This is a genomic window from Paraburkholderia sp., from assembly GCF_036488505.1.
Classification (GTDB): domain Bacteria; phylum Pseudomonadota; class Gammaproteobacteria; order Burkholderiales; family Burkholderiaceae; genus Paraburkholderia.
In genome coordinates this window covers 1-47,530 of record NZ_DASXHN010000422.1, presented here as the reverse complement: position 1 = coordinate 47,530, position 47,530 = coordinate 1, and the positions used below count along the sequence as shown (strand labels likewise).

The following is a 47,530-nucleotide window of genomic DNA, read 5'->3' as shown; positions in this document are numbered from 1 at the left end:
AAGGAAAGACCATGAAAGAAGGCATTCACCCGGATTACCGCGAAGTCCTGTTCGTCGATATGTCGAACGACTTCAGGTTCGTGACGCGCTCGACCATCCAGACGCGCGAAACCGCCGAATTCAACGGCAAGACCTACCCGCTCGCGAAGGTCGAAGTGTCGTCGGAATCGCACCCGTACTACACCGGCCAGCAGAAGATCATGGACACGGCCGGCCGCGTCGAGAAGTTCAACAAGAAGTTCGGCACGCGCGCTTCGGGCAAGGTAGCAAAGTAATATCCGCATCGTCGCCGGCCTCGAGCCGGCAGCGAAGCAAACATGAAGGGCAGCGCGAGCTGCCCTTTTTTGTCGCGCGCGCCCGTCGCTGGGGGCCGGCGCCGACCTGACGCTTGCACGAACCGGCCGCGCACAACCAGGAGCGCAAGCCCTGCTCGACGCCTATCCACCGTGCCGTGTTACAGCTTTCGCAACGACGTTGCCGGTCGTTACTGGCCGTGACGGGCATCGCGCGCCACGACTACAATGCCGCATGCTCCAGACGGGCCATCCGGCCTGACGCGCCCTGCGGCCCCGTCTGTATCGCTTCTCCAATACCCACACACCGCATGAGACCTGTCGTTCGCCTCACCGCTTCAGCGACCAGTGCATTGCCGCGCTGGCTGCTGCTGGCCATCTGTATCGTCTATGCGTCGTTCGGCCTGTTCGGCCGCGACCCGTGGAAGAACGAGGACGCAGCCGGCTTCGGTGTCATGTGGACGATGGCCAATGGCGGCGCGCACGACTGGCTACTGCCGAATCTGGTCGGCAAATATCTGACCGAGGACGGACCGCTCGGCTACTGGCTCGGCGCTAGCGCGATCCGCCTACTCGCGCCGTGGGTCGATGCGAGCAACGCGTCGCGCGTGTTCACCGGCCTGCTGTTCTGCGCAGGCTGCGCGTTTGTCTGGTACGCCGCCTATCTGCTCGGACGGCGCGCCGAAGTCCAGCCCTTCAAGTATGCGTTCGGCGGTGAGCCCGAACCGCGCGACTACGGCCGCACCCTCGCCGACGGCGCGCTGCTGATTCTGCTTGCCTGCTTCGGCCTCGCCGAGCGCGGCCATGAGACCACCCCGCAACTCGCGCAATTCGTCTGCATCGCGATTCTCGTGTACGGCCTCGTGCGGATGATCGACAAGCCGATCCAAGGCGCGCTGATCTGGGGCCTCGCGATCGGCCTCGTCACGCTCGCGAGCAGTCCGGTGCTGGTCGGCGCGCTGCTGCTCGGCACGCTGGCGATGACGCTGATCGTGCGCGAAACGCGCTCGCGCTGGCTGCTGATCGCCGGCCTGCCGGTCGCGCTGATGCTCGCCGTGTCGTGGCCTATCGGCGCACTTGCCGCTTTCCCCGACGACGCGGTGTGGTATCTGAACCAGTGGCTGCATGTAAGCCTGAGCTCGTTCGCGGGACCGCCGGGCTCGGTCGCCGGCTATGCGCTGAAAAATCTGCCGCTGTTCACGTGGCCCGCATGGCCGCTCGCGCTGTGGTCGTGGTTCAGCTGGAAGGGGTTGCGACGCGCGCCGCACGTGGCGATTCCGCTGTCGGTCATCGGACCGCTGTTCGTGCTCGTCGTGCTGCAAAGCCATCAGTCGAACCGGCTGTACATGCTGTTGCTGCCGCCGCTCGCGGTACTGGCCACCTTCGCGCTGCCGACGCTCAAGCGCGGCGCGATCAATGCGATCGACTGGTTCGCGCTGCTCAGTTTCACGATTCTCGGCAGCTTCGTGTGGCTGGTATACGTGGCCAGTCTCACCGGCTTCCCGCATCCGCTCGCGCGCAACCTTGCACGGCTCGCGCCGGGTTACGTGCCGCAGTTCAAGATCCTGTCGTTCGTGTGCGCGGTCGCGGTGACCGTCTGCTGGTTCGTGCTGGTGCGCTGGCGTCTCGCGCGTCATCCGAAGGTGCTGTGGCGCAGCGTCGTGCTGTCGAGCGCAGGCACGACGCTGATGTGGGTGCTGCTGATGACCCTATGGCTGCCGGTCGTCAACTACAGCCGGACCTATCGTGACGTCGCGCAGCAGATCGCGAGTCACCTGCCCGACGACTACACATGCATTGCGCCAGTGCGGCTCGGCAATGCACAGATTGCCACCTTCGCGTATTTCGGCGACATGCACTTCGCGTTCGACCAGGACTGCGACGTGATCCTGCGCCAGGACACGCAGGACTACGGCGACCCGAGCGCCATGCCGGACTACATCTGGAAGCTGGTCTGGGAAGGCCGGCGCGCGGCCGACCGCGACGAGCGCTTCCGCCTGTACGTGCGCATCGACCGCCCGAAGCCGCCGCCGCACAAGCGCCGCAGCTGGCACAAGAAGCTCGGCTGACGATGTTCGCCGACGTACGGAAAATCGCCGCGCTCGCGTGGCCCGTATTGATCGGCCAGTTGGCCATCATCGCGTTTGGCGTGCTCGATACGGCGATGGTGGGCCGCTACTCGGCGGTCGATCTGGCTGCGCTCGGCCTCGGTTCGTCGATCTACGTGTCGGTCTACATCGGTCTCACCGGCATCCTGACCGCACTGCAGCCGATCACCGCGCAACTGTACGGCGCGCGCCGTTACGCCGAAATCGGCGAGGAAGTGCGCCAGTCGTTCTGGCTCGCGGCGGCGCTGACCGTCGCCGGCTTTCTGATCCTGTTCTTCCCCGGGCCGCTGCTGAATCTGTCGCGGGTGCCGGATGCGCTGCACGAGCGCACGCTCTCCTATCTGAGGATTCTCGCGTTCGGGCTGCCCGCCGGGCTCGCGTTTCGCATCTACAGTTCGGTCGCCAATGCGCTCGGCAAACCGCGGCTCGTGATGTTCCTGCAGGTCGCCGCACTGCTGCTGAAGGTTCCGCTCAATCTATGGTTCATTTTTGGCGGGCTGCGCGTGCCAGCGTTGGGCGGTCCTGGCTGCGCGCTCGCCAGCACACTGCTCAACTGGATCCTCGCGGCGCTCGGCATGCTGCTGCTCGCGCGCGTCGACGACTTCAGGACGCTCGGCATTTTCACGCACTTCTGCTGGCCGGCCTGGCGGCGTCAGGTCGCGCAGTTGCGGCTCGGCATTCCGATGGGGCTGTCGTATCTGATCGAGGTCACCTCCTACACGTTCATGGCGCTCTTTATAGCGCGCTTCGGTACGACCACGCTCGCCGGTCATCAGATTGCCGGCAACATCGGCGCCGTGCTGTATATGACGCCGCTGTCGATCGGCATCGCCTCGTCGACGCTAGTCGCGCAGGCGCTCGGCGCGCATCGGCCGGAAGCGGCGCGCACGCTGTCGCGTCACGGCATCGCGATGGCCGTTGCGATCGCGTGCTGCTACGCGGCGCTCGTGCTCGTGTTGCGGCCATACATCATCGCCGGCTATACGACGAACGCTCAGGTCGCGGCCGCGGCGCTGCCGCTGGTGCTGATCGTCGCCTGCTATCACCTGTTCGACGCGTTGCAGATCACGACCGCGTTCGTGCTGCGCGCGTACAAGGTCGCGGTCGTGCCGACCGTCATCTATGCGGTAGCCCTATGGGGTGTGGGGCTCGGCGGCGGCTACGCGCTCGGCTTCGATACGACCGGCCTCACGCCGACGTGGTTGACGGGCGCGCGCGGCTTCTGGGTCGCGAATACCACGAGTCTCGCGATTGCCGGGATCGGTCTGCTCGCATACTGGCGGGTCGTGAGCCGGCGGTATTTGCGCGCGGATGACGGCGGGCGCGCCGATTCGGAGCAAAAGCTTTAAATAGTGTCCACCGCGATTTACTTGTCGCATATCGATCGGTATAAATCGTCCGGGTTGCAATTAAGGGCCCGCGATTTGTCCTATGCTTTAACGCAGCGTCCGCTGACAGAATGCGCCGTCCGTTCCCGGCTAATTTTTTCGCCCTCAATGGAGTGCTTGCCATGCTGAAGAAGCTTCTGATGCTTTGCATTGCGGTGGCTTTGTCGCTGTCGGCCGGATTTGCCGCGGCCGTCGAAGTGAATACCGCCGATCAGGCCGCGCTCGAATCGGTCAAGGGTATCGGCCCCGTCCATGCGAAAGCGATCCTCGATGAACGCACGAAAAACGGTCCGTTCAAGAATGCCGACGATCTCGCCGCCCGCGTGAAGGGCATCGGCCAGAAATCGGTCGCCAATCTCGAAGCGGCTGGCCTGACGATCAACGGTTCGTCGGCGCCGCCGACCGGCGCGAAGCCGCCGACGAAGCCAGGCGGCGCGGCCAGCACGAAGGCGGAAGCGGCGGCTCCAGCCGCCAGCAGAACGACCCCGGCACCTGCGGCGGCGGCGGCCGCACCAGCCGCACCCGGTGCGCAGGCTGCGACCACCGCGCCGGCCGCGTCTGAACAAGCGTCCGGTGCGAAGACGTCGAAATCCAGGAAGAACAAAAAAGCCGTCGCGGCCGAAACGGCGGCGGCTTCGGCACCCGCCGCGGCGGCCAGCGCGCCGGCCGATGCATCGGGTAGCAAAGCCTCAAAAAAGAAGGCGAAGAAGAGCAAGGCGGCGTCAGCCGCCGCGGCGTCCGGCGCGTAATACGGGCGAAGCCGCCGTGAGCGCGCCCTGAACCCGCGCTGCGTCCGTGCCGACGCTGCAGCGGGCCCCACGCGCTCTACCGCATAGAAGCCACGCAGTCGAGCAACACCGGAAACACCGCAGCAACGAGTGGCTGGCAGCATCGCGAACACCGTGCGACGCACGACGACACCACCGTGCCGCACGCAAACGCACCGCCCCGCCGCCCTCCGTTTTTCCGCGCCGCGCACCCGCGCGGCGTTTCAACCCGCCAGGCCGTCAGGTACGTGCCGGCATTCAAGAGAGACCGTCATGAGCCTACTCGACACCATCGGTTCCCTGCTCGGCAAGTCGCCAGAAGGCGGCGGCCAGCCAGCGCTGATCGCAGCCGCGCTCGAATTCGTCAATAACCAGCCGGGCGGCCTGAACGGGCTGATTCAGCGTTTCCAGGAAAAGGGCCTTGGCGACGTCGTGTCGTCATGGGTCGGCAACGGCGAAAACCAGCCGATCGCGCCCGATGCGCTGCACGGTGTGCTCGGTTCGCAAGCGGTCACCGACCTCGCGGCCAAGGCCGGCGTCCAGCCGGATCAGGTGACGGGTTTGCTGTCGCAGATCCTGCCGCACGTCGTCAACGCGGCCACGCCGGACGGCCAGGTGCCGGCCGGCGGCCAACTGAACGCGACCACCGTGCTCGGCGCGCTGGGTGGCCTGGCGGCGCTGTTCGGCAACAACAAGGGCAACGCGTAAAAACGCTGCCGACCGGCGGTTGGCGGTGCACGACGCCCGCTCACGACCGCTGGGCATAAAAAAACGGCAACGAAGTTTCCTTCATTGCCGTTTTTTAACGTCGATTGAAACGGCTCGACCGCCGCCGCTTCAACCGCCGATTCTTCGTGCGCGGTGCGCAATGCTCAACGCTCAGTGCACCACGCGTTCGAACACGAGCTTGCCGTCCTGAATCTCGACGGGAATCACATCCTTCGGACCGAACTTGCCGGCCAGGATCAGCTTCGCGACCGGGTTCTCGATCTCCTGCTGGATTGCACGCTTCAACGGCCGCGCGCCGAACAGCGGGTCATAGCCGACCTTGCCGATGTGCTCGAGTGCGCCGTCCGACACCACCAGCTGCATTTCGAGCTTCGCCAGCCGCTCGTGCAGACGCTGCAACTGGATCTGCGCGATCGACTGGATGTTCGAGCGATCGAGCGCATGGAACACCACCACGTCGTCGATCCGGTTCAGGAACTCGGGACGGAAGTGCAGTTTCACCTCTTCCCACACCGCGTCCTTGACCGCTTCCTGCGATTCGCCGACCATCGACTGGATCACCTGCGAACCGAGGTTCGAGGTCATCACGATCACCGTGTTCTTGAAGTCCACGGTGCGGCCCTGGCCATCGGTCATGCGGCCGTCGTCGAGCACCTGCAACAGCACGTTGAACACGTCCGGATGCGCCTTCTCGATCTCGTCGAGCAGGATCACGCTATACGGCTTGCGGCGCACCGCCTCGGTCAGGTAACCGCCTTCCTCATAGCCGACGTAGCCGGGCGGCGCGCCGATCAGACGCGCGACGCTGTGCTTTTCCATGAATTCGCTCATGTCGATACGGATCAGGTGATCTTCCGAATCGAACAGGAACGACGCCAACGCCTTGCACAGCTCGGTCTTGCCTACGCCGGTCGGGCCGAGGAACAGGAACGAACCGTACGGCCGGTTCGGATCCGACAGACCCGCGCGCGAACGACGGATCGCATCGGCGACCGCATTGATCGCCTCGTCCTGCCCGATCACCCGCTCATGCAGTTTCGATTCGATCTGCAGCAGCTTTTCGCGCTCGCCCTGCATCATGCGCGACACAGGAATACCGGTGGCACGCGACACGACCTCAGCGATTTCTTCCGCTCCGACCTGGGTGCGCAGCAGCCGCAGACGCTTCGGACTGTTCTGCTCCTCGGCCTCGGCGCGCGTGACTTCCTTCAGTTGCGCCTCGAGCCCCGGCAGCTTGCCGTACTGCAGCTCGGCGACCTTTTCGAGCTTGCCTTCGCGCTGCAGACGCGTGATTTCCGCACGCGTTTTCTCGATCTCTTCCTTCAGCTGCGCACTGCCCTGCACCGCCGCCTTTTCCGCGGTCCAGATTTCCTCGAGATCCGAATATTCGCGATTCAGGCGCTCGATTTCCTCTTCGATCAGTTGCAGACGCTTTTGCGACGCTTCGTCCTTCTCCTTCTTCACGGCCTCGCGTTCGATCTTCAACTGGATCAGACGGCGGTCGAGCCGGTCCATCTCTTCCGGCTTCGAGTCGATTTCCATCTTGATCTTCGAGGCCGCTTCGTCGATCAGATCGATCGCCTTGTCCGGCAGGAAGCGGTCCGTGATGTAGCGATGCGACAGCTCGGCGGCCGCGACGATCGCCGGGTCGGTGATGTCGACACCGTGGTGCAGTTCATAGCGCTCCTGCAGACCGCGCAGGATCGCGATGGTCGCCTCGACCGACGGCTCGTCGACCAGCACCTTCTGGAAGCGCCGCTCGAGCGCGGCATCCTTCTCGATGTATTTGCGGTATTCGTCGAGCGTGGTCGCGCCGACGCAATGCAGCTCGCCACGCGAGAGCGCCGGCTTCAGCATGTTGCCCGCATCCATTGCGCCTTCGGCCTTGCCGGCACCGACCATCGTATGGATTTCGTCGATGAAGACGATGGTTTGCCCTTCGTCCTTTGCGATGTCGTTGAGCACGGCCTTCAACCGCTCTTCGAACTCGCCGCGATACTTCGCGCCCGCCAGCAGTGCGGCCATGTCGAGCGACAGCACGCGCTTGTTCTTCAGCGTTTCCGGCACCTCGCCATTGACGATGCGCTGCGCGAGTCCTTCGACGATCGCGGTCTTGCCGACGCCCGGCTCGCCGATCAGCACCGGGTTGTTCTTGGTGCGGCGTTGCAGGATCTGGATCGAACGGCGGATTTCGTCGTCGCGGCCGATCACCGGATCGAGCTTGCCGGCGCGCGCGCGCTCGGTCAGGTCGATCGTGTATTTCTTCAGCGCCTCGCGCTGGCTTTCGGCGTCCTGGCTATGCACCTGCGAGCCGCCACGCACCGCGGCGATCGCGGTTTCGAGCGACTTGCGCGACAGCCCATGTTCGCGCGCCAGACGGCCGGCTTCGCCTTTGTCGTCGGCGATCGCGAGCAGGAACATCTCGCTCGCGATGAACGTGTCGTTGAGCTTCTGCGCTTCCTTGTCGGCCTGGTTCAATAGCCCGGTCAGTTCGCGGCCGATCTGCACGTTGCCGTCGGTGCCCTGCACTTGTGGCAGCCGCGTGATCGCATCGTTGAGCGCGGTTTGCAGCGGCTGCACATGGACGCCGGCGCGCGACAGCAGCGAGCGCGCGGAGCCGTCCTGCTGCGCGACGAGCGCGGACAGTACGTGCACCGGCTCGATATATTGATTGTCGTGGCCGACGGCCAGACTTTGAGCGTCCGCCAATGCTTCCTGAAATTTAGTGGTGAGTTTGTCGATTCTCATCAAGAGACCTCCAATTTCGATTACCACCAAAATGAGGCGTTTTATTCGCGTTTCAAGCGTTTTTCCGGCCTTGACCGCAACTATTTAACGTTTGAGCGAAAGGCGCGAAGCAGGCGAGCCGGGCCGCGTCGATAACCGTGTCCGCTCAATGGTTGGCACGGACGGCGGCCAGGCTCAGGGGCTAAGATGACTGTCACACGGCATCTGCCCTCGTATCGTCGTACGTCGCCATGGTAACGTCTGCCGCGTCGATCGTTCATACGACAAGCACGGGTTCGGGGTCTTTTTCGCTCGCTGATGCGCTGCTTCGCGCGACCGCCCCGCTTGTCCGCAGCTTGTCTGCCGATCGCACCGATCGCACCGATCGCACCGCGTTCCGGCGATTGCCCACCGCGCGTGCGATGGCAACAGCCGGCCGCTGTCAGCAACCGCATCTTTCTGGAACTCGCATGAATCCATCCTTCCCCGCCGCGCCGCCGGTGGAGCGCGCGGACGAACCGACCGACGCGAATATCCGCGATCTCGTCTACGGCTTTTACGATCGCGTGCGCGCCGATCCGCTGCTCGGGCCCGTGTTCGACGCGAAGCTCGCGGGCCGCTGGGACGATCATCTGCCGAAGATGTGCACCTTCTGGAGCAGCCTCGTACTCGGTGCGAAACAGTATCGCGGCAATGTGCAGCAGGCGCATCAGCCGCTCGAAGGCATCGAGCCTCAGCATTTCAGCCGATGGCTGTATCTGTTTCTCGATACGGTCGAATCGCGCTATCAGCCGGCCGCCGCGGTGCGCTTCATGGAGCCCGCGCTGCGCATCGCACAAAGCCTGCAGTTGAGCCGTTTTGGCTGGGATTACAAGATTCCGGCGGAGCAGCAGGCGCTGCTCGATCGGGTCGCGCCGAAGCGCCGGTCGCGCGACGGCGATGAGGATCACCCGGCACGGCCGGCCGGCGAACCGTTTCCGGTACCGATCATCGGCCGTTCGCAAGACGACTGAAGATGTCGGGCCCGGCTCAGGCCGATCGCGTGAGCGGCCTCGCCGCTTGCGACCCGCCTATTTCGCGCTCTGGTTCCCGGATTCGATGCCCCAGCGCGCGAGCGCCGCGTCGTCCGTCACCCGCGCATCGACCCAGCGCTCGCCCGAGTCGGTCTTCTCCTTCTTCCAGAATGGCGCCTCGGTCTTCAGATAGTCCATCACGAACTCACACGACGCGAACGCGTCGCCGCGATGCGCGGCCGTCGTCGCGACGAGCACGATCTGATCGAGCGGATAGAGCTTGCCGACCCGATGCACGATCTGCACCTCGATGCCCGGCCAACGTGCACGCGCGCGCTCGACGATCGCCTCCAGCGACTTCTCCGTCATGCCCGGATAGTGCTCGAGCTCCATTGTCTCGACGGTGCTGCCTTCGTTCAGATCGCGTACCGTGCCGACGAAGCATGCGACCGCGCCGATCTTTGGATTGCGCGCGCGCAGCGCGGCCACTTCGGCGCTGAGGTCGAAATCTTCGGTCTGGACGCGAACGGGCATGGACGGCTCCTGGGATCTTCTGTCTGGCTAACGGCGCTGCGCCGTGTTCAGCCGCCCGTCACGGGCGGAAAGAACGCGACCTCGCAGCCCTCGGTGATGCGCGTGCCGGCGCCGGTCATCTCGTGATTACAGGCCATGCGCAGCGCGCGGCCTTCGGCGAGCGTCTCTGCCCAGATGCCGCCGCGCACGCGCAACCACGCGCGCACATCGCCGACGGTCGCAACGCCGTCGGGGACGTCGACGGTTTCGCCGGATCTGTTGAGCGCTTCACGCACGCTCGCGAAGTATCGGAGTTCAATCTTCATCGGGATGGCGCCGGTCTGCGATGCAGCGCCGGCCTCAGTTCAGCAGTTCGGAAAATGGAATGAAGCGCACGGTCTCACCGGCGCTGATTGCGTGGTTCGGCGGATTATCGATCAGACCGTCGCCCCAGACGGTGGAAGTCAACACCGCGGAGCTCTGGTTCGGAAACAGATCGAGACCGCCCGCCGCGTTCACGCGCGCGCGCAGCCACTCGTTGCGGCGATCGGCCTTGCGCTGCGTGAAGTCGGCGCGCAGCGACAGCGCGCGCGGCGCAACCGCGTGCACGCCGGCCAGACGCAGCACGAACGGCCGCACGAACAGCAGGAACGTGACAAAGGTCGACACCGGATTGCCGGGCAGACCGATGAAAAACGTTTCGGCCGCGGCCGGCGATGTTGCCGATGCCGCGGTGGCCGCGCTCGACGTGGTGGCCGACCCTGCCGCGTCACCGGCGCCACGGCGCACCGCGCCGAAAGCGAGCGGCTTGCCAGGCTTCATTGCAATCTGCCACATCGACAGATGCCCTTCGGCCTCGACCGCCGGCTTCACGTGATCCTCCTCGCCCACCGACACGCCACCGCTGGTCAGGATCAGGTCGTGCGCGTGAGCGGCTTCGCGCAGCGTCGCGCGGGTCGCGTCGAATTGATCGGGGACGATGCCGTAGTCGGTCACTTCGCAACCGAGATTGTCGAGCAGGCCGCGCAACGTGAACCGATTTGAGTTGTAGATCGCGCCCGCTTTCAGCGGTTCGCCTGGCATCGTCAGCTCGTCTCCGGTGAAGAATACGGCGACCTTCACGCGGCGGCGCACGTCGAGCGCCGCGCAACCGACCGACGCAGCCAGCCCCAGCGCCTGCGGTGTGAGTCGCGTGCCGGCCGGCAGAATCACCGAACCCGCGCGAATGTCCGCGCCCTGCGCGGTGATCCACTCGCCCGCCTGCGGCCGATGCACGATCGTGACTTCCTCGCCAGCCGCCTCGGTTTGCTCCTGCATCACGACCGCGTCGGCGCCGGGCGGCACCGTCGCGCCGGTGAAAATGCGCGCCGCGCTCGCGGGTGCGAGCGGCGTCGGCGCATGGCCGGCCGGGATCCGTTGCGAGACCGGCAGGCAGCTGCGATGCGCGAGGTCGGCGATACGGACCGCGTAGCCGTCCATCGCGCTCGTGTTCATCGGCGGGACATCGAGCGGGGACGTCACATCGACGGACAGCACCCGGTTCAGCGCATCGAGCGTCGGAATCGATTCAGTGCCGTCGATCGGGCGCGCGGCGTCGAGCAGAATCGCTAACGCGTCGGCAGTGGCTAGCATCGGTGCACGGGGCGTGGGGGTGGACATCTCGTTCGAAGCCGCAGGTTAAAAGAATATTGTAACGGCCGATGCGGTCAGCCTGGCGGCCTGACGCCATCGCGAGTTCTTGCACTGACTGACCGGCGCGTGGCCGCGACAGTGCGAGGCTGGCGCGGTGTGGTGGATGCGACACGTCGATCAGCGCGAATCGACTTCGGGGCCTTCGATGTCGCGTGAGCCGTGAAGCGGCCAACGCGGAGCTCGGTGCGCGTCGCGGCTTGCCGGCGTTGCCGGGGAGCAAAGCCGGACTTGCCGCTCATCGGCACACCTTGTGCCCCGCCAGCTGCCGGCCAGCTGCCCACTCAGGCGTGGGCCTATTCACTGGCCTATGCGCCCGTATGGGCGACGATAAAGTCCTTCACCCGCTGCGCATCCGCGGGCACGACCTCGAAACGCTGCGGCAGCGCCTCCAGCCCCGAAAACGCCGCCGGACGCTCCGGTTCGCGCAGCAGCGCTTCGCGGATGGTCTCGCCGAACTTGATCGGCTGCGCGGTCTCCAGCACGATCATCGGGATGCCCGGCTGCAGATGCTCGCGCGCGACCTTCACGCCATCGGCGGTATGCGTGTCGATCATCGTGTCGTAACGTTGGAACACGTCGCGGATCGCGTCGACGCGGGCGTCGTGACTGCTGCTGCCGGACACGAAACCGAACTCCCGTACGCGTGCAAAGTCACCGCTCGCCGCCAGGTCGAAACCGCCCTTCTCCTCGACGTCACGGAACAGTTGCAGCACGCGCGCCGGATCGCGGCCCAGCAGATCGAACACGAAACGCTCGAAATTCGACGCCTTCGAGATGTCCATGCTCGGGCTGCTGGTGTGATAGGTCTCGGCCGCCTTGCGCACGCGGTAGATGCCGGTGCGGAAGAACTCGTCGAGCACGTCGTTTTCATTGGTTGCGACGACGAGCTTCTGGATCGGCAGACCCATCATGCGCGCGATATGCCCCGCGCACACGTTGCCGAAGTTGCCCGACGGCACCGTGAACGACACACGCTCGTCATTCGATTTCGTCGCGGCAAAGTAGCCCTTGAAGTAGTAGACGACCTGCGCGACGACGCGTGCCCAGTTGATCGAATTGACGGTGCCGATCTTGTACTTCGCCTTGAACGAATGATCGTTCGACACGGCCTTGACGATGTCCTGTGCGTCGTCGAACACGCCTTCCACCGCGAGGTTGAAGATGTTCGGGTCTTGCAGGCTGTACATCTGCGCGGTCTGGAACGCACTCATCTTGCGGTACGGCGACAGCATGAACACACGGATGCCCTGCTTGCCACGCATCGCGTATTCGGCGGCGCTGCCGGTGTCGCCGGAGGTCGCGCCGAGAATGTTCAGCGTCTCGCCGTGCCTCGCCAGCGCATACTCGAACAGGTTGCCGATCAACTGCATCGCCATGTCCTTGAACGCGAGCGTCGGCCCGTTCGACAGTTCGAGCAGCGACAGCGGCGCGCCGTCTTCGACGCCCAGTGTCTTCAGCGGCGTGATCTGCGCGGCGCTTTCGTCGTCGCGCACGTTGCAGTACGTGGCGGCCGTATAGGTTTTGCGCGTGAGCGCGCGCAGATCGTCGGCGGGAATGTCGTCGCAGAACTTCGACAGGATCTCGAACGCGAGGTCCGCGTACGGCAGCGTGCGCCAGCGTGTGAGTTCGTCCGGGCTGACGCGCGGGTATTCAGCGGGCAGGTACAGCCCGCCATCTTTCGCGAGACCGCCGAGCAGGATCTCGGAGAAGGTGTGGCGCTCGCCGGCCCCGGCGCCGCGCGTGGAGAGGTAGTTCATAGTTCGGCCTAGTTCAGCGCTTCCATGCGCAGCTTGGTGACTTGCGAGACGACGGTTTTCAGCGCTTCGATCGTTTGGATCGCCGCGTTGACGTGCTTTTCGACCGTTTCGTGCGTGATCAGAATGATGTCGGTTTCGCCCTTGCCGTTCGCGTCGACCTGCTCGGATTCCTTCTGCAGCAGCGCGTCGATCGAGATGCCGGTGTCGGCCAGAATGCGCGTGATGTCGGCCAGCACGCCGGTCACGTCCGCCACCCGTAGACGCAGGTAGTAGCCGCTCGTCACCTCGTCGATTGGCAGGATCGGCGTGTTCGACAGGCGATCCGGCTGGAACGCCAGATGCGGCACACGATGCTCGGGGTCGGCCGTATGCAGGCGCGTCACGTCGACCAGATCGGCGACCACCGCCGAGGCCGTCGGCTCCGCACCCGCGCCCTTGCCGTAGTAGAGCGTCGCGCCGACCGCGTCGCCATGCACGACGACCGCGTTCATCGCGCCTTCCACATTCGCGAGCAGGCGCTTTTCCGGAATCAGCGTGGGATGCACGCGCAGCTCGATGCCCTGGTCGGTGCGGCGCGTGATACCGAGCAACTTGATCCGATAGCCGAGCTCCTCTGCGTATCTGATGTCGATCGCGGCGAGCTTGCTGATGCCTTCGACGTACGCGCGGTCGAACTGCACCGGCACGCCGAACGCGATCGCGCTCATGATCGTTACCTTGTGCGCGGCGTCGACGCCTTCGATGTCGAAGGTCGGGTCGGCTTCCGCGTAGCCGAGTTCCTGCGCGGCTTTCAGCGCGGTCGCGAAGTCGAGGCCGCGCTCGCGCATCTCCGACAGGATGTAGTTGGTCGTGCCGTTGATGATGCCCGCGATGTACTGGATCCGGTTCGCCGTCAGCCCTTCGCGCAGCGCCTTGATGATCGGAATGCCGCCCGCCACCGCCGCCTCGAACGCGACCATCACGCCGTTCGCGTGCGCCGCCTCGAAAATCTCCGTGCCATGCACCGCGAGCAGCGCCTTGTTGGCCGTGACCACGTGCTTGCCGTTTTTGATCGCGCGCAGTACCAGTTCGCGCGCGATGCCGGTGCCACCGATCATTTCCGCGACGATCGCGATCGACGGATCGTCCACCACCGCGTTGAAGTCATCGGTGAGCGCGACGCCGCCGGCTTCGCCGCCGAGCGCCGCGGCCGCCTTCGCGGGGTTGCGCACCGCAATGCGCGCAATCTCGATGCCGCGGCCCGCGCGGCGTTTGATCTCTTCCTGATTGCGGCGCAGTACCGTGAAGGTGCCGCTACCTACCGTGCCGAAGCCCAGTAGTCCAACTTTGATCGGTTCCATGCAGCCTGTGTTTCTGGTAAGTGATTAATAAAACGGAGGGCGGGTGCGGCGCGCGTCGCGCCACATCGTACGCGAAGCCGGTTCAGGCAGTATGACGTTTGCGGTAACCGTCGAGGAAACGCGCGATACGGTTGATCGAATCGGCGAGGTCGTCGACGTTTGGCAAGAACACGACGCGGAAGTGATCCGGTGTCTTCCAGTTGAAACCGGTGCCCTGGACGAGCAGCACGCGCTCTTCGAGCAGCAGATCGAGGATGAACTGCTGGTCGTTCTGGATCGGATACATCTTCGGGTCGAGACGCGGGAACATATAGAGCGCTGCTTCCGGCTTCACGCAACTCACGCCGGGGATCGCCGTCAGCATCTCGTAGGCGAGCTGGCGCTGCTTGTACAGCCGCCCGCCCGGCACGATCAGGTCGTTGATGCTCTGATAGCCGCCGAGCGCGGTCTGGATCGCATACTGGCCGGGCACGTTCGGGCACAGCCGCATCGACGCGAGAATGCCGAGACCTTCCAGATAGTCTTTGGCGAGCCGACGGTTGTCGCCGGTGAGGCCCGAAATGGCCATCCATCCAGCGCGATAGCCGCACGAGCGGTAGCTCTTCGACAGGCTGTTGAAGGTGACCGTAAGCACGTCTTCGGACAGCGACGCCATCGACGTGTGGGTTTTGCCGTCATAGACGATCTTGTCGTAGACCTCGTCGCCGAAGACCACGAGGCCGTGCTGGCGCGCGATGTCGATCAAGCCGAGCAGCAGTTCGTCGGAATACAGCGCGCCGGTCGGGTTGTTCGGGTTGATCACGACGAGCGCGCGCGTGTTCGGGGTGATCTTTGCGCGGATGTCGTCGAGATCGGGCATCCAACTATTGGACTCGTCGCAGATGTAGTGCACCGGCGTGCCGCCCGCGAGACTGACGCCGGCAGTCCACAGCGGGTAGTCGGGCGCTGGCAGCAGCACTTCGTCGCCGTCGTTGACGAGCGCCTGCAGCGCCATCACGATCAGCTCGGACGCCCCGTTGCCGATGTAGATGTCGTCCAGCTCGACGCCGGACACCCCCTTTTGCTGCGTGTAATGCATGATCGCCTTGCGCGCGGCGAACACGCCCTTCGAGTCGGAATAGCCCGACGAGCCCGGCAGGTTGCGGATCATGTCCTGAATGATCTCGTCCGGTGCCTCGAAACCGAACGGCGCGAGATTGCCGATATTCAGCTTGATGATGCGGTGGCCCTCTTCTTCGAGCCGTTTCGCATGTTCGAGGACGGGCCCGCGGATGTCATAGCAGACATTCAACAACTTGTTGGATTTGAGAATGGGTTTCACGGCGGGCAGTTCATCCTGGTTGATGGCTTGAGCAAACCTTTGGCAAACGGGACCGGCTGACGACGCCGGGCCGCCCGGATTCGCCGCTACGGGGAATTCGGCTGCGGCAGCACCGGCAATGGCCGCTGGCCGCGGATTCGGAGCTTCTCGGGCCCGCCACTGCCTGTCGGGCTTCTAAGCAGCGAAAACCACGGTGAAGACGGACGCCAGGCAGCGGCGAAAGACCAGCAACGAACAAACAATAAGCGGGCGATGCCCGGCAGAGGTAGCCGGTGGGCCACGCCGATGCGCTGTGCGCGGCTTGTGGCGGCGCTGGAGCGAGGGGCGCCGCAAGGCGGCTAAAAAGCTATAATTTAGCGGATTTTTGCCGACTTCCGCAATGCACCACGCGCAACGGCAAGCCTTTTCGTCCCTCTCGTGTGTCACGCGCGTCGAACCTCGCGGCCTGCGCCGCGTCCAACCGGGCCGGCAACACGCATGATGTCTCACGACGACTTCGGAACACCAATTTGAAATTACATCAGGATTCCAGCGGCGCGCTAAACACCGTCACCGGCTACGGCGCCGACTATGTCGAAATCAATCTGGAGCGTCATTCAGGCAGCATCCTCGTGCTGCCGGACGCGCCGGTCATTCCCTGGCCCGTCTCGTCCTTCGAACAGTTGAGCCCCGAGCACTTCACGATGCTGATCGACGCCGCGCCCGAAGTGGTCGTGTTCGGCAGCGGCGAGCGGCTGCGCTTTCCGCATCCGCGCCTGACCACCGCCCTCACCGCCAGGCGCATCGGCGTCGAGACGATGGACTTCAAGGCGGCCTGCCGCACCTACAACATTCTGATGGCCGAGGGCCGCAAGGTCGCGGCCGCGCTGCTGATCGAAGCGTGAGCGTGCCGGGCGCGCAACGCCGCGGTGTCCCCGCGGGGCCGCGCCGGCCGCCCGTGCCGGCGAGGAAAGCCGCGCCGCGCGCGCGGTGTCGATAACAAAAAAGGTTGAAATTCATGAACGATACGCCGTCGAGGCTACCGCTCAACCGCACCGCGATCCTGCTGCTGGTGCTGGTATTCGCCGTGATCTGGTTCGTCCCGCTCGGCTGGCGTCACCTGTTGCCAAGCGACGAGGGCCGCTACGCCGAAATGGCGCGCGAGATGCTGGTGACCGGCGACTGGATCACCCCACGCTACAACGGCTACAAGTATTTCGAGAAGCCGCCGCTGCAGACCTGGGCGAACGCGCTGACTTTCGCGTGGTTCGGCATCGGCGAATGGCAGGCGCGGCTCTACACCGCGCTGACGGGTTTTGCCGGCGTGCTGCTGGTCGGCTTCACCGCTGCGCGCGTGTTCAACGCGGCAACCGGCGTGTTCGCGGCGCTGGTACTCGGATGCTCGCCGTACTGGAGCCTGATGGGCCATTTCAACACGCTCGACATGGGCCTGTCGTTCTGGATGACGCTCACGCTGTGCTCGCTGTTGCTGGCGCAACGCCCGAACCTGCGGCCACCGTGCGTGCGCGGCTGGATGTGGCTGTGCTGGGCGTCGATGGCGCTCGCGGTGCTGTCCAAGGGGCTGATCGGCGTGATCCTGCCGGGGGCGGTGCTGGTCCTCTATACGCTGATCGCGCGTGACTGGGCGCTATGGAAGCGCCTCCATCTGGTGGGCGGCCTGATCGTCTTTTTCGCGATCGTGACGCCGTGGTTCGTGCTCGTGCAGCAGCGCAATCCGGAATTCCTGAACTTCTTTTTCATCGTCCAGCAGTTCGAGCGCTATCTGACGCCGGAGCAGAACCGCCCCGGCGCGTTCTACTACTTCGTGCCCGTGCTGCTGGTGGGCTTCCTGCCGTGGCTGTCGGTGACGCTGCAAAGCGTGCGCCATGCGTGGCGCCAGCCGCGCCAGCCGAACGGCTTCGCGCCGCTCACGCTGATGCTGACGTGGATCGTCTTCATTTTCCTGTTCTTCAGCGCGTCGCATTCGAAGCTCCTGTCCTACACGCTGCCGGTCGCGCCGCCGATCGCGATGCTGATCGGCATCTACCTGCCGCTCCTCACGCGTGAGCAGTTGCGCCGCCATCTGGCGGGCTATGCGCTCTTTTTCGTGGTCGCCGCGTTCGCGGCGCTGTTCCTGTCGCGCCTCGGCGACGCGCGCAATCCGACCGAGCTGTACGTCGCGTTCCGCGTGTGGGTGCTCGCGGCGCTCGCCGTCGCGTTCGCGCTGACGCTCGTCGCGCTGTGGCTGAACCGGCGCGGCCAGGGCGGCGCCGCGAGCGACCGCGGGATCGGGCTCGGCGCCGTCGCCGCGTTCGGCATGGGCTGGCTGCTGCTCGGCACGATCGCCGGGACCGGCCACGACGTGTTCGGGCGGCTGAGCTCCGGCGCACCGCTCGCGCCGGCGATCCGCGCGCAGCTCGCGAAACTGCCGCCCGATACGCCGTTCTACTCGGTCGGCGTGCTCGACCATACGATGCCGTTCTATATCGGCCACACGATGATCATGGTCGAGCACCCGGACGAGCTCGCGTTCGGCGTATCCGTCGAACCGCAAAAATGGGTGCCGACGATCGACGCGTGGATCGCGCGCTGGAAGGCCGAGCGCTATGCGCTCGCGCTGATTCCGCCGCCGACCTACGAGCGCCTCGTCAAGGAAGGCGTGCCGATGCAGATCGTCGCGCGCGATCCGCGCCGCGTGGTGGTGATGAAGCCGCTGCCGGCCGGCGGCGCGGCAGCGCCTGCGCCAGCGTCCGCCGCGCCGGTGACGCCCGCGCCATCGGCCTCAGCCGCCTCTCCCGCGACGCCGGCCTCCCCCGCCTCCGCGTCCATGGCGGCAAAGCCACAACAATGACCTCTCCGTACCGGAACGTTCGATGAACCCAATTTCGCTCATCTGTATCCTCGCCGGCGTGACGCTGAACGCCGGCGCGCAGCTACTGCTCAAAGCCGGCACGAATGCCGTTGGACACTTCGAATTCACCCGTGCGAACATTCTGCCCATCGGCTTCAGGCTCGCAACCCAGCCGCCGATCATCGGCGGGCTCGCCTGCTATGTGATCAGTGTGGCGGTCTGGGTCATCGGGCTCTCGCGCGTGGACGTGTCGATCGCCTATCCGATGCTCTCGCTCGGCTATGTGGTCAACGCGGTTGCCGCGTGGTATCTGTTCGGCGAGGTGATGTCGGTGCAGAAGCTGGTCGGCATCGGCATCATCCTGATCGGTGTGGTCGTGCTCGCGCGCAGCTAGCAAGCCGCCCAACAAGCCGGGCGGCGCGCGAGCCGCCTCAGCCTCGCGTAAGCTTGGCCGCGCTATGCTTGAAGGTTGCGCCTTTTACGGGCGTGGTCTTGGGTTTGCGCGTAGTTTGTGGTCTACTTCGCGCCCGTCGGGCTGCCCCTTTCAATCGAGCGATGCATTCATGAGCCAGTCAACAGTCCCGTTCTTGCCGTTTGTCAAACCCGAGATCGATGAGGAAACCATTCAGGGCGTCGCCGAGGTACTGCGTTCGGGCTGGATCACCACCGGTCCGCAGAACCAGAAGTTCGAGGCGGCGCTTTCCGGGTTCTGCGGCGGCCGTCCGGTGCGCACCTTCAATTCCGGCACCGCGACGCTCGAAATCGGCTTGCGCATCGCCGGCGTCGGTCCCGGCGACGAAGTCATCACGACGCCGTCCACCTGGGTGTCGACCAGCAACGTGATCCTCGAAACCGGCGCGACGCCGGTGTTCGCCGACATCGACCCGGTCACCCGCAACATCGACCTGGATCTGCTCGAACAGGCGATCACGCCGCGCACGAAGGCGCTGATCCCGGTCTATCTGTCGGGCCTGCCGGTCGACATCGACCGTCTCTACGCGATCGCCCGCGCGCACAAGCTGCGCGTGATCGAAGACGCCGCGCAGGCGTTCGGCTCGACCTGGAAAGGCGAGCGCATCGGCAGGCTCGGCGACATCGTGTCGTTCAGCTTCCATGCGAACAAGAATCTGACCTCCATCGAGGGCGGCGCGCTGGTGCTGAACAACGAGGAAGAAGCGCTGCTCGCGCAGAAGTACCGGCTGCAGGGCATCACTCGCAGCGGCTTCGACGGCATGGACTGCGACGTGCTCGGCGGCAAATACAACCTGACCGACGTCGCGGCGCGCGTCGGCCTCGGCCAGCTCGCGCATATCGAGCGGTTCATCGCGCAGCGCAAGCGGCTCGCGCGCGCCTACTTTGCGGGTTTCGAAGGGGGCGCGGCGGTGAAACTGGGCGTGGGCCTGCCGTTCGCCGATTTTGAAAACAGTAACTGGCACATGTTTCAGATCACGCTGCCGCTGGAAAGCCTGTCGATCGACCGCGCCGGCTTCATGGGCGAACTCAAGGAGCGCGGCATCGGCTCAGGCGTTCACTACCCGGCGCTGCACCTGTTCTCGCTGTATCGCGCGCGCGGCTTCAAGGAGGGCATGTTCCCGCACGCCGAGCGCTTTGGCGCGTCCACGGTCACGCTGCCGCTGTTCACGCTGATGAACGATGGCGACGTCGAACGCGTGTGCCGCGCCGTCAACGAAATTTGCGAACAATACGGAAAATAAGCCGACATGACTTATTCGGAACATCGCGCCGTCGCACCGGAAGTGTCGATCATCATCCCGGTGTACAACGAGGAGGCTGGACTGGCCGCGCTGTTCGCGCGCCTCTATCCGGCGCTCGACGCGCTCGGCACCCGCTATGAAGTGGTCTTCGTCAACGACGGCAGCCGCGACAAATCCCCGGCGCTGCTCGCCGGGCAGTTCCGCGCCCGCCCGGACACGACCCGCGTAATCCTGCTGAACGGCAACTACGGTCAGCACATGGCGATTCTCGCGGGCTTCGAGCAGGCGCGCGGCGAGATCGTGATCACGCTCGACGCCGATCTGCAGAATCCGCCCGAGGAAATCGGCAAGCTGGTCTCGAAGATGCGCGAAGGCTTCGACTACGTCGGCACGATTCGCACGCAGCGCCGGGACAGCTTGTGGCGCCGCAAGGCGTCGCGCGCGATGAACCATCTGCGCGAGCGCATCACCCGCATCAAGATGACCGACCAGGGCTGCATGCTGCGCGCGTACAGCCGGCACATCGTCGATACGATCAACCGCTGCGGCGAGATCAACACGTTCATTCCGGCGCTCGCGTACACATTTGCGCAGAACCCGGTCGAGATCGAGGTCGCGCACGAGGAACGCTTCGCCGGCGAATCGAAGTATTCGCTGTATTCGCTGATCCGTTTGAATTTCGACCTCGTCACCGGCTTTTCGGTGGTGCCGCTGCAGTGGCTGTCGTTCATCGGCGTGATCCTGTCGCTCGGGTCGGCGGCGCTCTTCGTGCTGCTGCTGATTCGCCGCTTTATCATCGGCGCGGAAGTGCAAGGTGTGTTCACGCTGTTCGCTATCACCTTCTTCCTGCTCGGCGTGATCATCTTCGCGCTCGGCCTGCTCGGCGAATACATCGGCCGCATCTATCAGCAGGTGCGCGCGCGGCCGCGCTATCTGGTGCAGACCATTCTCGAGGAACGCAACGGCACGGCCGTGACTGAAACGCCGCGTCAGACACTCGTGCCGGGCGTGCAGCCCGCGCCGCTCGCCGATCCGGGGCGCCATTCATGAAGCCGCGCGCCGTCGTATTCGCGTATCACAACGTCGGCGTGCGCTGCCTGCAGGTGCTGCTCGCGCGCGGCGTCGATGTCGCGCTCGTCGTCACGCACGAAGACAACCCGAGCGAGAACATCTGGTTCGGCAGCGTCGCGTCCGTCGCCGCGGAGCATGGCATCCCAACGCTCACGCCGGCGGACCCGAAAAGCCCCGAGCTGCGCGCCGCGGTGAGTGCCGCGCGGCCCGACTTCATATTCTCGTTCTACTACCGCCATATGTTGCCGGCCGATCTGCTCGCGATGGCCGCACGGGGCGCTTACAACATGCACGGCTCGCTGCTGCCGAAATACCGCGGCCGCGCGCCGACCAACTGGGCGGTGCTGCACGGCGAGACCGAAACCGGCGCGACCTTGCACGAGATGGCCGTGAAACCCGACGCGGGCGCGATCGTCGCGCAAACACCGGTGCCGATCCTGCCCGACGATACCGCCGCGCAGGTGTTCGACAAGGTCACGGTGGCCGCCGAGCAAACGCTTTGGCGGGTGTTGCCGGCGCTGCTCGCCGGCGAGGCCCCGCATCTGCCGAACGATCTCGCGCACGGCAGCTACTATGGCGGGCGCAAGCCCGAAGACGGCCGCATCGACTGGACGCAATCCGCGCAACAGGTCTACAACCTGATTCGCGCGGTCGCGCCGCCGTATCCGGGCGCGTTCACCGAGCTGCAGGGCCACCGCTTTATCGTCGCGCGCGCGCGTCTGGCCGCGCCCGGCGCGCTCCGGCCAAATTTGCCGCCCGGCCTGCACGTAAGCGATAATGCCGTTTTCGCAATTTGCGGCGACGGCCGCGCGATCTCCATCCACGAATTACGGCATCAGCACGACGGCGGCGAAACGGCCGTCAGTCCGGCGCAATTCGCCAAGCTCATCCAACCCCCCCGACATTCATGAAAAAAGTCCTGATTCTGGGCGTGAACGGCTTCATCGGCCATCACCTGTCCAAGCGCATTCTCGAAACGACCGACTGGGAAGTATTCGGGATGGACATGCAGACCGAACGTCTGGGCGACCTTATCGATCATGAGCGGATGCACTTTTTCGAAGGCGACATCACGATCAATAAGGAATGGGTCGAGTACCACATCAGGAAGTGCGATGTGATCCTGCCGCTGGTCGCGATCGCGACGCCCGCCACCTATGTGAAGCAGCCGCTGCGCGTGTTCGAACTCGACTTCGAGGCGAACCTGCCGATCGTGCGTTCGGCCGTCAAGTACGGCAAGCACCTCGTGTTTCCGTCGACCTCCGAGGTCTACGGCATGTGCACCGACGAGCAGTTCGATCCGGAAGAATCGCTGCTGTCGTATGGCCCGATCAACAAGCCGCGTTGGATCTACGCGTGCTCGAAGCAATTGATGGACCGCGTGATCTGGGGCTACGGCATGGAAGGCCTGAACTTCACGCTGTTCCGTCCGTTCAACTGGATCGGCCCGGGCCTCGACTCGATCTACACCCCGAAGGAAGGCAGCTCGCGCGTGGTCACGCAGTTCCTCGGCCATATCGTGCGCGGCGAGAACATCAGCCTCGTCGACGGCGGCGCGCAAAAACGCGCGTTTACCGATATCGACGACGGCATCAGCGCGCTGATGAAGATCATCGAGAACAAGGACGGCATCGCCACCGGCAAGATCTACAACATCGGCAACCCGACCAACAATTTCTCGGTGCGCGAGCTCGCGCACAAGATGCTTGCGCTAGCCGGCGAATTCCCGGAATACGCGGAAACGGCCAGGCAGGTGCAACTGGTCGAAACCTCATCGGGCGCGTATTACGGCAATGGCTACCAGGACGTGCAGAATCGCGTGCCGAAGATCGACAACACGATGCAGGAACTGAGCTGGGCGCCGAAGTCGACGTTCGACGAAGCGCTGCGCAAGATTTTCGAAGCGTATCGCGGCCACGTCGCGGAAGCCCGCGCACTCGTCGAACAGCAATAAGGGCTCGTCCTTGGCTCGAATCGTCCTGAAGATCGACGTCGACACGCTGCGCGGCACCCGCGAAGGCGTGCCCAATCTCGCCCGCATCTTCGACCGCTTCAAGGCGCGCGCCACTTTCCTGTTCAGTCTCGGGCCCGATCACACCGGCTGGGCGATGCGCCGGGTGCTGCGGCCGGGCTTTCTGAAGAAGGTGTCGCGCACGTCGGTGGTCGAGCATTACGGCGTGAAGCAGTTGATGTACGGCGTGCTGCTGCCCGGACCGGACATCGGCGCGAAAGCCGCCGCCGAGATGCGGGCGATCCACGAAGCAGGCTTCGAGTGCGGCATCCATACGTGGGACCACGTGTACTGGCAGGACAACGTGCGCTCGAAAGACCGCGCGTGGACCCGCGCGCAGATGCAAAAAAGCCATGACCGTTTCGTCGAAGTGTTCGGCGGCCCGCCGCTCACGCACGGCGCGGCGGGCTGGCAGATGAACGGCCACGCGTTCGAGCAGATCGACGCATGGGGTATGCACTACGCGTCCGACGGTCGCGGCCACTCGCCGTATCTGCCGGTGGTCGATGGAAAAACGCTTAGCCACGTGCAGATGCCGACTACGCTGCCGACGCTCGACGAAGTGCTCGGCGTCGATGGTGTCGATACGGACAACGTCGCCGCGTGGCTGCTCAAACACACCGAAAACAATCCACACGATCAGGTGTTCACGCTGCACGCGGAACTCGAAGGACAAAAGCTGGCGCCGGTGTTCGAACGACTGCTGGAAGGCTGGCGTGCCCAAGGCCACACGTTTGCGACGATGGGCGATTACTACGCCACGCTAGACCGCGCGACGCTGCCATCGTACCCTGTTACGTGGGGCGAAATTTCAGGGCGTTCTGGCGAGCTGATCGTCCAGCCGTGACCCGCCGGCTGCGGTAATCACCGGTCAGGCGAGCCGGGCGGCTGCAAACCGGCGATTGGAATAACGGCTCGGTCGGTGCGCCCCACCAGCGAGGCAGCAACGCGGCGGGTGCCAGACAATCGCGCGAGTGCCGGGCGCGAGCGACCCGCGCGCCGCCCGTGTCCCCGACAACAACAAACCTCGACGACAGACAGGCCGGCACTGCGGCAGCCAGCGCGCGCCAGCCACAACAACCGGAGAATCACGTGTCCATCGCAGTCGACCAACCCATCCCCGACTTCACCGCCCCCGCGACCGGCGGCGAGATCACGCTGTCCGGGCTGCGGGGCAAGAAGGTAGTGCTGTATTTCTATCCGAAGGACAACACGCCGGGCTGCACGACCGAAGGTCTGCAATTCCGCGACCTGTATCCGAAGTTCAAGAAGGCAGGAGCGGAAGTGATCGGCGTATCGCGCGACAGCCTGCGCTCGCACGACAATTTCAAGGCGAAGCTCGAACTGCCCTTCCCGCTGATCTCGGATCCGGAAGAAACGCTGTGTTCGCTCTTCGGCGTCATCAAAATGAAGAAAATGTATGGCAAGGAAGTGCGGGGAATCGAACGCTCCACGTTCCTGATCGACGCCAGCGGCGTGCTGCGCCGGGAGTGGCGCGGCGTAAAAGTGCCGGGCCACGTCGACGACATCCTGGAGGCTGTACAAGCGCTGTGATGCGCGTTATATTGGCCCGCAATGAGTGCCTGTCCACCCCACATTTTTCTCCGCTGCGCGAGAGCTAACGGCCGCTTGACCGGATTCACCGGTGCCGTTCGGATCGTCAGCCGCAGCCTGAGCACTGCAGCCGAGCCGCTTGCCCCGAATGCCGGGGCAGCGGCTTTTTTTATTGCGCGCGACCGCTCGTTCAGACGGCTGCGCGCTTTAGTCAAGGAGCCTATCGAAAACCAGGCGAACCGGCATCTCTAGACCGAATGCGCGTCGCCTCGCGCAAACTGCATGTCCGATGAAGGCACCGGCAGAATGCGACGGGCGGCGCACGATATGTGACCCGATTATTTCGAGGGAAACCATGCCTTTGCCTACTCCCCCCAGCAAGCTCGGCAATCTTTTGTCGCCTGACGAATACAAGGCTAAAGCCGTCACGCCCGCGCGCCCTGCCGCGAGAAAACAGGCGCGTGAAGGGGAATCCGCAGAGTCGGCCGACTACGGCCGCGCCAACGTTGCCACGCCAATGGCGCATGCTGCCAACGCCGCCACGACGTTGCGGCCGGTGCCGGCTTCCGAGGCGCCTGACGCAACCGGGCAAACCGCCGCGCCACGCGGCCGCAAAACCAGACAGACCGCCGCGTTGCTGCAACCGGTGCCGGCCGCGCGTGGGCAGCACGATGCGGATGCGGCCGAAGCGCAGCAGGCGGTTCAGCCAGCCGTCGCGCGCGCGCCATCCGCGAAGCAGCCCGCGGCCGAGACCGCCGCGCCCGCCACGGCGGGCACCGGCACCTCCCGCAAAAAGCGCGGCTCGAGCGCCGCGCAGTCGGAGGTGTTGAAGCTCTTCGTGCTCGACACGAACGTGCTGATGCACGATCCGAGCTGCCTGTTCCGTTTCGAGGAACACGACGTCTACCTGCCGATGATGACGTTGGAGGAACTCGACAACCACAAGAAGGGCATGTCGGAAGTCGCGCGTAACGCGCGCCAGGTGAGCCGCACGCTCGACGCGCTGGTGGCGAACGCCGGCAACATGGCCGACGGCATTTCGCTCGCCCGCCTCGGCAGCCGCGAGGCATCCGGGCGTCTGTTCTTCCAGACGCGGCTGGCCGCGATCGAGCCAGTCGAAGGCCTGCCAGAAGGCAAGGCCGACAACCAGATCCTCGGGGTGGTGCGCGCGTTGCAGCGCGATCGCCCGGATCGCCAGGTCGTGCTGGTGTCGAAAGACATCAACATGCGCATCAAAGCACATGCGCTCGGCCTGCCCGCCGAAGACTACTTCAATGACCAGGTACTCGAAGACAGCGATCTGCTGTACACGGGCATTCGCGCGCTGCCGCAGGACTTCTGGACCAGGCACGCAAAGGGCATGGAGAGCTGGCAGGACACCAAGACCGGCACCACGTACTATCGCGTGACCGGTCCGCTGTGCGCGGCGATGCTGGTCAACGAATTCGTCTATCTCGAGCCGCAGAACGGCGAACCCGCGTTCCACGCGCTGGTGCGCGAGCTGAACGGCAAGACCGCGCTGCTGCAAACGTTGCGCGACTATGGCCATCACAAAAACAACGTGTGGGGCATCACCGCGCGCAATCGCGAGCAGAACTTCGCGTTGAACCTGCTGATGAATCCGGAAATCGATTTCGTCACGCTGCTCGGCCAGGCCGGCACCGGCAAGACGCTGGTCGCGCTCGCCGCCGGTCTCGCGCAGGTGCTCGACGACAAGCGCTACAACGAGATCATCGTCACGCGCGCGACGGTGCCGGTCGGTGAAGACATCGGTTTTCTGCCGGGTACGGAAGAGGAAAAGATGCAGCCGTGGATGGGCGCATTCGACGACAACCTCGAAGTGCTGCAAAAGACCGACGACGCAGCAGGCGAATGGGGCCGCGCGGCGACGCAGGAGCTGATCCGCTCGCGCCTGAAGATCAAGAGCATGAACTTCATGCGCGGGCGCACGTTTGTCGACAAATATCTGATCATCGACGAGGCGCAGAACCTGACGCCAAAGCAGATGAAGACGCTGGTCACGCGCGCGGGTCCAGGCACGAAGATCATCTGCCTGGGCAACATCGCGCAGATCGATACGCCGTACCTCACCGAGGGCAGCTCGGGTCTGACCTATGTGGTCGACCGCTTCAAGGGCTGGGCCCATAGCGGGCACGTGACGCTAGCGCGTGGCGAGCGTTCCCGCCTCGCCGACTACGCGTCGGAAATTCTGTAAGCATCCGCCCATTTTTTTTCGCTGCAGCCGCGCCCGGTTCACTCCGGCCGCGGCTTTTTCACGCCTCGGCGTTCCGCGCGGGCAACACTTAGCGCGTATACTTCAAGTAATTTATCAACATTTCTTGCCGTGACCATGTTCGGCGGCTACCATCGCGACATCGCCAGTGAGTAAATAAACGGGCGCTTACCACCCGTTCCGTCTTCATGCGCCGACTCGCCTTTTCGCTGCTGACCGTCCTGCTGCTCGCCGCCTGTGCCGGTGCGCCACAGAAGAGCTCGCGCGGGCCGGACGGCATCGTCGTTGCGAATGGCGCGTATCATGCGCCGCCGCCCGGCTTCCCCCACTTCGTCGATCACAGCGTTGGCCGAGAGGAAATCTCGATCCAGGCGATGAGCCTTGTCGGCGTGCCGTACCGATGGGGCGGCAATACGCCGGATAGCGGCTTCGATTGCAGCGGCCTCGTGCACTATGTGGTGCTGCGCGCGGCATCGGTAAACCTGCCGCGCACCACCGCCGAGATGAGCGGGCGCGGCGAGTCGATCGAACCGGACGAAATCGCGCCGGGCGATCTGATCTTCTTCAATACGACGGGGCGTCCTCATTCGCATGTCGGCATCTATGTGGGCAAGCTGCGCTTCGTCAATGCACCATCGACCGGCGGCACGGTGCGGCTCGACTATCTGACCAACCCTTACTGGGCGAAACGCTTCGACGGCATCCGCCGGGTGGCGGCGCCAGCCGCGACGCCAGCGCCGTTCGATGCACCGAGCTATCAGGCGGCGGCGCCGCAAACGGAGCATGAAGGCGGCGTAACGGCAGTGGTGCCGATGGCTTCGGCTTATGCGGGCGCGGCGGCGTTAGCGGATGCGCGATCGCCGGTGACGCAGACGGCGGCGCCCGTTTATCCAGCGGGCCGCTCGCAGGCTACCCGCACCGAAGCTGCTCCCAGCACACCATCGACGACGGCAAGCCAGCCGCAAACCACCGCAAGCGCAACGTCTAGCGCCAACGCGAACCGCGCGGCGGGCGCGCAGGCCGACCCGTTCGAGCCGCCTCCGCCGGGCATCAGCACCGCGCGGATGCAGGCGCGCTCCGCGGGTGCCGTGACGCCGGCCATCGCACCGCCTGCGCAGGCCAGCGCGTACGACGCCGACATGCCGTCCCCCGCACAATCGGTAGAGCGAGGACAACCGGTGACAGCCGTTCGCGCGATCCCACGGCCTGACGCAATCGATGCCGCCGCCGACGCGTTCGAGCCACCCCCCCCCGCTCCGATCGCTGCGCGTCAGGCGCAGCAGGCTCGGCAGATGCAACAAGCCGAACCAGGCGTCGAGACGCGCATCGTGCGCGCCTCGACGGCCTCGCATGGCATCCCGGCGCCCACGCAGACGAACGACGACCCGATCGCCCGCTTCGCGAACGGCAACTACTGACGCGCGCGCACGCTCCCGATACACGCGCTACCCGGTCTGCGCGCCACCGATCCTCGCGTCCAGCGCGCGAAGCCGGCCGCCACCCTTGCGCGCGTCGGAAATGGCCGCCGCAGACCACCGCCATCGCGCCGATCTGCTATCGTCTTCGATATTCTTCTGACGGCGGGTGGCGACGATGGAACTCGGGTTGAAAGACAAGGTGGTCTTGATCACCGGCGGCAGCAAAGGCATCGGCTTCGCCTGCGCTCGCGCCTTCGCGCGGGAAGGCGCGAAAGTCGCGATCGTCTCGCGCGACCCTGCGAACCTGGCGCGTGCGTACGAGCAGTTGAAACAGGAGGGGTTCCACGTGCATCGCACCCGGGCGGATCTGCACGAACCCCACAGCGCCGCCGATATCGTCGACGAAGTCAGCGGCGCGGTCGGCCCAATCGACGTACTGATCAACAGCGCCGGCGCGGCGCGCCGCTACGATCCGGAAACGCTCGACGCCGACGCGTTCCGCGCGACGATGGAAGCGAAATATTTCCCCTATATCTATCCGCAACAGGAAGTGTTGCGCCGTATGGCTGAACGCGTCAAAGCCGGCGGCGCGGAGCCGGGCACGATCGTCAATATCATCGGCATGGGCGGCAAGATCGCCAGCGACATCCATATCGCGGGGGGCGCGGCCAATGCGGCGCTGATGCTGGCGACCGTCGGCCTTGCGCACTACTACGCGCGCTACGGGATCCGCATTAACGCAATCAATCCGGGTTCGACGCTGACCGAGCGCGTCGAGGAAGCGGTCAAGCTCGAGGCAGCGCAGCAAGGCATCGGCAGCGAAGAAGCGCTCGCGCGCGGTCAGGCCAAGATACCGCTCGGGCGCTACGCGAAGCCGGACGAAATCGCCGACGTCGCGCTGTTCCTTGCGAGTCGTCGCGCGAGCTATGTGACAGGCGCGATCATTCCGATGGACGGCGCGAATGCACCGTTGATCTGATCGGGGTCTTTCGATCGGACTTGCGTGCGGCCGCGTCGGAGGCGGCGAAATCGCGCGCTATGGGAACGATGAGAGAGGCGAAAGCCGGTCAGGCAGAGCGGGCTAGATTAACGGCGGGCGTACAGAGCGAAAGTGACACCGCGGCACTACAGGAAGTGGTGACCCAGCCACCATGCAGCGCTGGACAACACCGCGGACGCCGGAATCGTCAGAATCCACGCCCATACGATATTGCCGGCCACGCCCCAGCGCACCGCGCTCAGCTTCTGCGTCGCCCCGACGCCGACGATCGCGCCGGTAATCGTATGCGTGGTCGACACCGGAATGCCGAGCCACGACGCAGTAAATAGCGTGATCGCGCCGCCCGACTCCGCGCAGAAGCCGCCGACCGGCTTGAGCTTGGTGATCTTCTGACCCATCGTGCGCACGATGCGCCAGCCGCCGAACAGCGTGCCAAGACCCATTGACAGATAGCAGCCGCCGATCACCCACAGCGGCGGTGCGTCCGCATTCATCGACGCAAAACCGGTCGCGATCAACAGCATCCAGATGATGCCGATGGTCTTCTGTGCGTCGTTACCGCCGTGGCCGAGGCTATACAGCCCGGCAGACACCAGCTGGAGGCGTCGAAAGCGCCGGTCGACCTTGCTCGGCGGCGTGCGGAAATACAGCCACGACACCAGCAGCATGAAAAACGACCCAAGCACGAAGCCGAGCAGCGGCGAAATGAAGATGAACGCGACGGTCTTCATCAGGCCATCCCAATTCAGCGAGCCCCAGCCCGACTTCGCGAGTGCCGCGCCCACGAGGCCGCCGATCAGCGCGTGCGACGAACTGGACGGAATGCCGTAGTGCCACGTGATGATGTTCCACCCGATCGCGCCCATTAGCGCGCCGAAAATCACGTAATGGTCGACGATGTTGGGATCGATCGTGCCTTTGCCGACCATCGCCGCCACCTTCAGATGGAACACGAAATAGGCGATCACGTTGAACGCCGCGGCGAACGCGACCGCCTGCTGCGGCTTCAACACACCGGTCGACACGACCGTCGCGATCGAATTCGCCGCGTCGTGAAAGCCGTTCATGAAATCGAATACCAACGCAATGGCGACCAGGCCGATGACGACCCAGATAGCGAGTTGTATCGAGTGCATTATGCGTTTTCCAGCACGATGCCTTCGATGATGTTCGCTACATCCTCACACTTGTCGGTGATCGTTTCGAGCAGTTCGTAAATCGCCTTCAGTTTGATCAGCACCTTGACGTCGTCTTCCTCGCGGAACAGCTTCGACATCGCCGCGCGCAGCACGCGGTCGGCTTCCGATTCGAGCCGGTCGATGTCCTCGCAGGCCTTCAGAATCTGGCTGGCTTGCTTCATGTCCGACAGAAGGCTTACCGCGAACTGCACGCGCTCGCAGGTCGCCGTGCAGATATGCGCGAGCTGGCTCGCCTCCGACGTGACGGCCTGCACGTCGTACAGCGAAATGGCGGTGGCGACGTCCTCCATCAGGTCGAGGATGTCGTCCATCGTGGTGATCAGCTTGTGGATCTCGTCGCGGTCGAGCGGCGTGATGAAGGTCTTGTGCAGTAAGTCGATCGTTTCGTGCGTGAGCTTGTCGGCAGCCTTTTCGGCCTTCTGCACGTTTTGCTTGTGGACTTCGGCGTCCTGGAGATTGTCGATCAGCAGCTCGAGTTCGCGGCTCGCCGAGATAATGCACGTTGCATGCGCATTGAAGATTTCAAAGAACTTGCCCTCGGTGGGCATGAATCGACCGAACATTGGGATCCTGGAAATGGGTCACGTGATGGCTGACATAAAACTGCCACATTGTACCGTCGTGTAACCGATGTCGCACTTTTGACAGCATCGTTACAACACAGCGGCGGCATCGCGTCGCCCCCTCGCGGCACCGGCGACGGCGCCCGGGTGCATCAGTCGCCGCCGTAGAAGTTTTGCACGCCGGCAAAATTGTCGAACTTCGTGTATTGGCCGTGGAACGTGAGGCGAACCGGGCCGATAGGGCCGTTCCGCTGCTTGCCGATGATGATTTCCGCGGTGCCCTTGTCCGGGCTGTCCGGGTTGTAGACTTCGTCGCGATAAATGAACAGGATCACGTCGGCGTCCTGTTCGATCGCGCCCGATTCGCGCAGGTCGGACATGATCGGCCGTTTGTTCGGACGTTGTTCCAGGCCGCGGTTGAGCTGCGACAACGCAATCACCGGCACGTCGAGCTCCTTGGCGAGACTCTTCAGCGAACGCGAGATTTCCGAGATTTCAGTCGCGCGATTTTCGCCGGACGACGAACCGCTCATCAGCTGCAGGTAATCGATGATGATCAGGCCGAGTTTGCCGCACTGACGCGACAACCGGCGCGCGCGCGAGCGCAGTTCCATCGGGTTCAGAGCGCCGGTCTCGTCGATGAAGATTTGCGCCTCGCTCATTTTTTGCACGGCGTGCGTGAGCTTCGGCCAGTCCTCGTCGGTCAGCCGGCCAGTGCGCATGCGGTGCTGATCGAGCCGGCCGACCGAGCCGAGCATCCGCATCGTCAGCTGCGTACCCGGCATTTCCATCGAGAACACCGCGACCGGTAGCCCGTATTCCACCGCGACGTATTCGCCGATATTCATCGAAAAGGCCGTTTTACCCATCGACGGACGGCCCGCGACGATGATCAGCTCGCCACCGTGCATGCCCGAGGTCATGCGGTCGAGATCGACGAAGCCGGTCGGCGTGCCCGTCACGTCGCTCGGATTGGCGGTGTGATAGAGCGTGTCGATCCGCTCGACGACCTGGGTGAGCAGCGGTCCGATTTCGAGGAAGCCCTGGGTGCCGCGCGCGCCGTCTTCTGCGATCGAAAATACCTTCGATTCCGCCTCGTCGAGCAGTTGCCGGACTTCCTTGCCTTGCGGGTTGAATGCGTCCGCGGAGATTTCATCGGCGACGGAGACAAGCCGGCGCAGTACCGCTCGGTCGCGCACGATTTCCGCGTAACGGCGGATATTGGCCGCGCTCGGCGTGTTTTGTGCGAGCGCGTTCAGGTACGAGAGACCGCCGACCTCTTCCGCCTTGCCCGACGTGCCGAGCGCCTCATACACCGTAACCACGTCGGCGGGACGCGTTGCCGCGATCAGCTTGCCGATGTGCTCGAAGATGATGCGGTGGTCGTAGCGGTAGAAGTCGCTTTGCGCGAGGAAATCGGCGATGCGATCCCAGGCGGCGTTATCGAGCAGCAGGCCGCCCAGTACCGATTGCTCGGCCTCGATCGAATGCGGCGGGACTTTCAGCGACTCGAGTTGGGGATCTTTGGACGGTGCGTTCATGGAGGGGAATTATCGGGTAATCCGTCAGTTGCGGCGAGCGAAAAAACGGAAAAAGCGGGCACAAAAAAGCAGGGGCCGGTTGCCCGGCCCCTGCTCTTCGCCAGCAACGCGCTGGCTCATCCCGCCTGATGCTTAAACGTGCTCGCCGATCACGGCCACCGTCACATCGACGAGAACGTCGGTGTGCAGCGAAACCTGCACAGGGTGCTCGCCAACCATCTTCAGCGGGCCTTCCGGCAGGCGCACTTGCGCCTTTTCCACTGCGAAGCCTTGCTTGCCGAGCGCGGCGGCGATGTCGGCGTTCGTTACCGAGCCGAACAGACGGCCGTCGACGCCGGCTTTCTGGCTGATCTGAACCGTCTGGCCTGCGAGCTTTTCGCCCTGAGCCTGAGCGGCTGCCAGCTTTTCAGAGGCGACCTTTTCGAGTTCGGCGCGGCGCACTTCGAATTCGGCCAGCGCTTCCTTCGTTGCACGGCGAGCTTGCTTGTTCGGGATCAGGAAGTTACGTGCGTAACCGTCCTTGACCTTCACGATATCGCCCAGGTTGCCCAGATTGACGACTTTTTCCAGAAGAATGATTTGCATTCGGATGCTCCTTATCGCGTCGTCGGGTTAGGCCTTATGCTGGTCGGTGTACGGCACCAGCGCGAGGAAACGCGCGCGCTTGATAGCCGTGTCCAGCTGGCGTTGATAGTGCGCCTTCGTACCCGTGAGACGTGCCGGCGTGATCTTGCCGTTCTCGCCGATGAAGTCCTTCAGCGTTTCGATGTCTTTGTAGTCGATGTATTCGACGCCAGCAGCCGTGAAACGGCAAAACTTCTTGCGCTTGAAAAGCGGGTTTTGTTGCTGACGACGTTTGTCGAATTTCTTACCAGTCGGGCGGGGCATGTTCAGTCCTTTCCAATGTCCTGCAATGCTGTGATGTGAAATACCAGAGTTCGCGCGTTACGGTGCTTTTTCGCCAGAAAACCCGTGAAGAGCGTTTCGACGCCCATCTGACAGCTTTCGAGCTGACCGCTCGCCTCGCCCGCGGCTACCGCCTGCATCATCAGTTCGACTTGACGGGCAATGCCCGCCTCGACGACTTCCGTGCGGTGGAGCAACGTGCAGCTTGCAATCGGAACGCCGGCGGGGGTATACCGCACCGGTTCGCGTTCGACGACGCTCGCCGTGAGTTGCAGCCGGTTCATGTACCTGTATTAGCTTCGTGTACCTGAGCGAAAACGACGCTGCGCAGTGTCTGGCAGCTTAAATAACGTGTTTTAAGCCTGCGCTTCGGTCGGCTGAGCGGCTGCCGACTTCTTGGCTTCCTCGCGCTGCACTTCCTTCATCATCGGCGAAGGACCGGTTTCGGCCTTCTTCATCTTGACGATGAGGTGACGCAGAACGGCGTCGTTGAACTTGAACGCGTGTTCCAGCTCGTCGAGCGTGGTCTGGTCGCATTCAATGTTCATGCAGACGTAGTGAGCCTTCGCGAGTTTCTCGATCATGTAGGCCAGTTGACGGCGGCCCCAGTCTTCGACGCGGTGGATTTGACCGCCGTGCGACGTGATCGTGCTCTTGTAACGCTCGATCATGGCGGGCACCTGCTCGCTCTGGTCCGGATGCACGATAAAAACGATTTCGTAATGACGCATTACACACTCCTTGTGCTGACTTTTGGATAGAAGCCGCCCGGGCGTCGGAACCGGTGCGGCAAGTGAGAAGCCGAAGAATATAACGCGAAGAGGGCCGGATTGCAAGATATACCGCCAATCCGGCGCGCGAATCGGGTGTGTTTTCAAGGATTTACGGGTGGCCGGCGGCGAGGCGGCCGAAAAACGCGTTGGCGAGGCGGGATGGCGGAGCGCCGCATCTCGTGCGCAGCCCCGCCCGACCAGCCCACGGCTGCTGTCCTAAGGTGCTGGCCCGGCGTCGCGCTCCTCTCGGTCCAGGTGGTCTCCCCGCGCCGTTGCCGCTCGTTAACCGGCCTCCGTACGCTGGCTGCCGCTGCGCAGGCGCGCCTTCAGCGCCGCTTCGAGGCCGCCGAGCGCGTCGGGTGCCGCGTCCGTGATCGCCCACCAGGTCATGCCTTGCGCATCCCAGTGCGCGATCGAATAGCCGTCGTGCGCGAGCACGGCGGGCACCGCGCCGTCGATTCCGCGAGCCGTGCCGCCCGATGCGGGCTGCGGAAACACATACACATCGATCACATGCTTGCCATAGCGGTACACGAGCACCGCGACCCGCTGATGCGCGAGATAGTCGAGCCGGCCGCCTTCCAGTGCGAAACCGCTCGCCGCGAGATCCTCGACCGGCGGCGAATAATCGAGCCGGCCGTTAAACCATGGCTTGACCGTATGCCGGTCGGTCGAAATCACGTCGATGTCGCGGCCCGATATCTGCGCGCGCACATGGCTTTGCACCAGCTCATCGGTGAACTGGGTGGATTCGGCTGTGCCACGCAGATTCAGCGTGACCACTGCCGTCACCGCGCACAACGCGATGACCAGCGCGACGAGCCCGCCGCGCGTGACCATGCGTCCCGCGCCGCCAGCGACCGGGGCGCCGAGACCTCCCCAGTCTGCGAAAGCACCTGGCGAGCTGCCTCGACCGCCTCGCCCGCCTGAACCGCCTGAACCAGCTGAGCCCTCTGCCCCTCCAGAACCGCTGAACCCACGCAGCCATCCGTTCAGCCGGGAGGACCACCACGCCCGTGGCCCCTGACGCCGCGGCGTTTGCGCCGCGATGTCCGCGCGCGGTGCGGCGGCGAACCCGCCAGCCTCCGCTGACCCATCGCTGCGCGCCGCCGTGGCCTGCATCGCCGACGTTTCGTCGAACGCCGCGGGCAACGCGGCGACGATGGCCGCCCGCAACGACGCCGGCGCGCGGTGATACGGCGCCGCGCGCAGCGACCCGCTCAGCGCGCGCAGATTGTCGCTGGCGCGCCGGCAGTCGTCGCAGCTCGCGATATGCTGCTGCACGCGCTGCGCATCCGGCGCCGGCAATTCATGATCGGCATTCGCATCGAGAAGCGGCCGAGCTTCGTTACAGTCCATCCGGCGTCTCCTGAGCAGACTCCGCGGCAGCGCCGGGGATATTGAGGGGCCGGCCGTCCGCGAACGTCCGCAGTTGTGTGATCGTCGCGGCCATGGGTGCGCTGGTCGCGGCCGGCGCGGCGCGGCCTTCGCCACCACTTCGTGCGGGCCTCGCGGATGGCACGGATGGCACAGAGGACATCGACGACATCGATGCCGCCCCGCCCTCGGGCGTCGCCTTACGGGCACCAGCCCGTTGCCCACGTCCGCAATCCGCCGGCGTCCCCACGCCACGCTCGGCCATCAGCATCTGCGCCAACTTGCGCCGGCCGCGCGCCAGCCGCGACATCACCGTACCGATCGGCACATCGGCAACCACCGCGATCTCCCGATACCCCATCTCCTCGAGTTCGCGCAGGATCAGCACCTCGCGGTACTCGACCGGCAGGCGCGCCAGCGCGTCATGCACCTGCCGCGCATCCTCGTCGCGGATCAGAAGCGCCTGCGGATCGTCGCCGCCCGCGCTCCAGCCGTCGAAGGTCGCCTCGTCCATCGTTTCGTCGAATTCGAGCATGTCGTGCGACGGCGCGCGCCGCCGCCATTCCGTGTACCAGGTGCGGCGCACGATCGCGAGCAGCCAGGGCCGCGCGGACTCGCCGCGGAACGTATCGAAGAAGCGGAACGCGCGCATGAACGCCTCCTGCACGACATCGTCGGCGTCGTGCGGGTTGCCGCACAGCCAGCGCGCCAGGTTGTACGCGGCGTCCAGATGCGGGAGCGCCAGCTGCTGGAAGCGGCGGCTTCTGGCGGCATCGGCATCGGCATCGAGATCGCGCCGCGTGCGGGTGGCGTCTGAATCGGTCTGGACCACGTGGGTCCCTCCAGGGGCATGGCGGCTGCGTTGTGCGGTGGCGCTCGTCGATCGCGTCGCGCGGTCGTTCGCGACGCTCCTTTCACCACATAACCGGCCACAGAGCGCGTTTATTCCCTCGCTACCCGCGAATTCACAAAAAGACCGGCGCGGCCCCGCTATCGTCAGCTAGTACGACGGCCGGCTCCAGTAATCGCCGCTCGCGTACACCTCTTTCAGATAATCGATGAAATAGCGCACCTTGGCCGGCACGTAGCGCTGTTGCGGATAGACCGCGAGGATGTCGTAGTCGGGCAGCGCGTACTCGTCGAGCACCGTTTCAAGCTCGCCGCGCGCGAGTTGTTGCTGGATTTCCCACGTCGAGCGCCAGCCGAGCCCGAGCCCTTCGGAGACCCAGCGGTGCAGCAGTTCGCCGTCGTTGCAGTCCAGCGTGCCGCCCACCCGCACCGTGGCGAGCTTGCCGTTACGGCGGAAGTACCAGCCGCGGTTCTGGCCGCCCTGCAGATTGAACGCGAGACAGTTATGGGCCGGCAGATCTTCGAGCGTTTTCGGCTTGCCGTGGCGGCGAAAATACTCCGGCGTGCCACACACGACTCGCCGGTTCGACGCGAGCTTCACCGCGACGAAATTGGGATCGACCGCGCCGCCGATGCGAATCGACACGTCGTACCCCTCGCGCACCAGATCGACGACCCGGTCGGTCAGGTTGAACGACATCTGCAATTCCGGTTTGCCGGCGAGAAACGCGGGCGCGAGCGGCGCGACGTGCTTGCGTCCAAACGCGGCCGGTGCCGACACGATCAGATGCCCGCTCACCGCGCGTCGTCCCGCGCTCAACTCGTTTTCCGCCTGATCCCATTCGGCAAGCAGCCCCCGGCAGCGTTCGAGAAACGCGGCGCCGTCCTCGCTGACCACCAGCCGCCGCGTCGTGCGATACATCAGCTTCACGCCGAGGCGCTTTTCGAGCGCATCGATACGCCGGCCGAGAATCACCGGTGACACGCCCTCTTCCAGCGCCGCCGCCGCGAGACTGCCGGCCTCGGCGACCCGCACGAAGGTTTCGATCTGTTTGAAGCGATCCATGTTCGTCTCCCGCCTGCTGTTTTTCTTTCTAGCTGGCGCGCCGGCCGTCGCGCCGCGAGCTATTCAATACTTTTTGTTTCGAAATAAGCGACCCGTGCTGATCTTATCAAACCTTTATCACAGGCCTACAGTGTCCTCCAACAGACCCGATTACCGACATTGAGGAGACATGCATGGCCAAGATGAGAGCCGTCGACGCCGCCGTTCTGGTGCTCGAAAAAGAAGGTATCGATACTGCGTTCGGCGTGCCCGGCGCCGCGATCAACCCGTTCTACTCGGCAATGCGCAAGGCGGGCAACATCAGCCACGTGCTGGCCCGCCACGTCGAGGGCGCCTCGCACATGGCCGAGGGCTACACGCGTGCCCGGCCGGGCAACATCGGCGTGTGCATCGGCACGTCGGGCCCCGCCGGCACCGACATGATCACCGGTTTGTATTCCGCCCAGGCCGACTCGATCCCGATTCTGGCTATCACGGGCCAGGCGCCGCGCGCGCGTCTTTACAAGGAAGACTTCCAGGCCGTCGATATCGAATCGATCGCGAAGCCGGTCACCAAGTGGGCCGTGACCGTGCGCGAACCGGCGCTGGTGCCGCGCGTATTCCAGCAGGCATTTCATCTGATGCGCTCGGGCCGGCCGGGCCCGGTGCTGGTCGATCTGCCGATCGACGTGCAACTCGCCGAAATCGAATTCGACATCGACACCTACGAGCCGCTGCCGGTGTACAAGCCGAAGGCGACGCGCAAACAGATCGAAGCGGCGCTGAGCTTGCTGAACGACGCCGAGCGGCCGCTGATCGTCTCCGGTGGCGGCGTGCTGAACGCGGTAGCGGAAGACCTGCTGGTGGCATTCGCCGAAACCGTCGGCGTGCCGGTGATTCCGACGCTGATGTCGTGGGGCGCGATTCCCGACGATCATCCGCTGATGGCCGGCATGGTCGGCCTGCAGACCTCGCACCGCTACGGCAACGCGACGATGCTCGCGTCCGACTTCGTGCTCGGCATCGGCAACCGCTGGGCGAACCGTCATACCGGCAGCGTCGACGTGTATACGAAGGGCCGCAAGTTCGTGCACGTCGATATCGAACCGACACAGATTGGCCGCGTGTTCGGCCCGGATCTCGGCATCGTGTCCGACGCGAAGGCCGCGCTCGAACTGTTCGTCGACGTGGCGGGCGAATGGAAAGCCGCGGGCAAGCTGAAGGACCGCAGCGCGTGGGTCGCCGAGTGCCGGCAGCGCAAGCAGACGATGCTGCGCAAGACGCACTTCGACAACGTGCCGATGAAACCGCAGCGCGTATACGAAGAGATGAACCAGGTGTTCGGCCGCGATACCTGCTACGTGAGCACCATCGGCTTGTCGCAGATCGCCGCCGCGCAATTCCTGCACGTGTACAAGGCGCGCAACTGGATCAACTGCGGCCAGGCCGGCCCGCTCGGCTGGACGATTCCGGCGGCGCTGGGCGTGCGCGCGGCCGATCCGCAACGACCGATTGTCGCGCTCTCGGGCGACTACGACTTCCAGTTCATGATCGAAGAGCTCGCGGCCGGCGCGCAATTCAAGCTGCCGTACGTGCACGTCGTGGTGAACAACTCGTATCTCGGGCTGATCCGCCAGGCGCAGCGTGCGTTCGAAATGGACTACTGCGTGCAGCTCGGCTTCGAGAACATCAACTCGCCGGAGATGAACGGTTATGGCGTCGATCACGTCGCGGTGGCCGAAGGATTCGGCTGCAAGGCGATTCGCGTTTTCAAGCCGGAGGAACTGAGGCCGGCTTTGCAAAAAGCCCAGGCGATGCTCGGCGAGTTCAACGTGCCGGTGATCGTCGAAGTGATTCTGGAGCGCGTGACCAACATCTCGATGGGCACCGAGATCGACGCGGTCAACGAATTCGAGGAACTGGCCGCGACGCGCGAGGACGCTCCGACCGCGATCAGCCTGCTCGACTGACTATTGCCCCCTTCAAGGCGTCCGCCTTATTCGCGGCGCGCGCAATGCGCGAGGGCCGGGTTATACCCGCCGCCCTCGCGCCGCTTGCGCGCCTATGCGGTTGCGCGTGCACGCCCTTCCCCTGACCGACCTGAGAGGATCAAGCACCATGCCGAAATTCGCAGCGAACCTCACCATGCTGTTCAACGAAGTGCCGTTCCTCGAACGTTTCGCCGCAGCGGCCAATGCCGGCTTTAACGCCGTCGAATTCCTGTTTCCGTATCCGTATGCGATAGCCGATCTCGCCGAGCAATTGCAGCGTCACCGGCTCAAGCTGGTGCTGCACAACCTGCCCGCCGGCAACTGGGAAGCCGGCGAGCGCGGCATCGCGTGTCTGCCGGATCGCGTCGCCGAGTTTCAGGAAGGCGTCGGCCGCGCGATCGACTATGCGAGCGCATTGAACGTGCCGCAACTGAACTGCCTGGTCGGCATTCCGGGCCCGAACCTCGATGCGGACACGGCGCGCGCGACGATCGTCGACAACCTGCGCTTTGCCGCGCGCGAGCTGAAGAAGGCCGGCATCAAGCTGCTGGTCGAGCCGTGCAACGCGTACGACATTCCGGGCTTCGCGCTGAACCGCTCGCGCGACGGGCTAGACGTGATTCACGCGGTCGGCTCGGACAATCTGTTCCTGCAGTACGACATCTATCACATGCAGCGGATGGAAGGCGAACTCGCGGCGACGATCGAAAAGAACCTCGCGAAAATCGCGCACATCCAGCTTGCCGACAACCCCGGCCGGCATGAACCGGGCACCGGCGAAATCAACTATCCGTATCTGCTCGCGCTACTCGATTCGCTCGGCTACGACGGCTACGTCGGCTGCGAATACAAGCCGCGCACCACAACCGAGGCTGGACTCGGCTGGGTGCAGAGCGTTGCCGGACAGCGGCGTGGCGCCGCACACGCGGCCGCTTGAGATCGCCCGAGCCCGCCAGCGCGCACCAACCCTACAACCCAGGAGACTTCCACACATGGCAAAGATCGGCTTCATCGGACTCGGCATCATGGGCGCGCACATGGCGCGCAACCTCATCAAGGGCGGCCACTCGCTGTTCGTGAACGGCGCCTATCCGGTGCCGGACGACATCGCGAAGATGACCAGCGTGGTTGCGAACTCGAGCGCGGTCGCACAGGCGGCCGAGATCGTCATCATCATGGTGCCGGACACGCCGGACGTCGCCAACGTGCTGTTCGCCGATGACGGCGTCGCCGCCGGTCTCACGAAAGGCAAGCTCGTGATCGACATGAGTTCGATCTCGCCGCTCGACACGCAAGCCTTTGCGAAGAAGATCAACGCGCTCGGCGCCGACTATCTCGACGCGCCCGTGTCCGGCGGCGAAATTGGCGCGCGCGATGCGTCGCTGACGATCATGGTCGGCGGTCCGGAACAGGCATTCGCGCGAGCCAGGCCGCTGTTCGACCTGATGGGCAAGAACGTGTCGCTGATCGGCGAGAACGGCGCGGGGCAAACCTGCAAGGTCGCGAACCAGATCATCGTCGCGCTGAATATCGAGGCGGTCGCCGAGGCGTTGCTGTTCGCGTCGCGTTCGGGCGCGGATCCCGAGCGCGTGCGCCGCGCGCTGATGGGCGGCTTCGCGTCGTCGCGAATTCTCGAGGTGCACGGCGAGCGCATGACCAAACGCGCATTCGATCCGGGCTTCCGGATCGAGCTGCACCAGAAGGACCTGAATCTCGCTCTCGACGGCGCGCGCAAGCTCGGCATCGCGTTGCCGCATACCGCAAGCGCGCAGCAACTGTTCAGCGTGTGCGCGGCGAACGGCGGCAAAGCATGGGATCACTCGGCGATGGTGCGGGCGCTCGAAATCATGGCCAATCATGAGGTCGCGCAGGCACCGGGCGATGAGGCGAAGGCGGCTTGAATTGCCGGTGGTCGAGCTGGCCGTGACGACGGCTTCTGCGTGAGCCGCGTCAAGGCAGCCACAGGTGGGGCGCCTGTTGGCCCCGTGGGAACTGCGCGGAGCAACGGGCAAATCGTGCCGCTCTGGGCTGAGGGCGGCAAGTGGGGTCCGCAGCGGCACCCGGCGGCGCCGGGGAAGCCTTGGTCGGTCAGACGTCGTCGTCGGGTGTCCGGCTGTCGGATTCAGCGTGCTGTCTTTCAGCACTGCCGCCGTGCGTCTGCGGCAGCGCAGAGCGCAGCAAAGCGGTCAATAGGTATCGAAGACCTTCTGCAACGCCGCGGCGCCGGTCACGCCCGCGGCAAGCGCCAGCATCAGCAACACTCTCGTCTTGTACGGATTCAGCGCTCCGGCGCTGACGAAACCGAGCGCGTCGTCGGCGGCCGCGCCATTGCGCATCACATGCCCCGAGCCGACGCGCGACGAGCGCACCACCGCCACCCCGCGCGACGCGGCCTCGGCGAGCGCCTGTTGCAGCGCCTGATGAATCGACCCATTGCCGGTTCCGGCCACGACGATGCCACGCACGCCGGCGGCAACCAGCGCATCGACCGCAACGCGCGACACCCCTGCATAACTCGCGACGATTTCCACAGCCGGCCACGCGGTTCCGATCGAGAACTCGCTCGTGAGCGTATGCGCGCGCACCACCGCACGTTGGATGTCGACGCGGCCGTCCTGCACCCAGCCGAGCGCGCCGATCTCCGGCGACTGGAACGCATCGACCGCATAGGTACTGGTCTTCACGACGTCGCGCGCGCTATGAATCCGGTTGTTGAACGCGACCAGCACGCCCTGCCCGCGCGCGGCCGCATGCGCGGCAACCGTCACCGCGTTCAGCAGATTGAGCGGACCATCGGCCGATAGCGCCGACGCCGGGCGCATCGCCGCGGTCAGCACGACGGGCTTGTCCGACTTGACGGTGAGGTGCAGCAGGTACGCGGTTTCTTCGAGCGTGTCGGTGCCGTGCGTGATGACCACACCGTCGACGTCGTCGGCGGCGAGCAGCGTATTGACGCGTTGCGCAACGGTGGTCCACAGCGGCAACGCCATGTCCTTGCTGTCGATGCTGGCGATCTGCTCGGGCGCGATCCGCGCGACCGTGGATAGCGCCGGCACCGCCGACAGCAACTGATCGACACCGACGACGCCCGCCTGATAGCCGGAGGTGTTGGTCACATCCGCCGCCGCGCCGGCGATCGTGCCGCCCGTCGCCAGAACGGCGATGCGTGGCAGCGCCAGCGTCGCGCTCGGGCCGGGAGAAACCGGGTAGGAGGAAGAGGTAGTCATGGCGACGATTGTAAGCGACGCGCCACGTGCGGCCATGCGTGAAAGCGTGCACGCGGTTCACGCCGCGCGCGCGAAATCATGCCATCGGTTAATGCTTCGACTTCAAGCCGCCTCGCGCAACTGCGCCGCAATATCTGCCTCGCTCAACTGCGGCGCGAACATTTCGATCAGCCGGTACGCGTACGCGCGCAGGAACGCCCCTTTGCGCAAACCAAGACGCGTCGTGCTGGCCTCGAACAGATGCTGCGTATCGAGCGCGACCAGTTCGCTGTCGCGCTTCGGATCGAAGGCCATCGCCGCGACCACGCCGACCCCCATGCCGAGCTCGACGTAGGTCTTGATCACGTCGGCGTCGATCGCGGTCAGCACGACGTCGGGCAATGCGCCCGCTTTCGCGAACGCCTGGTCGATATGCGAGCGCCCGGTGAAATCGTGGTCGTAAGTGACGATCGGAAATTCGGCGATCTCGTCGAGCGTCACATTGGGCCGGCCCACCAGCGGATGATTCTTCGGCACCACGACGATGTGATGCCACGAATAGCACGGGAACGTGACGATGTCGGGGAATCGATCGAGCGCTTCGGTCGAGATGCCGATGTCCGCCTCGCCGTTGATGATCATCTGCGCGATCTGCTGCGGGCTGCCTTGACGCAGCGCGAGGTGAACTTTCGGGAACACCTGGGTGAATTGCCGGACCACCTTGGGCAGCGCATAGCGCGCCTGGGTGTGCGTGGTCGCCACGACCAGATGGCCGCTGTCCTGATCCGCATACTGGCGCGCGACGCGGCGCAGATTCTCCGCGTCGAGCAGCATCCGCTCGATCAGCTGATGCACGGCCTTGCCCGGCTCCGTGAGTCCCGTCAGCCGCTTGCCGCGGCGGATAAAAATGTCGACGCCGAGTTCGTCCTCGAGATCCTTGATCTGCTTGGACACGCCCGACTGCGACGTGTACAGCACGTTCGCCACTTCGGTCAGATTCATGTTCTGCCGCACGGCTTCGCGCACGAAGCGCAATTGCTGGAAATTCATGGTGTTGTCTCCGGTTTCCCGAGAGTCGAGTTATTGAAGTCTTCGGGTTTCGGCTGGATGTCGATACCGCAACGGGCGGCTCGCGCGCCGCCCGCGTCCGTCATTGCGCCGGGAACACGCGCAACGCGCGCGGCACCGCGCTCACGCCGTCACCGACCGCGAGTTGCAGATCGCGCCACGTCTCGCGATCGAGTTCGGCTTCGAGCAGATTGCCGTCGCGGCCCGCCAGCTCGACGCGCACCGAGCCGCCGAGCGTCACCACGCGCCGCACGTCGACGACGATACCTTCGCGATGCCCGGCCGCCTGCGGATACAGCTGCAGATCGTGCGGGCGCACATAGGCGAACGCCGGACCGCTGAAGTCCGCGGCAATCGCGACCGGCAGCGCGGCGCCATCGACGACGAAACCGCTGGCATCGACACTGCCGTGCAAACGGTTCGCCGCACCGAGAAACTCGTAGACGAACGGTGTCTGCGGGTGGTCGTACACGTCCTGCGGACTGCCTACCTGCTCCACATGCCCGCGATTGAGCACGACGATGCGGTCGGCCACTTCAAGCGCTTCTTCCTGGTCGTGCGTGACGAAGATCGTCGAGATATGCAGATCGTCGTGCAAACGCCGCAGCCAGCTGCGCAATTCCTTGCGCACTTTCGCGTCGAGTGCGCCGAACGGTTCGTCGAGCAGCAACACCTTCGGCTCGACGGCGAGCGCGCGAGCCAGCGCGATGCGCTGCCGCTGACCGCCCGACAGTTCCGACGGATAACGCTGCGCGAGCCAATCGAGTTGCACGAGCCTGAGCAGTTCATGCACCTTCTCGCGGATCACCTTCTCGGACGGCCGCTCGCCGCGCGGCTTCACGCGCAGGCCGAACGCGACGTTCTCGAACACCGTCATATGACGGAACAGCGCGTAATGCTGGAACACGAAGCCGACTTCGCGCTCGCGCGCGCCGACCGACGCGACGTCCTGACCTTGCAATTCGACCTGGCCGCCGTCCGCGTATTCGAGGCCGGCGATCACGCGCAGCAACGTCGTCTTGCCGCAGCCCGACGGTCCGAGCAACGCGACGAGTTCGCCCGGCGGAAAATCGAGCGACACGTTATCGAGCGCGACGAAATCGCCGAAGCGCTTGTTCAGGTTCCGAACGGTGATACCCATTTACAGCTCTCCTTGCTTGAGCGGGTGTCGCTGCGACGCTGGCGTGGCGTTGACGACAAACGAGCGTGACGCGGATCGCGCCGCAGTGGGGCCCGCGGCGCCCGACGACGAAGCGCCGGCCGATGGTACCGGCCCAGCATGCGCGGGCACGTCGCCGGCAGCCGACGATTCCGCCGACATATGGCGCTCGGCCAGCAGCTTCAGCCCGAGGGTCACGAGCGCGAGCAGCGCGAGCAGCGAGGCCACCGCGAACGCGGCCGAGAAGTTGTATTCGTTATAGAGAATCTCGACGTGCAGCGGCATCGTATCGGTCTGCCCGCGGATATGGCCCGACACCACCGACACCGCGCCGAACTCGCCCATCGCGCGCGCATTGCACAGAATGACGCCATACAACAGACCCCATTTGACGTTGGGCAGCGTGACGCGGCGGAAAATCTGCCAGCCCGACGCGCCCAGCACGTGCGCGGCTTCTTCCTCATCGTTGCCCTGTGCCTGCATCAGCGGAATCAGCTCGCGCGCGACGAACGGGAAGGTGACGAAGATCGTCGCCAGCACGATACCCGGCACCGCGAAAATGATCTGCACGTTGTGATCTTCGAGCCACGGGCCGAACCAGCCCTGAGCGCCGAACATCAGCACATAGATCAGCCCCGAAATCACCGGCGACACCGAAAACGGCAGATCGATCAGCGTGGTCAGCAGCGCCTTGCCGCGAAATTCGAACTTCGCGATGCACCATGACGCGACGAGACCGAACACGAGATTCAGCGGCACAGCGATCGCGGCGGTGATCAGCGTCAGTTTGATCGCCGACAGTGCATCGGGATCGGCGAGCGCTTCGAAGTAAAAACGCAGCCCCTTGTTCAACGCCTGATAGAACACCGCGGCGAGCGGCACGACCAGAAACAGCGCGAGAAACAGCAGCGCGATGCCGGTCAGCAGCCAGCGCACCGCGGGCCGCTCGGTGACCGGATCGGGGCGGCGCGCAGCGTTCGGCCGAGTCATGGCGCGGCTCATTGCGCACCTCCAGGCACCGCGACATGCGTTGCGGCAGCCGGTGCCGGCCCCGCGCCGCCCCGGCTCGTGCGCCGCTGCAAGTACCACTGCAGCGTGTTGATCAACAGCAGCATCACGAACGACACGACCAGCATCACCACCGCAAGCGCGGTGGCCCCCGCATAGTCGTACTGTTCGAGCTTCGTGATGATCAGCAGCGACGTGATTTCCGACTTCATCGGCACGTTGCCGGCGATAAAGATCACCGAGCCGTATTCGCCGAGCGCGCGTGCGAACGCGAGCGCGAAACCCGTCAACAGCGCCGGGAACACGCCCGGCAGCACGACGCGGCGAAACGTCAGCCAGCGCGACGCGCCCAGGCACGCCGCCGCCTCCTCCTGCTCGCGCTCGAACTCCTCGAGCACCGGCTGCACGGTGCGCACGACGAACGGCAAACCGATAAACGTCAGCGCGACCAGCACCCCCGCCGGCGTGAACGCGATCTTGATGCCGAGCGGTTCGAGAAACTGGCCGATCCAGCCATTACCGGCGTACACGGCCGCGAGCGAAATGCCGGCCACCGAGGTCGGCAGCGCGAACGGCAGGTCGACCACCGCATCGACGATGCGCTTGAATGGAAACGAATACCGCACCAGCACCCACGCGACCAAAAAGCCGAACACCGCGTTGATCAGCGCGCCGCCGAACGCGGAGAAAAACGTCAGGCGATACGACGCGAGCACGCGCGGCGAACTGACCGCGCGCAGGAACTGCGCCCAGTCGAGCGTGGCGGTCTTCAGAAAGGTGGCCGCCAATGGAATCAGCACCACGAGGCTCAGATAAGCCACCGTGATGCCGAGTGTGAGGCCAAAGCCGGGCAATGCGCTCGGCTTGCGGAAGGTGAACGTCGTCATGCTCGATACTCTGTGGTCAGTTGATGCCTGCTCGCGCGGCCGCCAGCGGATCCGGCCGGCCCACAGCGCGCCCGGGGAGCGCGCCGGAAAAAAACCGGCGGGAAGCCATGCTTCCCGCGTCCGAACCTCGGCGCCCTCTTTGCTTACTGCGGCTGGTAGATCGAATCGAACACGCCGTCGTCCGCGAAATGGGTCTTCTGCGCATTGGCCCAGCCGCCGAACGAATCGTCGATCGTATAGAGCTTCAGCTTCGGAAACTTCGCGGTCAGCTCGGCCGGCACCTTGTTCGAGCGCGGACGATAGAAGTTGCGAGCGGCGATCTCCTGCCCCTCTTCGCTATAGAGGAAATTCAGATACGCTTCGGCGAGCTTGCGCGTGCCGTGCTTGTCGACGACCTTGTCGACCACCGCGACCGGCGGCTCGGCCAGAATGCTCACCGACGGCACGACGATTTCAAACTTCTCCGGACCGAATTCCT

The 47,530-nt window shown here is 64.7% G+C and carries 44 protein-coding genes; 21 read left to right on the top strand and 23 right to left on the bottom strand.

Features of this window, described 5'->3' with window-relative positions:
• The first annotated feature begins 11 nt into the window (after window positions 1-11).
• The 5 genes from VGH68_RS24600 (at window position 12) to VGH68_RS24580 (ending at window position 5,264) form a co-directional block, all read left to right on the top strand.
• On the top strand, window positions 12-275 hold the full coding sequence (locus VGH68_RS24600) for a type B 50S ribosomal protein L31 (protein WP_331606317.1): 264 nt from the start codon (window positions 12-14) through the stop codon (window positions 273-275).
• A gap of 329 nt (window positions 276-604) precedes the next feature.
• Entirely contained in the window at window positions 605-2,362 is a 1,758-nt protein-coding gene (locus VGH68_RS24595; RefSeq protein WP_331606315.1) for a glycosyltransferase family 39 protein, read from the top strand.
• Window positions 2,363-2,364: 2 nt separating this feature from the next.
• A complete protein-coding gene (locus VGH68_RS24590; RefSeq protein WP_331606314.1) occupies window positions 2,365-3,750 on the top strand; it encodes an MATE family efflux transporter in 1,386 nt (461 codons plus the stop codon).
• A gap of 161 nt (window positions 3,751-3,911) precedes the next feature.
• Window positions 3,912-4,538 (top strand): ComEA family DNA-binding protein, encoded by a 627-nt coding sequence (locus VGH68_RS24585; protein WP_331606313.1) that lies wholly within the window; start codon window positions 3,912-3,914, stop codon window positions 4,536-4,538.
• Between the two features lie 291 nt (window positions 4,539-4,829).
• The gene (locus tag VGH68_RS24580) at window positions 4,830-5,264 is read left to right on the top strand and encodes a YidB family protein (RefSeq protein WP_331606312.1); all 435 of its coding nucleotides are present in this window, start codon (window positions 4,830-4,832) and stop codon (window positions 5,262-5,264) included.
• A gap of 171 nt (window positions 5,265-5,435) precedes the next feature.
• Here VGH68_RS24580 and clpB read toward each other — a convergent pair whose 3' ends face one another.
• Window positions 5,436-8,033: an ATP-dependent chaperone ClpB gene (gene clpB, locus VGH68_RS24575; protein ID WP_331606311.1), complete on the bottom strand. Its 2,598-nt coding sequence runs from the start codon at window positions 8,031-8,033 to the stop codon at window positions 5,436-5,438.
• Window positions 8,034-8,482: 449 nt separating this feature from the next.
• On the opposite strand from clpB, the gene VGH68_RS24570 reads away from it, so the two are divergent.
• Entirely contained in the window at window positions 8,483-9,025 is a 543-nt protein-coding gene (locus VGH68_RS24570) for a group III truncated hemoglobin (protein ID WP_331606310.1), read from the top strand.
• 57 nt (window positions 9,026-9,082) lie between these two features.
• Here VGH68_RS24570 and moaE read toward each other — a convergent pair whose 3' ends face one another.
• The 6 genes from moaE to VGH68_RS24540 form a co-directional block, all read right to left on the bottom strand.
• Window positions 9,083-9,559, bottom strand: coding sequence for a molybdopterin synthase catalytic subunit MoaE (moaE, locus tag VGH68_RS24565; protein WP_331606309.1), 477 nt, complete (start codon window positions 9,557-9,559; stop codon window positions 9,083-9,085).
• Between the two features lie 47 nt (window positions 9,560-9,606).
• Complete coding sequence (gene moaD / locus VGH68_RS24560; RefSeq protein ID WP_331606308.1) at window positions 9,607-9,864, bottom strand: molybdopterin converting factor subunit 1; 258 nt, start codon at window positions 9,862-9,864, stop codon at window positions 9,607-9,609.
• Window positions 9,865-9,898: 34 nt separating this feature from the next.
• Window positions 9,899-11,170 carry a gephyrin-like molybdotransferase Glp gene (gene glp, locus VGH68_RS24555; RefSeq protein ID WP_331606307.1) on the bottom strand — a complete coding sequence of 424 codons (1,272 nt, stop codon included), beginning with the start codon at window positions 11,168-11,170 and terminating at the stop codon, window positions 9,899-9,901.
• 365 nt (window positions 11,171-11,535) lie between these two features.
• Window positions 11,536-12,987, bottom strand: a complete 1,452-nt coding sequence (thrC, locus tag VGH68_RS24550; RefSeq protein ID WP_331606306.1) for a threonine synthase — start codon at window positions 12,985-12,987, stop codon at window positions 11,536-11,538.
• Between the two features lie 8 nt (window positions 12,988-12,995).
• Window positions 12,996-14,327 (bottom strand): homoserine dehydrogenase, encoded by a 1,332-nt coding sequence (locus VGH68_RS24545; protein WP_331606305.1) that lies wholly within the window; start codon window positions 14,325-14,327, stop codon window positions 12,996-12,998.
• A gap of 82 nt (window positions 14,328-14,409) precedes the next feature.
• Window positions 14,410-15,657 (bottom strand): pyridoxal phosphate-dependent aminotransferase, encoded by a 1,248-nt coding sequence (locus VGH68_RS24540; protein WP_331606316.1) that lies wholly within the window; start codon window positions 15,655-15,657, stop codon window positions 14,410-14,412.
• A 500-nt stretch (window positions 15,658-16,157) separates the two neighbouring features.
• Between VGH68_RS24540 and VGH68_RS24535 the strand changes: the two genes are divergently transcribed.
• The 12 genes from VGH68_RS24535 to VGH68_RS24480 all read left to right on the top strand — a co-directional run bounded on the left by VGH68_RS24535 (window position 16,158) and on the right by VGH68_RS24480 (window position 29,459).
• Window positions 16,158-16,532, top strand: a complete 375-nt coding sequence (locus VGH68_RS24535) for an Mth938-like domain-containing protein (RefSeq protein WP_331606304.1) — start codon at window positions 16,158-16,160, stop codon at window positions 16,530-16,532.
• Window positions 16,533-16,645: 113 nt separating this feature from the next.
• Window positions 16,646-18,478 (top strand): glycosyltransferase family 39 protein, encoded by a 1,833-nt coding sequence (locus VGH68_RS24530; RefSeq protein WP_331606303.1) that lies wholly within the window; start codon window positions 16,646-16,648, stop codon window positions 18,476-18,478.
• Window positions 18,479-18,500: 22 nt separating this feature from the next.
• Window positions 18,501-18,872: an SMR family transporter gene (locus tag VGH68_RS24525; protein WP_331606302.1), complete on the top strand. Its 372-nt coding sequence runs from the start codon at window positions 18,501-18,503 to the stop codon at window positions 18,870-18,872.
• Between the two features lie 169 nt (window positions 18,873-19,041).
• Window positions 19,042-20,193, top strand: coding sequence for a DegT/DnrJ/EryC1/StrS aminotransferase family protein (locus VGH68_RS24520; RefSeq protein ID WP_331606301.1), 1,152 nt, complete (start codon window positions 19,042-19,044; stop codon window positions 20,191-20,193).
• A gap of 6 nt (window positions 20,194-20,199) precedes the next feature.
• Window positions 20,200-21,243: a glycosyltransferase gene (locus VGH68_RS24515; RefSeq protein ID WP_331606300.1), complete on the top strand. Its 1,044-nt coding sequence runs from the start codon at window positions 20,200-20,202 to the stop codon at window positions 21,241-21,243.
• Complete coding sequence (locus tag VGH68_RS24510) at window positions 21,240-22,175, top strand: formyltransferase (protein ID WP_331606299.1); 936 nt, start codon at window positions 21,240-21,242, stop codon at window positions 22,173-22,175. The genes VGH68_RS24515 and VGH68_RS24510 overlap by 4 nt, the downstream gene beginning before the upstream one ends.
• Window positions 22,172-23,218, top strand: a complete 1,047-nt coding sequence (locus tag VGH68_RS24505; protein ID WP_331606298.1) for a bifunctional UDP-4-keto-pentose/UDP-xylose synthase — start codon at window positions 22,172-22,174, stop codon at window positions 23,216-23,218. The genes VGH68_RS24510 and VGH68_RS24505 overlap by 4 nt, the downstream gene beginning before the upstream one ends.
• Before the next feature lie 10 nt (window positions 23,219-23,228).
• Window positions 23,229-24,122, top strand: coding sequence for a polysaccharide deacetylase family protein (locus VGH68_RS24500; RefSeq protein ID WP_331606297.1), 894 nt, complete (start codon window positions 23,229-23,231; stop codon window positions 24,120-24,122).
• A 245-nt stretch (window positions 24,123-24,367) separates the two neighbouring features.
• Window positions 24,368-24,829: a peroxiredoxin gene (locus tag VGH68_RS24495; protein ID WP_331606296.1), complete on the top strand. Its 462-nt coding sequence runs from the start codon at window positions 24,368-24,370 to the stop codon at window positions 24,827-24,829.
• 355 nt (window positions 24,830-25,184) lie between these two features.
• On the top strand, window positions 25,185-27,044 hold the full coding sequence (locus VGH68_RS24490; RefSeq protein WP_331606295.1) for a PhoH family protein: 1,860 nt from the start codon (window positions 25,185-25,187) through the stop codon (window positions 27,042-27,044).
• Between the two features lie 206 nt (window positions 27,045-27,250).
• Entirely contained in the window at window positions 27,251-28,480 is a 1,230-nt protein-coding gene (locus VGH68_RS24485) for a C40 family peptidase (RefSeq protein WP_331606294.1), read from the top strand.
• A gap of 175 nt (window positions 28,481-28,655) precedes the next feature.
• Entirely contained in the window at window positions 28,656-29,459 is an 804-nt protein-coding gene (locus VGH68_RS24480) for an SDR family oxidoreductase (RefSeq protein WP_331606293.1), read from the top strand.
• A 146-nt stretch (window positions 29,460-29,605) separates the two neighbouring features.
• On the opposite strand, the gene VGH68_RS24475 is transcribed toward VGH68_RS24480, so the two are convergent.
• From VGH68_RS24475 to VGH68_RS24430, 10 genes are all read right to left on the bottom strand, one after another.
• On the bottom strand, window positions 29,606-30,616 hold the full coding sequence (locus VGH68_RS24475; protein ID WP_331606292.1) for an inorganic phosphate transporter: 1,011 nt from the start codon (window positions 30,614-30,616) through the stop codon (window positions 29,606-29,608).
• The gene (locus VGH68_RS24470) at window positions 30,616-31,242 is read right to left on the bottom strand and encodes a DUF47 domain-containing protein (RefSeq protein WP_331606291.1); all 627 of its coding nucleotides are present in this window, start codon (window positions 31,240-31,242) and stop codon (window positions 30,616-30,618) included. The genes VGH68_RS24475 and VGH68_RS24470 overlap by 1 nt, the downstream gene beginning before the upstream one ends.
• 152 nt (window positions 31,243-31,394) lie before the next feature.
• The gene (locus tag VGH68_RS24465) at window positions 31,395-32,783 is read right to left on the bottom strand and encodes a replicative DNA helicase (protein ID WP_331606290.1); all 1,389 of its coding nucleotides are present in this window, start codon (window positions 32,781-32,783) and stop codon (window positions 31,395-31,397) included.
• A 132-nt stretch (window positions 32,784-32,915) separates the two neighbouring features.
• Window positions 32,916-33,368 carry a 50S ribosomal protein L9 gene (gene rplI / locus VGH68_RS24460; RefSeq protein WP_331606289.1) on the bottom strand — a complete coding sequence of 151 codons (453 nt, stop codon included), beginning with the start codon at window positions 33,366-33,368 and terminating at the stop codon, window positions 32,916-32,918.
• 27 nt (window positions 33,369-33,395) lie between these two features.
• Window positions 33,396-33,671 (bottom strand): 30S ribosomal protein S18, encoded by a 276-nt coding sequence (rpsR, locus tag VGH68_RS24455; RefSeq protein ID WP_013588504.1) that lies wholly within the window; start codon window positions 33,669-33,671, stop codon window positions 33,396-33,398.
• Between the two features lie 2 nt (window positions 33,672-33,673).
• Window positions 33,674-33,973, bottom strand: coding sequence for a primosomal replication protein N (gene priB, locus VGH68_RS24450; RefSeq protein WP_331606288.1), 300 nt, complete (start codon window positions 33,971-33,973; stop codon window positions 33,674-33,676).
• Between the two features lie 72 nt (window positions 33,974-34,045).
• Window positions 34,046-34,420 (bottom strand): 30S ribosomal protein S6, encoded by a 375-nt coding sequence (gene rpsF / locus VGH68_RS24445; protein ID WP_013089311.1) that lies wholly within the window; start codon window positions 34,418-34,420, stop codon window positions 34,046-34,048.
• 324 nt (window positions 34,421-34,744) lie between these two features.
• Window positions 34,745-35,821: an anti-sigma factor family protein gene (locus VGH68_RS24440; RefSeq protein WP_331606287.1), complete on the bottom strand. Its 1,077-nt coding sequence runs from the start codon at window positions 35,819-35,821 to the stop codon at window positions 34,745-34,747.
• Window positions 35,811-36,671, bottom strand: coding sequence for an RNA polymerase sigma factor (locus VGH68_RS24435; RefSeq protein WP_331606286.1), 861 nt, complete (start codon window positions 36,669-36,671; stop codon window positions 35,811-35,813). The genes VGH68_RS24440 and VGH68_RS24435 overlap by 11 nt, the downstream gene beginning before the upstream one ends.
• Window positions 36,672-36,839: 168 nt before the next feature.
• Window positions 36,840-37,754, bottom strand: a complete 915-nt coding sequence (locus tag VGH68_RS24430; protein WP_331606285.1) for a substrate binding domain-containing protein — start codon at window positions 37,752-37,754, stop codon at window positions 36,840-36,842.
• 173 nt (window positions 37,755-37,927) lie between these two features.
• Here VGH68_RS24430 and gcl point away from each other — a divergent pair, with 173 nt between their 5' ends.
• The 3 genes from gcl (at window position 37,928) to VGH68_RS24415 (ending at window position 41,625) form a co-directional block, all read left to right on the top strand.
• Window positions 37,928-39,703 carry a glyoxylate carboligase gene (gcl, locus tag VGH68_RS24425; protein WP_331606284.1) on the top strand — a complete coding sequence of 592 codons (1,776 nt, stop codon included), beginning with the start codon at window positions 37,928-37,930 and terminating at the stop codon, window positions 39,701-39,703.
• A gap of 148 nt (window positions 39,704-39,851) precedes the next feature.
• Entirely contained in the window at window positions 39,852-40,661 is an 810-nt protein-coding gene (gene hyi / locus VGH68_RS24420) for a hydroxypyruvate isomerase (RefSeq protein WP_331606283.1), read from the top strand.
• Window positions 40,662-40,716: 55 nt separating this feature from the next.
• Window positions 40,717-41,625 carry a 2-hydroxy-3-oxopropionate reductase gene (locus VGH68_RS24415; protein WP_331606282.1) on the top strand — a complete coding sequence of 303 codons (909 nt, stop codon included), beginning with the start codon at window positions 40,717-40,719 and terminating at the stop codon, window positions 41,623-41,625.
• Between the two features lie 285 nt (window positions 41,626-41,910).
• Here VGH68_RS24415 and VGH68_RS24410 read toward each other — a convergent pair whose 3' ends face one another.
• The 6 genes from VGH68_RS24410 to VGH68_RS24385 form a co-directional block, all read right to left on the bottom strand.
• Window positions 41,911-42,951 (bottom strand): asparaginase, encoded by a 1,041-nt coding sequence (locus tag VGH68_RS24410; protein ID WP_331606281.1) that lies wholly within the window; start codon window positions 42,949-42,951, stop codon window positions 41,911-41,913.
• 102 nt (window positions 42,952-43,053) lie between these two features.
• On the bottom strand, window positions 43,054-43,980 hold the full coding sequence (locus VGH68_RS24405) for a CysB family HTH-type transcriptional regulator (RefSeq protein ID WP_331606280.1): 927 nt from the start codon (window positions 43,978-43,980) through the stop codon (window positions 43,054-43,056).
• Window positions 43,981-44,080: 100 nt separating this feature from the next.
• Window positions 44,081-45,139, bottom strand: coding sequence for a sulfate ABC transporter ATP-binding protein (locus VGH68_RS24400; protein ID WP_331606279.1), 1,059 nt, complete (start codon window positions 45,137-45,139; stop codon window positions 44,081-44,083).
• On the bottom strand, window positions 45,140-46,147 hold the full coding sequence (gene cysW / locus VGH68_RS24395; protein ID WP_414696982.1) for a sulfate ABC transporter permease subunit CysW: 1,008 nt from the start codon (window positions 46,145-46,147) through the stop codon (window positions 45,140-45,142).
• An 8-nt stretch (window positions 46,148-46,155) separates the two neighbouring features.
• Window positions 46,156-47,052: a sulfate ABC transporter permease subunit CysT gene (cysT, locus tag VGH68_RS24390; RefSeq protein WP_331606277.1), complete on the bottom strand. Its 897-nt coding sequence runs from the start codon at window positions 47,050-47,052 to the stop codon at window positions 46,156-46,158.
• A 143-nt stretch (window positions 47,053-47,195) separates the two neighbouring features.
• A partial coding sequence (locus VGH68_RS24385; RefSeq protein WP_331606276.1) for a substrate-binding domain-containing protein occupies window positions 47,196-47,530 on the bottom strand: 335 nt, incomplete at its 5' end.

What these genes read in the sequence shown, in the direction of transcription:
- VGH68_RS24405 (WP_331606280.1), bottom strand. Translation starts at nt 43,980, where the DNA reads ATGAATTTCCAGCAATTGCGCTTCGTGCGCGAAGCCGTGCGGCAGAAC.
- VGH68_RS24590 (WP_331606314.1), top strand. Translation starts at nt 2,365, where the DNA reads ATGTTCGCCGACGTACGGAAAATCGCCGCGCTCGCGTGGCCCGTATTG.
- VGH68_RS24415 (WP_331606282.1), top strand. Translation starts at nt 40,717, where the DNA reads ATGGCAAAGATCGGCTTCATCGGACTCGGCATCATGGGCGCGCACATG.
- cysW (WP_414696982.1), bottom strand. Translation starts at nt 46,147, where the DNA reads ATGACTCGGCCGAACGCTGCGCGCCGCCCCGATCCGGTCACCGAGCGG.
- clpB (WP_331606311.1), bottom strand. Translation starts at nt 8,033, where the DNA reads ATGAGAATCGACAAACTCACCACTAAATTTCAGGAAGCATTGGCGGAC.
- VGH68_RS24510 (WP_331606299.1), top strand. Translation starts at nt 21,240, where the DNA reads ATGAAGCCGCGCGCCGTCGTATTCGCGTATCACAACGTCGGCGTGCGC.
- VGH68_RS24600 (WP_331606317.1), top strand. Translation starts at nt 12, where the DNA reads ATGAAAGAAGGCATTCACCCGGATTACCGCGAAGTCCTGTTCGTCGAT.
- VGH68_RS24465 (WP_331606290.1), bottom strand. Translation starts at nt 32,783, where the DNA reads ATGAACGCACCGTCCAAAGATCCCCAACTCGAGTCGCTGAAAGTCCCG.
- VGH68_RS24490 (WP_331606295.1), top strand. Translation starts at nt 25,185, where the DNA reads ATGCCTTTGCCTACTCCCCCCAGCAAGCTCGGCAATCTTTTGTCGCCT.
- VGH68_RS24580 (WP_331606312.1), top strand. Translation starts at nt 4,830, where the DNA reads ATGAGCCTACTCGACACCATCGGTTCCCTGCTCGGCAAGTCGCCAGAA.
- glp (WP_331606307.1), bottom strand. Translation starts at nt 11,170, where the DNA reads ATGCTAGCCACTGCCGACGCGTTAGCGATTCTGCTCGACGCCGCGCGC.
- VGH68_RS24400 (WP_331606279.1), bottom strand. Translation starts at nt 45,139, where the DNA reads ATGGGTATCACCGTTCGGAACCTGAACAAGCGCTTCGGCGATTTCGTC.
- VGH68_RS24505 (WP_331606298.1), top strand. Translation starts at nt 22,172, where the DNA reads ATGAAAAAAGTCCTGATTCTGGGCGTGAACGGCTTCATCGGCCATCAC.
- moaE (WP_331606309.1), bottom strand. Translation starts at nt 9,559, where the DNA reads ATGCCCGTTCGCGTCCAGACCGAAGATTTCGACCTCAGCGCCGAAGTG.
- priB (WP_331606288.1), bottom strand. Translation starts at nt 33,973, where the DNA reads ATGAACCGGCTGCAACTCACGGCGAGCGTCGTCGAACGCGAACCGGTG.
- moaD (WP_331606308.1), bottom strand. Translation starts at nt 9,864, where the DNA reads ATGAAGATTGAACTCCGATACTTCGCGAGCGTGCGTGAAGCGCTCAAC.
- VGH68_RS24585 (WP_331606313.1), top strand. Translation starts at nt 3,912, where the DNA reads ATGCTGAAGAAGCTTCTGATGCTTTGCATTGCGGTGGCTTTGTCGCTG.
- VGH68_RS24570 (WP_331606310.1), top strand. Translation starts at nt 8,483, where the DNA reads ATGAATCCATCCTTCCCCGCCGCGCCGCCGGTGGAGCGCGCGGACGAA.
- cysT (WP_331606277.1), bottom strand. Translation starts at nt 47,052, where the DNA reads ATGACGACGTTCACCTTCCGCAAGCCGAGCGCATTGCCCGGCTTTGGC.
- VGH68_RS24480 (WP_331606293.1), top strand. Translation starts at nt 28,656, where the DNA reads ATGGAACTCGGGTTGAAAGACAAGGTGGTCTTGATCACCGGCGGCAGC.
- VGH68_RS24440 (WP_331606287.1), bottom strand. Translation starts at nt 35,821, where the DNA reads ATGGACTGTAACGAAGCTCGGCCGCTTCTCGATGCGAATGCCGATCAT.
- rpsR (WP_013588504.1), bottom strand. Translation starts at nt 33,671, where the DNA reads ATGCCCCGCCCGACTGGTAAGAAATTCGACAAACGTCGTCAGCAACAA.
- VGH68_RS24430 (WP_331606285.1), bottom strand. Translation starts at nt 37,754, where the DNA reads ATGGATCGCTTCAAACAGATCGAAACCTTCGTGCGGGTCGCCGAGGCC.
- thrC (WP_331606306.1), bottom strand. Translation starts at nt 12,987, where the DNA reads ATGAACTACCTCTCCACGCGCGGCGCCGGGGCCGGCGAGCGCCACACC.
- VGH68_RS24595 (WP_331606315.1), top strand. Translation starts at nt 605, where the DNA reads ATGAGACCTGTCGTTCGCCTCACCGCTTCAGCGACCAGTGCATTGCCG.
- VGH68_RS24530 (WP_331606303.1), top strand. Translation starts at nt 16,646, where the DNA reads ATGAACGATACGCCGTCGAGGCTACCGCTCAACCGCACCGCGATCCTG.
- rpsF (WP_013089311.1), bottom strand. Translation starts at nt 34,420, where the DNA reads ATGCGTCATTACGAAATCGTTTTTATCGTGCATCCGGACCAGAGCGAG.
- gcl (WP_331606284.1), top strand. Translation starts at nt 37,928, where the DNA reads ATGGCCAAGATGAGAGCCGTCGACGCCGCCGTTCTGGTGCTCGAAAAA.
- VGH68_RS24410 (WP_331606281.1), bottom strand. Translation starts at nt 42,951, where the DNA reads ATGACTACCTCTTCCTCCTACCCGGTTTCTCCCGGCCCGAGCGCGACG.
- VGH68_RS24475 (WP_331606292.1), bottom strand. Translation starts at nt 30,616, where the DNA reads ATGCACTCGATACAACTCGCTATCTGGGTCGTCATCGGCCTGGTCGCC.
- VGH68_RS24485 (WP_331606294.1), top strand. Translation starts at nt 27,251, where the DNA reads ATGCGCCGACTCGCCTTTTCGCTGCTGACCGTCCTGCTGCTCGCCGCC.
- hyi (WP_331606283.1), top strand. Translation starts at nt 39,852, where the DNA reads ATGCCGAAATTCGCAGCGAACCTCACCATGCTGTTCAACGAAGTGCCG.
- VGH68_RS24520 (WP_331606301.1), top strand. Translation starts at nt 19,042, where the DNA reads ATGAGCCAGTCAACAGTCCCGTTCTTGCCGTTTGTCAAACCCGAGATC.
- rplI (WP_331606289.1), bottom strand. Translation starts at nt 33,368, where the DNA reads ATGCAAATCATTCTTCTGGAAAAAGTCGTCAATCTGGGCAACCTGGGC.
- VGH68_RS24470 (WP_331606291.1), bottom strand. Translation starts at nt 31,242, where the DNA reads ATGTTCGGTCGATTCATGCCCACCGAGGGCAAGTTCTTTGAAATCTTC.
- VGH68_RS24525 (WP_331606302.1), top strand. Translation starts at nt 18,501, where the DNA reads ATGAACCCAATTTCGCTCATCTGTATCCTCGCCGGCGTGACGCTGAAC.
- VGH68_RS24515 (WP_331606300.1), top strand. Translation starts at nt 20,200, where the DNA reads ATGACTTATTCGGAACATCGCGCCGTCGCACCGGAAGTGTCGATCATC.
- VGH68_RS24545 (WP_331606305.1), bottom strand. Translation starts at nt 14,327, where the DNA reads ATGGAACCGATCAAAGTTGGACTACTGGGCTTCGGCACGGTAGGTAGC.